The organism is Fontimonas sp. FW305-C-3, from assembly GCF_058783185.1.
Window position 1 is genome coordinate 513,083 of the sequence record NZ_JBYSYK010000003.1, and the last position, 56,453, is coordinate 569,535.

The following is a 56,453-nucleotide window of genomic DNA, read 5'->3' on the forward strand; positions in this document are numbered from 1 at the left end:
TCGCGGAAGATCACCACATCGACCTTGCCCGGATTCTTCAGCGGGCTTGGCACGCCCGCGTAGTGACGCACTGGCCGCACGCAAGCATAAAGATCGAGATCCTGGCGCAGCGCGACATTGAGCGAACGGAAACCGCCGCCGACCGGCGTCGTCAGCGGACCCTTGATCGAGACGACGAGTTCCTGCAGCACCTTGAGGGTTTCATCCGGGCAGTAATTGCCGTCGTACATGCCCGCGGCTTTTTCGCCGAGGAAGGTTTCGCACCAGTGAATCTTGCGTTTGCCGCCGTAGGCCTTGGCGACCGCGGCATCCCAGATGCGCAGGCAAGCCTTGGTGATATCGGGACCGATGCCATCGCCTTCCACATACCCGACGATGGGCTGATCCGGCACTTTCACCTTGCCGTTGTTGATGCTGATCTTTTCGCCAGAGGCCGGAATCTTGATATGACGATATGCAGGCATGGGGGCTGTCTCCTGGCTTTTCGGGTCTGGAGCTCAACAGAATACTACGCTCGACCTGACCCGACAGTGACGCCAGAATCGCGCGTAGACTAGGGTTCGCACTACTACTAAAAAAGGAGAAGGCCGCATGAAAGCACTGATCCCGGTCAGCGACGGTTCCGAGTCGCTGGAAACGGTCACGATCGCCAATATCCTGCGGCGCGCCGACGTCGAGGTGACGATCGCAGCGATCGGCGACGAAGCGGTGGTGACTGGCACGCGGCACATCAAGATCAGCACCGACGCCCAATTTTCCGCCGTCGCAGACAAGGATTTCGATCTGATCGTGCTCCCGGGCGGCGAGCAAGGCGCGAAGGCGCTCGGTGCGCACGCCGGTCTGATGGCCAAGCTGGTTGCACAGCGGCGCGATCACCGCTGGTATGCGGCGATCTGCGCCGCACCGGCGCTGGCGCTGAATCCGCATGGCCTCCTCGACGGCAAGAAGGCCACCTGCTATCCGGCGTTCCGCTCCAACCTGCTGCATTACGTCGATCTGCCGGTGGTCGTCGATGGCCATTGCATCACCGGTCAGGGACCCGCATCCGCGGTTGCCTTCGGCCTGCAGCTGGTTGAAAGCCTGTGCGGCAGCGCCAAGCGCAAGGAAGTGGCCGAGGCCCTGCTCCACACGACGCACTGAGCCGGCTGCGGAAACGGAAACGCCCGCATCGAGCGGGCGTTTCCGTTGCAGCAACCCAACCGATCCGGTTACGCGGCCTTCTTGCCCGCCACCGCTTCCTTGAGCATCTTTTCCAGCTCACCCGATTGATGCAGGTCCAGCGTGATGTCGCAGCCGCCGATCAGCTCGCCCTTGACGTAGAGCTGAGGAAAAGTCGGCCAGTTGGCAAACTTCGGCAGAGCGCGATAAACCTCTTCATCCTCGTAGATGTTCACGTAGGCGAACGCGACGCCGCAGGCTTTGAGTGCTTGCACGGTGCGCGCGGAAAAGCCGCACTGGGGAAAATCAGGCGTCCCCTTCATGTACAAAATGATCGCGTTTTCAGTGACTTGCTGCTTGATGCGCTCGAGTACATCCATATCTCACTCCCGAGTCCCTTCATTGGAGGGTAAGTAACGGCGGCGGATTATACGCGTGCCGATGACATGCAAGTGAAGCTTGTAGTGCCGCCAAGTCGTTCAGCTATTGAATTTGACTCCCCCGTCGCCTATTTTGTTCGCCCTTTTGACCAAGCCACGGCGTTCCGCGCCCGAGCCAGACCGAGGTTAATACCATGGCATTGACGCTCCCCGATCTTCCTTACGCCCGTGACGCACTGGTTCCGCACATGTCGGCGGAAACCTTCGACTACCACTACGCCAAGCATCACAAGGCGTATGTCGACAATGGCAACAAGCTGATCGCCGGCACCGAATTCGAGAACATGTCGCTGGAAGACATCGTCAAGAAGTCCTCTGGCAAGATCTTCAACAACGCCGCTCAGGTCTGGAACCACACGTTCTTCTGGAACTGCTTGACCCCCAAGCAAGCCGCGCCGGGCAAGAAGCTGACCGATGCGCTAGTCAAGACCTTCGGCGGCATCGAGGACTTCAAGAAGCAGTTCACCGAATCGGCGATCGGCAACTTCGGCTCCGGCTGGACGTGGCTGGTGAAGAACGCCGACGGCAGCCTCGCGATCGTCAACACCGCGAATGCCGGCACGCCGCTGACCGAAGGCAAGACGCCGCTGCTGACCTGCGACGTCTGGGAACATGCCTACTACATCGATTATCGCAACGCGCGTCCGACGTATCTGGAGCATTTCTGGGCGCTGGTGAACTGGGCGTTCGTCGAACAGAACCTCGAATAACCCAACCCGCGGGATCGGCGCCCCGGCGCCGGACTGATGGCAAGGCACACAAAGGGCTGCGATTGCGCAGCCCTTTCCCTTTTTCTGGAGCATCAAAGATGGCACGTCATTTTCTGCGACTGACCGACCTCAGCGCCGCCGAAGCAAGATCCGTGGTGGATCGTGCGATCGCGCTGCGCGCGCGTCCGGATCCGTCGCACCGCCCCTTCGTGGGCAAGACGCTGGCCATGATCTTCATGAAGAACTCGACGCGCACGCGCGTCAGCTTCGAATCCGGCATGGCGCGTTTCGGCGGCCATGCGCTGTTCCTGCAGGCCGGCAGCACTCAGCTCGGCCGCGACGAACCGATCTCCGACACTGCGAAAGTCATCTCGCGGATGTGCCACGCGATCATGATCCGCAACGACTCGCACGCGGATCAGATCGAGCTCGCCGCGCACTCGCGCGTGCCGGTCGTCAACGGCCTGTCGGAACTGCACCATCCCTGCCAGCTGCTCGCCGATCTGCAGACCTGGATCGAGCATCGCGGCGATCCGCGCGGCAAGGTCGCCGCCTGGATCGGCGACGGCAACAACGTCTGCCACTCCTGGATCGACGCGGCGCGGATGTTCGATTTCACGCTGCGCATCGCGACGCCGGCCGGCTTCGAGCCGAAGGCCGACATCGTCGCCTCCGGCGGCAAACATGTCGAAATCGTTGCCGACGCCAAGGCGGCGGCGCGCGGCGCCGACATCATCATCACCGACACCTGGACCAGCATGGGCCAGGAAGCCGAGACCCAGCGCCGGCTCAAGGCATTCGCGGGTTACTGCGTCGATGCCGCGCTGATGGCGCTGGCCAAACCGGATGCAATCTTCCAGCACTGCCTGCCCGCCCATCGCGGCGAGGAAGTCAGCGCCGAGGTCATCGACGGGCCGCAGTCGGTCGTCTGGGACGAGGCGGAGAACCGCCTGTGGGCGCAGATGGCGCTGCTTGAGTTCCTGCTCGCAGCCTGAGGCCGACGATGATTCAGCTCCTGCCCGCTTATGTCACCGATGTAGCCGCCACCGTCGCTGCCGCGCTGAAAGAAGATATCGGCGCCTGCGACTGGACCGCGCAACTGGTCGATGCCGATCGCGTCGCGGACGCTCGGGTGATCTCGCGCGAAGCGGCGGTGATCTGCGGCCGCGCCTGGGTCGACGAGGTTTTCCGTCAGATCGATGCGGCGCTGCAGATCAGCTGGCAATGCGGCGACGGCGACCGCGTCGCCGCGGACCAGGTTTTGTTCACGCTGCGCGGACGTGCGCGCTCCATGCTCAGCGGCGAGCGCACCGCGCTGAATTTTCTGCAGACGCTGTCGGCCACCGCGACGGCGGTCAGCCATTATGTCGATGCCGTCAGCGGCACCGATTGCCGCATCGCCGACACGCGCAAGACACTGCCTGGCCTGCGCAACGGCCAGAAGTACGCGGTGCTGTGCGGCGGCGGCGTCAATCACCGCATCGGCCTTTACGACGGCATCCTGATCAAGGAAAACCACATCGCGGCCGCCGGCGGCATCCAGCAGGCGATCGCCCAGGCGCGTGCGCTGCAGGCCGGCGTGCCGCTGATGACGGAAGCCGAGACGCTGGACGAGGTGCGCGCCGCGCTCGCCGAGGATGTCGACCTGCTGCTGGTCGACGATTTCTCGCTGGACGCGTTGCGCACCGCCGTCGAGCAGGTGCGCGCGCACCGCAAGGCCGGCGGCAAGACGCTGATCGAGTATTCCGGCGGCGCCAATCTGAAGACCGTCGGCGAAATTGCCCGCACCGGCGTCGACCGCATCTCGGTCGGCGCCATCACCAAGCACATCCAGGCCGTCGACCTGTCGATGCGGATTACCGGCTAGCGGCGCATCAGCATCTCGTGCAGCGGCGCGAAGGCCGCCGCATCGCCGCTGGTCAGCCATTCCAGCTTGCCGTTGCGGTTCGCCGGCTTGAGCAATTCATCGCGCACCAGCAGGCGCTGCACCTGACGCGCGACTGCTTCGCCGGTGTCCAGCAACTGCACGTCGGGCCCGACGACATCGGCAATCATCGGTCGCAGAAATGGATAGTGCGTGCAGCCCAGCACCAGCACATCCGCGTTCTCCGCAAGCAGCGGTGCGGTGTACTGCTCGATCAGCGCACGTGTCTTCGCGCTTGAGAGATCTCCGGCCTCGACCTGCTCGACCAGCCCCGGACAGGGCTGCGTGATCACGCGCACGCCATCCGCGTGCCGGGCGACCAGACCGTGAAACTTGTCGCCTGCCAGCGCCGCACCCGTCGCCAGCACGCCGATCACGCCGCTGCGCGTGATCGCCGCCGCTGGCTTGACCGCCGGCTCCATGCCGACGAACGGCACCGGATACGTCGCCCGCAGATGCTCGACGGCAGCAATCGTCGCGGTGTTGCAGGCGACGACGATGAGCTTGGCGCCGCGTTTCAACAGCTCCTCGGTGATCACGCACGCGCGCTCGGTGATCTCGGCGGCGGACTTGCCGCCATACGGGCAATGCGCGCTGTCGGCGAAATAGATCAGGTCCTCCGCCGGCAACACACGGCGGATATCGCGCAGCACCGAAATGCCGCCGACGCCCGAGTCGAACACTCCAACCGGCGCGACACTCATCGTGGCGACGCCTTGCGCAGCGCCGGCTGCGGACCTTCAAGAAAACGCATCACGACCTGGTTGAACTCCTCGGGAAACTCGGACGGCAGGCCGTGGTGCGCGTCCTTGAACACGTGCAGGCGTCCGCGCGGCAGCGCATGGGCGAACAGCACGGTCTTGTCATGGCCAAAATAGTCATGCTCGGCAGCGGCCACCAGCACCGGCATCCTGAGTTCATCGAGCCGGCCCATGATCGACCAGCCGCCCAACGCCATCAGCGCGGAAAGGTACGAACGTCGCGAGTTACGCGCGCCGCGGCGGATCGCGCGCTCGCGCTTGGCGGCGTCGGCGGGATCTGGATAGCTGCGCGCCGCGCCGATCTCCGACAGCCACTTCGGCCCGAGCAACCCCATGACGACCAGACGATAGATGAACTCGACGTAGTGGCGTCGCGACTCCGGCTGGAAGGTCGGCACGCTGTTGGCGATCACCAGACGCTCCACCCGCTGCGGCTGCGCCAGGGTGAACTCCTGCGCGACCGCGCCGCCCATCGAATGACCCATCAGCTTGAAACGCTGCAGCCCCATCGCATCGACGAAAGCCCGCACGTCCGCCGCCAGCTGCGGAATCGAAATCTTGCGCCGACCCCGCGGCGTGTCGCCAAAGCCGCGGAAATCCGGCGCCAGCACCTGGTACCGCCGCGCGAAGTAGGGAATCTGGTATTCCCAGTCTTCAATGCTGCCGCCCAGCCCGTGCAGCAGAACCATCGGCTCGCCCTCGCCAGCGACGATGTAGTGCAGCGCCAGGTCGTCGAGCTGGATCTGCGGCATGGGCTCAGTAAGCGCGTCCTGTGGTCACCGTGCAGAAACACCGCGCATACGCGCCACGCGGATCGTTGAAGCTGTTCAGCAGCTGCTGTACGTCCGCCTGCGACTGGAGTTGCTGCAGCCAGCTGTGCGCGCCGGGAATCAGCGCGCCGAGCGCGCTGATCTCGATCTTGCCGGAGAAGCTCGACAGCAGAGCGGCCGCGAAACCACGATCCGGCTGACGTTCGTCGAGCTGATAATTCTCGGGATCGAGACCGGCGAGTTTCGCTGCCGCCGCACCCGCCTCCTCCAGGCCGCCGAACTCGTCGACCAGGCCCATCTCGCGGGCATCGGTGCCGCTCCAGACGCGACCGCGCGCGAGCGTGTCGACCTTCTCGACCGGCAGCTTGCGACCGGCGGCAACACCGCCGACGAAGTCCTTGTAGACCTTGTCGATGCCGGCCTGAATGATGAATTCGATCTCCGGCGACAGCGGACGATCGATGCGGAAGGCGCCGGCCATCGGCGTCGTGCCGACACCGTCGGTGTGCACGCCGATCTTCTGCAGGCTTCCTTCCAGTGTCGGAATCAGGCCGAACACGCCGATGGAGCCAGTGATCGTCGTCGGATGTGCCCAGATCTGGTCCGCATCCATCGCGACCCAGTAGCCGCCGCTCGCAGCCACGCTCGACATCGACGCGACCACCGGCTTGCCCTCGGCGCGCAGGCTGTTGACCGCGCGCCGGATCTGTTCGGACGCCCAGACGCTGCCGCCGGGCGAGTCGATGCGCAGCACGACCGCGCGCACCTCGGGATCGCGACGCGCTTCATCGAGCAGATCGTAAATCGTCTCGCCGCCCGCCTGACCCGGCTCGCCCGGGCCATCGACGATCTCGCCCTGGATGACGACCAGTGCAACGACGCCGTTGTTGTTGGCGTCCGCCTGCTCCAGGCTCAGCTCTCGATTGCGCGTCGTCAGATAGTCCTGGTAATGGATCTGCCGGAAGCTGCCGTGTTCTTCATCGATGCCGACGGTCTGCGCCATGCGCGTACGGAACTCGCTGAGCGTCTCCAGCTGCGTCACCAGCCCCTGGTCGCGCGCATAGATCGCCGAGTCGCCGCCATTGGCCTTGAGGCCGTCGACCATGCCGTTGACGTAAGCGTTGACGGCGCCGGCATCGAGCTTGCGCCCGGCGGAAACCGCCTCGCCGTAGGACGACCACAGGTCGCCGAGCCACTCGAGATTCGCGGCGCGCGCTTCGCTCGACATGTCGTTGCGCGTGAACGGCTCGACCGCGGACTTGTACTCGCCGACGCGGAACACGTGGATGTTGACGCCGAGCTTGTCGAGCGCATCCTTGAAATAGTTGGTGTAGCTGCTGAAGCCTTCGACGTTGACCGCGCCATAAGGATCGAGCACGACTTCGTCAGCCTGCGATGCCGCGTAGTACTGCGTCTGGTCGTACCAGGCGCTGTACGCAACGATGCGCTTGCCGCTCGCCTGGAAGGCACTCATCGCCGCGCGCAGTTCGTCGAGCTGGGCAAGACCGGCGCCCCACAGACCATCGAGCTTGAGCACCGCAAACGGGATGCGGTCGTCGTCGCGCGCCGCGTTCAAGGCATCGATCAGGTCGCGCAGGCTCGACTGCGACGGCATGTCGCCGCTGACGTCTTCAAGGAACTGCTGCCCTGGATCGGCATCGAGCTGCTCGACCAGCGAACCGGACGGCGCGAGGATCAGCGCGACGTTGTCGTCGATCGCCACCGGCGCCTTGCCCTTGAAGGCGAACCAGGCCAGTGCCAGCGACAGCAGCACGCCGAGAACGACGAAGGTGCGGAACAGCACGACGAAGACGCCCCAGATGAATCCGAAGAGGCGGCCGAGAAACGAACGGGATTCGCTCATGGTTTGAAAAGTTCTTTCAGACGGTCCGAAGACCTAATATGGCGCCGATCAGTGCCGACGCAAGACGACCGAACCGGCCGAGTAGCCGGCACCGAAGGCACACAGCACGCCGACATCGCCCGGCTGCATGTCGCGGTGATGCTTGTGCATCGCGATGACCGAACCGGCGGAACTGGTATTCGCGTACTCGTCGAGAATGACCGGCGCTTCGATGCGGTCCGGCTCGCGGCCGAGCACTCTTTTCGCGATCAGCTGGTTCATGCCCAGGTTTGCCTGGTGCAGCCAGAAGCGCCGCACCTTCGCCGGATCGACACCCAGATCGCTCAGATGCGAGAGCATCAGCTCCGCGACCATCGGCACCACTTCCTTGAAGACCTTGCGGCCTTCCTGGTGGAACAGGATGTCGTCCCAGCTGCGCTGCTGGATTTCGCAGGCGTTGAGGAAGCCGAAGTTGTTGCGGATGTTGCTGGAGAACTGCGTCTTCAGGCGCGTACCGAGCACTTCGAAATAACCCTCGGCCCTGACGCCCTCCAGCGGTTCGACGACGACGGCGGTCGCTGCATCGCCGAAGATGAAATGGCAGTCGCGGTTGCGCCAGTTGAGGTGCCCGCTGCAGATTTCCGGATTGACGACCAGCGCCACGCGCGCGGTGCCCATGCGTACCGCGTCCACCGCGGCGGTGACGCCGAAGGCGGCCGAAGCGCAGGCGACATTCATGTCGTACGCGAAACCATTGGCGCCGAGGTAGTGCTGCAGTTCCACCGCCATCGCCGGATAGCCGCGCTGCATGTTCGAGCAGGCGACGATGATCAGATCGACTTCAGCGGCTTCGCGCTTGGCGTTGGCGAGCGCTTCGCGCGCCGCGGCCAGCGCCATCTCGCACATCAGCGAGGGCTCGTCGTCGCGGCGGGTCGGAATCCGCGGCCGCATGATGTCGACATCGAGTATGCCTTCGCGGTCGACCACGTGACGCGACTGGATGCCCGAAGCCTTGAAGATGAATTCCGAGCTGGACGGCGCCAGAGCGGTCGTCGTGCCCGCCGAGATCGCCGCCGCGTTGTCGGCGTTGTAGCGCTCGACATACGCGTTGTAGCAAGCCACCAGCTCGTCGTTGGAAATGGACAGCGGCGGCGTATACAGGCCAGTCCCGGAGATGGCAGCAGCAATCATGGGGGTCTTCGATGCGCGGGCACAGCCGCAGGGAAAGGGAGTTTAGAGCTTATCCGCAAAGCAGGCACCCACCCGCAACCGGGCGAGATGCCTACCCTAGGAAACCTCGGGCCAGCCCGCCCTCTGCATGGCCTGGCGCAGGGCGACGCGCGGCGTGCGTTCGCGCCGCACGCTCAGATGCGAGCCCTGATACCACTGCACCGGCACACCCCAGTGCTTGGACAGCGCCAGCGGATTGGGCGCCAGCACGACCCGATCGCCCGTCGCCGCGACGATATGCAGGCGCGAGGCATCCGGCAACGGCGGGCGGCTGAGCGGCGAGACCGGCGCCAGCAGCCTGCGGTACTGCGCTTCGTCGAGGCCGCGTGCACTGAAATAGCGCGCCTGCGCCGGCGGCAGGAAACGCCACAGCGTCGAGGCGAAATCGGTGACCGGAATGCCGGCGATGACGAAATCCAGATCGCGCTCGTAGGCCGACAGCAGCGCGGCGTTGTAACCGCCCAGGGAAATGCCGTACACGCCGATCTTTGCCTGCGGCTCCTGCTCGCGCAGCCAGGCCAGCGTGCGGCGCAGATCCCACAGTGCCTGCATCTGCGCATGGACCAGATCCAGCGGATCGCCGTCGAGGTAGTAATCGCCTGAGCGCGGGCCGGCGCGACGCGGACCGTGCAGCGGCAACACCGGCTGGATCACGTTCAGACCCAGGCCCTGATGCAGCCAGCCGGGCGAGAACATGCCGAAATCCATCCAGGCCGGCCCCATGCGGTAGCCGTGGATGCACAGCAGCCAGGGCCGCGGCGGTCCCGGATGGCGCAGGATGCGTACGTGGCATTCGTGATTTGCTTCGAAGCTGTTCCAGCGATCGGCGCCCGGCAGTTCCGGCGGCGGCGCGAAGCCGCTGGCGAAGTTCAGCACCTCGTAGTCGAAGCCCCACAGACGCGCCCGCTCAATATGAGTTTCTGCCGGTGCCGGCGGCGCCGGATGCATCGTCGCCGGATCCTGATGCCAGCCCTTTTCGTCCATCAGCGCATCCAGCGCGATCGCTTCGTCGGCGATCCGCTCGGCCTCCGCGCCGCGCGGAAAACTCGCGGTGCCGACGAAATAGCCGAGCAGGGCTTCGTCGATGCCGGCCTTGATGTCCATGACGGTCGAACGCTCCGGCATCGGCGCGCCGGCAGCCGGCGGCTCGCCGAACAGCCCCAGCCGGCCCGCGGCCATCAGGCTCAGCGCCGAGCCGAGCAGGCCGTAGAAGCCGAGATCGATGCCCGCGAAGATCCAGGCGATCGGTGAAATCAGCACGCCGATGACAGCGCCGGACGCCATCATCGCGGTGATGCGGCGGTCGCCCGGCATCAGCAGCAAAGCGCTGCCGGAACTGATCAGCAGGATGGCCGGCCACACCGCCAGGAAGACTTCAGCCGGCGATTCGATCAGCAACAGCCAGCACAAGCCGGCGACGATCGGCACCAGACCCAGCCATTCACGGCCTTCCGGCGGCTTTATTTCCACAGTGTCTTGCATGGGATTTACAGCACGCGATCAAAAACGAGAATGGCCCCAATCAGCGCGACCAGGCTCAGCGCCTGGGCGATCCAGCGCCAGGACAGGGTGCGTCGTTGCGCCCACCAGGCCAGGCCGCTGAACACGCCGAGCACCCAGAATGTCGCCGTGGTCTGCCAAACGACTGGCCACTCCGCGCGCACGCGCGGTGCCGTGTCCAGATTGACCGCATACATCAGGCAGACCACACCAAGCGTCAGGGCAAAGGTAACGCTCAGCGCAAACAGCAGGCCGTTGAAGGCACGCAACAGTTTCATACGAGTGTCTTGACGTTGACTGGGGGTTATTTTTTCTTCTGGCGCCGCAGCGGCGACGGCACCGGCAGCACGCGACCGACCACCTTGGGGCTTGCCATGCCGGTCTTGAACAGCAGCGCGGCGAACTGGCGCATGATGCGGTCGCGGTTCTTGAACACCGAATCGACCATCGGCACCTTGCGCTGACGGATTGGGGTGATCAGGTCGTCCGGCTCCGCGCCGAACTTGAAACTGACGGACAGCTCCACTTCCAACGGTTGCCCCTTCTTCAGGCGCTCCGACTTGTTGCGGGCGATGCGAGCCTTTCTGGCCTCGGCCTTCTCGGCGCGCGACCGCTTTGAGCGCGCCGCTGCGGAATCATCCGCGACGGCCGGTTCGGCCTCTGCTGCTTTCCTTATCATGTCGCTTCCTTCATGACGGCAAACTCAGCATGCCTCAACGCCCGCAGGATCAAACCTCGCCCGAACATCTGGTGTGCTTTGCGCATGGCAAGGAGAGCGGGCCCTGGGGTCTGAAGATCAAACGACTGGCGCAAACCGCCGAACACCGCGGCTTCGCCGTCATCAGCCCCGATTATAGTCACACGATGGACCCGGCCAAGCGCGTTGCCCAGCTACTGGGCATGCGGCCGCAGGCCCGGCGCCTCGTGCTGGTCGGCTCCAGCATGGGTGGCTACGTCTCCGCCATGGCCTGCGCGGCGCTGAAGCCAACGGCCCTGTTCCTGATGGCCCCTGCCCTGTATTTCCCCGGCTGGGACGCAGAACCGGCGGGCATCCCGGCACTGTGCAGCGTCGTGCATGGCTGGCACGACGAGATCGTCCCGGTCGAACGCGCGCAGCGCTTTGCCGCACGTCATCCCTGCGAGCTGCACCTGATCGAAGCCGAGCACACGCTCAACGCGCGCGTCGAATCGGTGGCCGCGATTTTCGACGATCTGCTGCGTCGCGTGCTGATCGCATGAGCGCGCAGCGGGATCGCGCGGATCTCGAATCCGCATTTCGCGCCGCCCATTACCGCGTCGATTCCTGGCGAGGCAGCGTCGTCCGCCATGTCGGCATCGTCGATGTGGCCGCCGACGCGGCACTCGCTGCGGCGGGCTGTCGCAGCCAATGGTCCATCGTCACGCCCTGCAATCCGGGCGCGCTGCGGCTGAGCGATCAGGAGAATGCTGAACGTCTTGCTACGCTGGTCCGGCAGCTGGACGCGCTGCAGATCCATCATCGACCCGCGATCAACACCGCGCAGGACGGCAGCTGGCCGGAACCCGGCTGCTGCCTGTTCGACGCGGCACCGGCGCTGGTCGAACGGCTCGCCCCAGAGTCCGGGCAGCTGGCTTACGTCAGCGCCCGGCTTGGCGAAGCACCGGCGCTGATCTGGATCGAGCGTTAACGCGGATTCAGGCAATAGGCGTAAGGCTGCTGGCTGCATTGGCAGACCGGCGTCGCCGCGGTGCCGCAGTTGGCGGCATAGATCTGCCCGCCGCAGCTCACCTGACAACTCGAAGCGTTGCCGCCAACGCTCTGGCGCACGACGCCGGGCGTCACCGATTGCTGCACCGGCCCCGCGGATTGCTGCACGCCGCCACGGCCCACCGACTGCTGGAACGGCCCGGCACTTTGCTGGATGCCGCCAGGACCGACACTCTGTTTGAACGGACCGAATTCCTGCTCCACCGTCGGCATCGCGCAGGCGCCGAGCGTTAGACAGAAGGCGACTGCGACGGCTCGCCATGAGTTGCTCCGTTGGTTCTGTTTCATCAGCCATCTCCCCCACGAGACACTGGTTACCCAAGCGATTGATGACCGCTCAAGCACCCCGCTTTGGCCAGGGCTTGTATGACAGGAACTCCGCCGGCATGCGCCGCGGCTTGCCGGTTTTCATGTCGACGCAGACCCACTGCGTCTGCCCGCGCAGCACGGTCTTCCGATCTGACTCGCGAATGATCTGATAGCGCCGCCACATGCTGAGGCGGAAATCGTTTTCGTGGACCCAGGTCGCCAGCCACAGGCGATCGCCGGCAAAGGTCGGCGCCAGATAATCGAGTTCGTGACGCCGCGCGACGCAGCCGGCGCCAATCGCCTCGTACTCATCGAAACCGAGGCCCAGCGCGACCGAATGCCCCCAGGCGACCTGCTCCAGCCAACTCAGATAAACGACGTTATTGGTGTGACCAAAGCGGTCGAGATGCTCGGCGCCGACGGTCACGGCCTGCACGTGCGGATGCTCGACATCCCACAGGTCGTCGAGGGCTGTGGGCGCGGCCGGGGAAGCGTTTGTCGTCATAAGCCGCGAGCTTATCAGGCCATCAAAGTCGCTCAGGCGAGCTTCATCCATCGCATTGCAGCAAGCGCCGACGCTGCGTACAATTCATTCCGTACTGATTTAGTCTCCTTTTATGTTGAAGCTGAGCAAACTTGCCGACTACGCGACCGTGCTGATGACGCTCATCGCACGGGACAGCGAGCGCGTGCATACCGGCCAGGAACTGGCCGAGCGCAGCGGTGTGCCGGCGCCGACAGTCGCCAAGTTATTGAAAACGCTGACCCGCGGAGAACTGCTGCAGTCCCTGCGCGGCGCCCATGGCGGTTATCGCCTGGCCCGCCCGGCCGACAGGATCAGCGTCGCCGAGATCATCGCCGCCCTCGAAGGCCCGATCGGCGTCACCGAATGCGCCAGCCAGCCCGGCGGCTGCACGCTGGAATCCGACTGCAGCACCCGCGCCAACTGGCGCCTGATCAATGTGGCGATCCGCCAGGCGCTGGAAGCGGTGACGCTCGCGCAGATGGCGGTGCCGCACAGCAAGCCGCGCGAAGAGGTGCTGACTTTCCATCGCAGCCCGCGCGATTCCTCCAACCCCTCGTCTAATGCCTGAGCCGATGTCCGCCAAAGCCACAGACGTCCACAAACTGATCGCGAACCGGACCTACGAGGCCGGTTTCATCACCGATGTGGATTCCGAAACGATCCCGCCCGGCCTCGACGAGGACGTCGTCCGCACGATTTCCGCGCGCAAGAACGAGCCGGAATGGCTGCTGGAGTTCCGCCTCAAGGCCTACCGCCGCTGGCTGAAGATGACGCAGCCGACCTGGGCGCATGTGCACTACCCGCAGATCGACTACCAGGCGATTTCCTACTACTCGGCACCGAAGTCGATGAAGGACGCGCCGAAGTCGCTGGATGAAGTCGACCCCAAGCTGCTTGAGACCTACAAGAAGCTCGGCATTCCGCTGCGCGAACAGGAAATGCTCGCCGGCGTGCAGCCGCAGGTCGCGGTCGACGTCGTTTTCGACTCGGTCTCGGTCGGCACCACGTTCCGCAAGAAGCTCGCCGAAGCCGGCGTGATCTTCTGCTCGATCTCCGAAGCCGTGCGCGAGCATCCGGAACTGGTCAAGAAGTATCTCGGCACCGTCGTGCCGTTCGCCGACAACTTCTATGCCGCGCTGAACTCGGCGGTCTTCACCGACGGCTCCTTTGTGTTCATTCCCAAGGGCGTGCGCTGCCCGATGGAGCTGAGCACGTATTTCCGCATCAACGAACGCAACACCGGCCAGTTCGAGCGCACGCTGATCGTCGCCGAGGAAGGTTCGCACGTCAGCTATCTCGAAGGCTGCACCGCGCCGCAGCGCGACGAGAACCAGCTGCATGCCGCGGTCGTTGAACTGGTCGCGCTCGACGATGCGCAGATCAAGTACTCAACGGTGCAGAACTGGTATCCGGGCGACGAGAACGGCGTTGGCGGCATCTACAACTTCGTCACCAAGCGCGGCGACTGCCGCGGCCCGCGCAGCAAGATCAGCTGGACGCAGGTCGAGACCGGCTCGGCGATCACCTGGAAATACCCGAGCTGCATCCTGCGCGGCGACGATTCGGTTGGCGAGTTCTATTCGGTCGCGCTGACGCATCATCGTCAGCAGGCCGACACCGGCACCAAGATGATCCACATCGGCCGCAACACGCGCTCGACGATCGTCTCCAAGGGCATCGCCGCCGGCCATGGCCAGCAGTCGTATCGCGGCCTGGTCCGCGTGCTGCCCTCTGCCGAAGGTGCGCGCAACCACACGCAGTGCGATTCGCTGCTGATCGGCGACCAGTGCGGTGCACACACCTTCCCGTACACCGAGATCCGCAATCCGACGGCCATCCTCGAGCACGAGGCGACGACGTCGAAGATCGGCGAAGACCAGTTGTTCTACGCACGCTCGCGCGGCATCAAGGAAGAAGACGCCGTGTCGATGATCGTCAACGGCTTCTGCAAGGACGTCTTCAAGGAGCTGCCGATGGAATTCGCCGTCGAGGCGCAGAAGCTGCTTTCCGTCTCACTCGAAGGTTCCGTCGGCTGATCGAACCTCATAGCCAGGGCCGCAGGCCCGAGCCATAAACACCATGCTTGATATCCAGAACATTCACGCCCGCATCGACGGCAAGGAAATCCTCAAGGGCATTTCGCTGCGCATCAACGCCGGTGAAGTGCACGCCATCATGGGCCCGAACGGCTCCGGCAAATCGACGCTGTCGAAGCTCCTCGCCGGTCATGAGGACTACACCGTCACCAGCGGCACGGTGCAGTTCGACGGCAAGGATCTGCTTGAACTCGATCCCGAGCAGCGCGCCGCGCAAGGCATCTTTCTCGGCTTCCAGTATCCGGTCGAGATTCCCGGCGTCTCCAACATGGTCTTCCTGAAGGCCGCCCTCAATGCGCAACGCAAGCAGCGCGACGAGGAAGAGATGGCGGCCAACGACTTCATCGCCTGGGTGCGCCACCGCGTCAAGCAGATGAAGATGGACCCGGCGATGCTGTCGCGCGGCGTCAACGAAGGATTCTCGGGCGGCGAAAAGAAGCGCAACGAGATTCTGCAGATGCTGGTGCTTGAGCCCAAGCTGATGGTGCTCGACGAAACCGACTCCGGCCTCGATATCGACGCGCTGAAGATCGTTTCCGAAGGCATCAACCTGATGCGTTCGGAGAATCGCGCGGTGCTGCTGGTCACGCACTACCAGCGTCTGCTCGATTACGTGCAGCCGGATTACGTTCACGTGCTCGCCGGCGGCCGCATCGTCAAATCCGGCGGCCCGGACTTGGCGCGCGAGCTCGAAGAAAAGGGCTACGGCTGGATTCAACAGGCCGCCTGATGAGCAACCTGGATCATTTCCGCAGCGCCTTCGACGCGCTGCCTGCGGCTGCGCAGACGCCGCTGCGCCGCGCGGCGTTCGACGCCTTTCTCGCGCAGGGCCTGCCGTCCAACACGCTTGAAGACTGGCAATACACCGATCTTTCACCGCTCGCCGCCCTGCCGGTCGAAGCGCTGCAACCGGATCAGGCCACCGAGGAAAACTCGACCGCGGAATTCACCGACGGCCTCGATGCCTTCAACCGCGCCTTCGCCGCGGGTGGCGTCGACCGCCGGATTGCCGCCAACGACGTCGTCGCCGATCCGATCCGTCCCGAGCAGCGCGCCCACCAGCGTCATCGCCTGGTGCTTGAACGCAACAGCGAAGCGACGCTGATCCTCAACACCTCTGGCGATGCGCCGTTCCAGACGATCTTCGCCGACATCGACGTCCAGGCCGGCGCGCGCCTGCATCTGATCCGCGTCAGCGACGCCGGCGCCGAGGCGCACCGCCTGACCCGTGTCCGCTTGCGTATCGCGCGCGATGCGACGGCGGATGTCGTCAGCGTCGATCTCGGCGGCAAGCTGTCGCGCCACGATCTGCATGTCGACCTGTTCGAGCCCGGCGCCGCCGTGCACGTGCATGGTCTCTACGCACCGACCGATCGCGGCCATGTCGACAATCACACCTGGATCGAGCATCGCGCGCCGCATTGCACGAGCCGCGAATCCTTCCGCGGCATCGCGCGCGACAAGGCACACGCCGTGTTCAACGGCATGATCCGCGTCCACAAGGATGCGCAGAAGACCGACTCCGAACAGCGCATCGCCAACCTGATCCTGTCGCCCGGCGCGGTCATCAACGCCAAGCCGGAGCTGGAGATCTACGCCGATGACGTCAAATGCGCGCACGGCGCGACCTTCGGCCAGCTCGACAAGACCGCCATGTTCTACCTGCGCTCGCGCGGCATCCCCGAAGCCGAAGCGCGCTCGCTGCTGACCTGGACCTTCGCCTTCGAGGTGCTGGAGAAGATCCGTCACGAGGACGTACGCACACGCGTCGCCAAGCGTCTGCTGCGCCAGCTGCCGGGCGGCGAACAGATCGAGGCACTGCAATGAGCGGGCTCGACATCGCGGCGATCCGCGCGCAGTTCCCGATCCTTGCCGAGAAGGTCAACGGCAAGCGCCTCGCCTATCTCGACAATGGCGCGACGACGCAGAAGCCGGAAGCGGTGCTGCAGGCGCTCGACAATTACTATCGCCGGCAGAACGCCAACGTCCACCGCGCCGTCCACGAACTCGCGGCGCGCGCGACCAGCGCTTACGAAGGCGCGCGCGACCGCATCGCAAAGTTCCTCAACGCACAGCGCGAAGAAGTCGTCTTCACCCGCGGCACGACCGAGGCGATCAATCTCGTCGCCCGCAGCTATCTGCAGCCGCGCATCCAGCCCGGCGATGAAGTGCTCGTCACTGGCATGGAGCATCACTCGGACATCGTGCCGTGGCAGCTCGCCGGCGCGAACGTCGTCGCCGCACCGGTGCTCGACGACGGCAGTCTCGACCTTGCCGCCTGGAAGCAGCTGCTGAGCCCGCGCACGCGCCTCGTTGCGATCGTCCATGTGTCGAACTCGCTAGGCACGGTGAATCCGGTTGCCGAGATGATTGCCGAAGCGCACCAGCGCGGCATTCCGGTGCTCGTCGACGGCGCGCAGGCGGTTGCGCATCTGCGCGTCGACGTCAAGGCGCTCGACGTCGACTTCTACGCCTTCTCCAGCCACAAGCTCTACGGCCCAACCGGTTTCGGCGTGCTGTACGCCAAGCGCGAGCATCTCGAAGCGATGCAGCCCTGGCAGGGCGGCGGCGACATGATCCGCACCGTCGCGTTCGAAGGCAGCACCTGGAACGACGTGCCGTACAAGTTCGAAGCCGGCACACCGGACATGGCCGGCGCCGTCGGCTGCGCCGCGGCAATCGAATGGCTGGATCGCGTCGGGCTCGATGCCGTCGCCGCGCACGAGCATGCCGTACTGGAGTACGCCACGCAGAAGATGCAGGAAGTACCGGGCCTGCGCCTGATCGGCACCGCCGCCAACAAGGGCGGCATCCTGTCCTTCGTCATGGACGGCCCGCATCCGGCCGACATCGGCAGCATCCTCGACATGGAAGGCGTCGCGATCCGCACCGGCCATCACTGCACGATGCCGCTGATGCAGCGCTTCGCGATCCCCGGCACCGCGCGCGCATCGATCGCGGTCTACAACGATCGCGACGACATCGACCAGCTCGTCGGCGGCCTGCTCAAGGTCAACAAGCTCTTCAGCTGACGATGTTCAGCGCCGCACTCGGCGTCAAGCTGTTCGCGGCGCCGGTGCTGATCGGTTTTGCGAGCCTCGCCGGCCGCCGCTGGGGACCGAACATCGCGGGGCTGATGGGCGGCCTGCCGCTGGTCGGCGCACCGGTTGTACTCGCGGTCTGGCTCAGTCATGGCACCGGCTACGCGGAAACCGCGGCGCGTGCCGCACCCGCCGGGTTGTGGGCCAACATCGTCTACATGCTCGTCGTCGGCTTCGTCAGCGCACGCTGGCGCTGGTATGCAGCGATCCCCTTCGGCTGGGTCTGCTATCTCGGCGCCGCGCTTCTGATCGAAGCCTGCGGTCTCGGGCTGTCGCTGTGGTTCGGTATCGCCTCCCTGCCCGCACTGTGGCTCGCCGCGCGCTACCTGCTGCCGGTGCCGCGCGAACTGCCGGCGCGAGTGAAGCTGCCGCCGGCGGAACTGCTCGCGCGCATGGGCGCTGCGGCAGTGCTGGTCTTCAGCCTCGCCACGGCCTCCGGTCTGCTCGGCCCGGAACTGACCGGCATCCTGTCCGGCGCGCCGGTCGCCGCCGTCGTCATTCCGGCGTTCACATTCGCAACGGCTGGCCGCGATGCACTGCTGCTGACGCTGCGCGGCTTCCTGACCGGCCTGATTGGCTTCGGGGTGTTCTTTCTGATTCTCGGGCAACTGGCCGGCAACATCGGCTTCTACGCCTTCCTGCCGGCGCTGATCGGCGGCGTCACGACCGGCTTCGCGGCGACGCGTCTGGCGCAGCATCTGGCCGTCGTTCAACCGCGCAACGGCGTGCCGGTCGGCAAAGCACCTTAGGCGGAACAGTCCGGGAAGCCGGGCTGCCACGCGCCCGTGGTTGATTGCCAGCCTGCGCAGAATGCCCAAGCCGGTCAGCGAGTCAGGCCTTGCTTGCGGCGCACCTGAATCAGGGCTATAGACTCCAGAGCAACGACGCCCTGGAGATAGCCAATGCGGATCAAGTCGCACGCGCCACTGATGTTTGTCGGCATGACGGTTGCCGGCATCCTCACCTCTGCAGTGATCGGCATCTTCATCACGTTGATGAGGCAGGAAGGTCGCGATAGCGGGTTCTTCTATGCGGCAATGACGCCGTTTCTGCTGATGGGAGCCCTGCTGACGTATTTCGGCGTCCGAAGCTTATTGCGCACCATGCGATACGGCAGCTGGCAACTCGAAGTCCCCAACCACAGCTACAGCTTGGGACAAACAGCCGACGCAACTCTGTTTCCCAGTCGCGAGCGCATCCTGGCTGGCGACCTGACGTGCTGCCTGCGCTGTATCCGCATCAATCGCGGCTCCACGGCAAGCGGGCAGATCGAGACGCTGTGGCAAACCACGTGGACACTGAGTGCGTCGCGAATCCAGCCTGAGCTGGGCATCGCTCTGCGTCTGCCCTTCCCGGAGGCCAGTGTGGAACTGATTGGTTTCGCAGACAGCGGCATCCAGTGGCAGCTGAACGTCATCATTCCGTCGCAGGACATGTCCGAGGAACCGGTGTTCGATCTGTCCGTGAGCGCCTGAACCGCTGCCGATCGTCACCCCAAGACATCTGCTCAGCGCGCCTCAGTCTTCAGGCTTTGGCGATTTTGAGATTCCCTTTTTCAGATTCTCCAGCTCAAGCGCCAGTTCGCGCTTCGCGGCAGCCCGGCGCTGCTCACCCGCCGCTGTGCGATCCGACTGATCTTGTACGTCGCCCAATAGCTGGCTGATACACCTTTGCTGTTGATCTATGTCCCCGGCGCCGCGACGGGTGTTGGGCAACATGAAAACGAAATAGCCGAACATCGCGGCAGGCAGCAACCATGCAGGATCAAACCCGAGCTGTTCGGTCGCACGATCCCAGGCGGGGCCGAGCCAGCCGATGAAATTCACAGCGCCATCCAGCCATCCGTCCATGGAACCACTCCCTTGCGTACCCATCGCGGCGTCGCCGCATGCCTGTTGTCCGCTTCCTGCGACGGCCTTGGCAACAGGCACAGCATAGTCCGGGCTGGAGGCCTTGGTGTGCTGGCAAGCCGCCACGCCGATGGAGTGGTCGACGTCCACGCACCCGGAGTCATGCAGGCAGACAGCTTGGCCAATGCACAAGCCTAAGATCAACGCCCCTGGATGGGCTGCGCGAGGATCCACAGGCCGAAGGTCGTGAACAGGACCATCAGCAACAGCATCGGAATCTGACTCAGCAGCGCACGACCGCGCGTCGGGAACAGGCGCAGCGCCTCGACGTGCGCGATCCAGACGCTGACGATGTGGCCGAACAGGATCAGGCCGACCTGCGTATGCCAGACCAGCCCGAGATCGGGCAGGAACGGCGCGCGAAAAAGACCTGCGGTGCCGAACAGGTTCCAGCCATAGCCGAACGGATCGGACAGCAGGCTGATGATCTTCACGCCCTGCGTCAGGATCAGGGTGTAGTAGTGGGTGATGTGGTAGACCAGCGCGATCGGCAACAGCGAATGTGCAAACGCCAGAGCCAGTTCGCGCACGCTACAGGCGCTGCGACCCAGCCACTTCGCCAGCGCGACGAAGATCAGATACACGCCGAGATACAGGAATGGCGACAGGATCAGGCACAGGGTTTCGAAGACCAGATACCAGGGGCGCAGCTGAGGATAGAGGTGGATCGGCGGCGCACCGAGCAGCTGCGTCCAGTAGCCACCGATATCGCCCCAGAACAGCATGTACCAGGCCTTGGTTGCGCGCAGGCCGTCGAAAGCAGTCGACGACAGCATGAACAGCACGAAGACCAGCAGGCTCCAGGCGGCGGCGCGATGCTGCAGCAGGCCGGCAAAGGGCATGCGCAATCGCAGATGTTGTCCCGGCGCGTAATCGATCGGCGCCATGCGCGCGGTCAGCGTCAGGAACACCGAGAAGAACTCGCCATGGCGGAACCATGCGGCAGCGCCGAACAGCCACACCGCCAGCAGATTCAACACCGTGTAGCCGCTGAGCCACTGCGCCAGCGAGAACGGCCGCGTGAAGGAGAACAGCTCAACCCAGATGAACAGCATGAACAGCGCCAGCGCCGGCCAGTACGCCAGCCGTCGCGGATACTCGAAACGTCCCTGCGAATAGGCGGGCCAGACGCGAGCGATCAACATCGCCAGCGTCCGCCAGGGATTGATCGCCGCATACAGATCGCCGATCAGCGCGGTGAGATAGGCGAAGCCCAGCACGAACACGACCCAGAAAAAGGTCATGTTGAAATTGCGGTAAGGATCGCGGCTGCCGAAGAAACCGGTCAACAGGCACAGCAGCAGGCAGAACAGCGCGAGCCCTTGCAGGACAGGCCGCAGCCGCAGACGACGCAAGGCCTGCGCAAACGCAGTGCGCCCCAGATCGACGGACCAGGGCTTGCGATGCGGCTGCGGCGCGGTTGCGAACCAGGCGGCGATCAGGAACGACAGCAGCAACGCGGCCGCCGCGCCGTAGGCGTAAAGCCAGAACGGCACCGGCAGGTTGTAGATGCGGCCGAACGAATGCGCCGCGGCGGCTGAAGGTGCCGCGGCGGCAACGGCGGCAAGGCCGAGCCGCAGTGCCCTCAACGCGGCAGCACTTCGAGCACGCCGAGCTCGGCGTGGGCGTGATGCAGCTCCAGCTCGAAACGACCGGCGTGCAGCGCGACGAAGCGCAAGGTGCCCGGCTCACCGGCACGCAGCGGCAGCGCCAGGTCGTAGCCATGCAGATGCAGTTCGTCGTTCTCGCGCGTCGTGATGCTCAGCTCGACGTCGTCGCCAGCCTGCACCTGCATCACCTTCGGCGCCGCCGGATTGCCCGGCTCGAGTGTGAAGCGCTTTGGCGCCGCGACGATCGCAGTGACCACCTGCGCTTCGCCGCTCTCCGGCGCCGCTGTTGCTGCGGGCGTTGCCACAGCGACAGCGGCCGGAGGCGTTGCGATCGGCCGCAGCAGCGCCCACAAGCCGGTCAACAGCGCCGCTGCGAGCAGAAAGAAAATGCCGATCCTAGCCATGATGCGGTCCGATCGGCCGCCTTAGCGGTCGACCGTCTGCTCCCACATCTGCAGATAGGCTTCCGCCGAGTTGTACAGCGCGTCGAGCGCTTCGCGGCCGCCTTCGAGACGGATTTCCTCGACGTAGTCCGCCACCATGCCGTAGTGCGCGGTACCGACTTCGTCGACGTTCCAGGTCTTGCCGCTCTCCGGAATCGTCTGCAGGTTGAAGGTCACCGGCTTGATGCCGGAGAACTGCGAACCCCAGTCCTCGCCCTGGAACAGGGTGAACGGATAGCTCACCGGCGCGGAGCCGGCGCCGCGCGGACCGGCGCGATCGGCAATGCCGTTGGCATCCATGCCGTAGCCGACGGCGATCGGATCGGTGCGGCCGGCGGCCTGCCAGATCGGCTTGAGCTTCTCGATGAACTCGACGTGGCCCTTGCCGTTCGGCTTGAACGGATAGATCAGGCCGCCGAGTGCGAGGATGTCCTTGGCCTGCTCGTTCGAGATACCGCCGTGGCCGCCATGCGCCGAGATCAGCGGATACGGCGGGTTCTGCGCCTTGGCCATGTCGATCATGTCCTGCTTGATCGACAGCTCGGCGTGGTCGATGTCGATGATGAACTTCTTGTCCATCAGCTTCTGCACGGTGTAATGGCCGAGTTCGGTCATGCCGCGCGCATTGCACTGGCGACGGTCCGGCGGATACAGCGGCAGCGTGCCGCCGAGCGTACCGAGCACGATGTCCGTCAGCGGATCGTTGCCGGTGCCCGGAATCGCGGTCGTCATGACAGCGCCGGCGTCGTAGAAATAGGTTTCACCCTGACCGCCATCCGGGCAGTCGTAGGTATCCCAGAAATGTCCGGTGCCCCAGAAGCCGACGAGGTTGAGCACCAGGCCGTTGAAGATGCCGGTGCCGCCGAGTGCGCTGTCGACGTCGTGGTACGGGAACAGCTCGCGCACACCCAGTTCCCAGACCTCGTCGATCTGGCGATCGATGTCGGCCTCGGTGCAGCCGGCGACTTCGCCGATGCCGAGCACCGATTTGCTCGTGCAATCGAACAGGTTGGAGAACTCCAGGCCCGGCACGACGGCGAGCTTGCCTTCGTTGATGACCTGCCGCGCCTGCGCCGGATCGCCGACGATGCGGAACCAGCCCTTGCCCGGACCGCCTTCCTGCGCGTCAACGTAGTCCTGCAGCGTCTTCAGGTACTTCACCTGGTTGATGCCCAGGCTCATGTCGTTGCAGTCGTAAGCCAGTGCCGCCGGATTGATCGTCGTCGCGTAGATGCGCGCCACTTCGCACAGCGCGGCGATGTTGGTGCCTTCCGACACCATGATGCGCAAGCCCGACTTCCAGGCACGCTCGACCCACTTGTAGTACATCGCCTGGTGCAGCTGCGAGACGTTGCCCGGCCAGTCGACGAAGCTCGGCCAGCCCTGCGTGTCGTGCATCTTCAGCGGCGTGAAGTCGAGGATCAGCGCTTCCGGATCCTGCAGGCCGTTGACACCGTGGTAGGCCTGGCAATTTTCCAGTGCGACCGGCGCGCCGAAGCGGTTGTACATCTGGCCGTACAGCACGCCACCGGCGGCCGGGCCGACGTTGCCGCTGCCGTCCGACATCTCGTGGCCCATCGCCATGTGCGTGTGCACTTCGGCAAAACCGACAACCGGCTGGTTGACGCCGCGACCCTTGTAGGTCTCGCCGACCGAGTCGGTGGAAATTTCGGGATACGGTTCGCAACCGGCTGCCGGCACGAAAGCGAAACCGGCCGGCGTGCTGCCCAGCACCAGTTGGCCCTGTTCGTTGGCGGCGAGCGACTGCCCTTCCGATTCAAGCTGCGCCGTGTACTTGCCCGGCGACGTCGCTTCGACCGTCCAGTTGCATTCGTCCGACGGCTGTTCCGCCGTCGTCACGCTGCCGTCACGACCGGACAGTAGGGTGCTCTCAGGCGTGTGGAGCAGGTACTTGCCCAGCGCCGTCGGCTTCAGATAGAAGCGCTCTGCATCGACAAGCCGCTCGGCGCTGGCCGCATAGCCGTCACCGGAGCGCGCAACGTACTGCTTGCTGTCGAGCGAACGCAGTGCGAAGCAGCGGTTGGCCAGGTCGTATTTCGTCTGCGGAGCGCCGACGAGACCGCCGGAACCTGAACCCTGCCCCACCGGGTCCGAACTACCGCAGGCCGACAGCAAAACGACAGACAGCACGGCCGCCAGGCCCGTCTTCAAAATGCGCACTGTGACTCCCCTCATGCGATGGATCGCTCTGTGGCGGCTATCGTAGGCAGCGCAGCCCCGTACCGCGAGGGTAGATATAACTTAGAACGCGCGTCAGAAAGCGCTTACGACCAGGCGACGACGATCTCGCGCGGACCCTTGAACGGCAGCCGGCCGTGACCGATCGAGCGGTTGTCGATCGCGACGATATCGCCCAGCTTCCAGGGCGTGACGACCATGTTCTTCCACATCGCATCGAAGACCCGGCGCAGGTCGGCGGCGGGGATCGGGCTGCCGTCGGCGAACGTGGCATGCATCGCCTGATCCTCCGGTTTCACCGTGAACTGCTTCCAGGCGCTCAGTGCGCGCGCGAGCAGCCAGAAGCGGAAATGCGCCCAGGTCGGACGCTTCCTGAAGATGCGGAAGTACTCGGTGTGACCGGCATCGAGGTGGAATACCTGCACGTGATTGAACCAGACCGGGACCCCAGTCTTCGGATGCGCATGCACCGGCTTGTGCTCGCTGATCAGCGCCAGGCTGCCACCCGGCTTCCACTGCGCCGTGAACCCCTCGCGCGCGCAGATGCGTTCGATCTCGGTACGGTCGGTGGTGTTGAAGATCTCGGTCCACTTCTTGAGCTGGAACAGATCCTTGCCCTGGCTCTCCGGCCCGGCGTAATTGCGGATGATGCGCAGCCCCTTGTTGGTCCAGCGCTCGCGCAGCGCCGGATCGAGATCGCGCCAGACGCCGCGGAAATCGACCAGCGGCGTCTCGCCGAACTTCTCGGGCGCAATCGTGCAGGCGAAGAAAATGTGATCCGGCGGATGCGCGGTGAACGACATCTCGTTGTGCGCGGGAATCGGATAGAAGCCCGGCAGTTCGCTGGCCGAGAACACGTAACCGCTGCGGCTCAGTGCCTGCCGCGGCGAGGTGCCGAGGTATTCGTTCTTCAGTTCGGGATCGATCGCCCGCGCCACCGTTTCGACGTCGTCGACGTGCTTCACGCCAAAGCCGCGGAACAGCATCGCGCCGTGCTTGAGCAACTGCTCACGCACCCAGCCGCGATTGGCATTCAGCCACTCGACCAGACGATCCTGGGTGCTGATTTCCCCGGGCTCGATGAGCAGGGGCAGTGACGAAGAACCAAGCGAGAACGGCAAAGGATTGCGGGTCATTGGCGGACGGAGGCTATGGACTCAGGCCGCATGATGCCGCCATTGCGCGGGAACGCAAATCCCGGCCGCTGTCAGGCCGGCCCCGACACCGCCGCGCCGGCGCGCAGCTGCACGATCCGCAGATCCAGGCTTTCACGGCCCTGCCAGCGATTGACCGCGGGCACAAACAGCAGCTCGACGAAACCGCTCGTGCAGCGACGCTCGGCGCCGCCGAAATCGATCGCGCCAACGCTGACACCCTGATGCCCGAGCGTGTATTTCACGTGATCGCCGCCGCTGCCGACGATTCGCGACTGCTGCACTTCGAAGCGCCCCTCGAACAGCGGTTCGGCAAAGCCCTGTCCCCAGGGGCCGGCATGCTCGAGCGCGGTGGCGGTCTCCACGCTCAGCTCGTCACCAAAAAGTGCGCCGTCGGTTTCGACAATGCGCAGCAGCGCCGCTTCGTCGAGCTGCTGGGTGCAGATGTGATCGAAAGCCGTGGAGAACTCGTCCAGACGCGCCGCGTCGAGACTCAGGCCCGCTGCCATCGCATGACCGCCGAAGCGAGCAATGAGACCAGGATGCTGCGCGTCGATGGCCGCCAGCGCATCGCGCAGATGCAGGCCCGCGATCGAGCGCCCGGAGCCCTTGAGCTCATTGGCCTGCTGCGCGCGTGCGAACGCAATCACCGGTCGATGGCGCGTCTCCTTGACCTTGGAAGCGACCAGACCGACGACGCCCTCGTGCCAATCCGGATGAAACAGCGACAGGCCGACGCTGCCGGCACCGTCGACCAGCTCCAGCGCATCGATCTGCATCTGCTCCTGCACTTCGCGGCGTTCGCGATTGAGCCCGTCGAGCGCACGCGCCAGCGGATCCGCGCTGCTTGCGTCGGCCGCGAGCAGGCATTCAATGCCGGTGCGCATGTCGTCGAGGCGCCCCGCTGCGTTGATGCGCGGGCCGAGCGCGAAACCCAGATCGCTGGCGCTGCAACGCGTCGCGTCGCGTCCGGCCACGCGCAGCAGTGCGAGCAAGCCCGGTCGCGCACGACCGGCGCGAATCCGCCGTAGCCCTTGCTCGACAAGGATGCGGTTGTTGCGATCGAGCTTGACCAGATCGGCGACCGTGCCGAGCGCGACCAGATCGAGAGAATCCGACAGGTTCGGTTCCGGCCGCTGCGCGAACACGCCACGCCGACGCAGCTCGGCGCGTGTCGCAAGCAGGACATAGAACAGCGTGCCAACGCCGGCCAATGCCTTCGACGCGAAATCGCAGCCGGGCTGGTTCGGATTGACGATCGCCTCCGCGGCCGGCAGCTGCGGCCCGGGCAGGTGATGATCGGTGATGACGACGCGCAGGCCCAGCTCCTGCGCGCGCGCCACGCCGGCAACGCTGGCGATGCCATTGTCGACTGTCACCAGCAGCTTCGCGCCCGTCGTCGCCGCCAGTTCGGCAAGCGCCGGAGACAGACCATAGCCCATGCGGAAGCGATCGGGAACGACGTAGTCGACGCGTGCCGCGCCGAGCGCGCGCAGGCCGAGCACGGCGAGCGCGGTTCCCGTGGCGCCATCGGCGTCGTAGTCGCCAGCAATGACGATCGGTGTTGCCTGCTCGATGGCGTCGGCAAGAATGCGAGCCGCAGTGTCGATGCCGAGCAACCCGGAAGGCGGCAGCAGCTCACCCAGTTCCATCGACAAATCAGCCGGCAGGATGCCGCGCGCCGCGTAGACGCGGCGCAGCACCGGATGCAGCGATGAGGGAAGCAGCTCCGGCTGGCCCGCCGCGCGACGGCGGATGACGGGCTCAGTCGACATCAGCGAGATTCTGCTGAACGGTCCTGCCCAGCCCCATAGCCCGGATGCCATCCGGGATATGCGCTCGCCGTAAGCCGCAAAACCTGGATTTCATCCAGGCTACTGCTTAGAGACGTGCCAGCAGCGCTTTCTCAACCGCGCCGCGCTCGGCAGCGACCTTGATCAGGCCCTGCAGACCGTCCTTCATGACGATGTCCGGATCCTTCAGGCCGTTGCCGGTCAGCGTGCAGACGACCGTCGAGCCCTGGGCGATCTTGCCGCTCTTGATGTCGCGCAGCGCGCCGCACAGCGAGGTCGCCGATGCCGGCTCGCAGAAGACGCCTTCGGTCTCCGAAAGCAGGCGCTGCGTCGCGAGGATCTCGTCGTCGGTACATTCGTCGAACCAGCCACCGGATTCCTTCTGCGCCGCCCAGGCGTGATCCCAGGACTGCGGATTGCCGATGCGGATCGCGGTCGCGACTGTCTCCGGCTCGGCGACCGGACCGCCGCGCAGGAACGGCGCGGCGCCAGCGGCCTGATAGCCGGCCATCTTCGGCAGGTTCTTGGTGAACGCTTCGATCAGGTAGCCGTCCATGCTCGCGGTCGAGCGCTGGCCGGTCGCTTCCTTGTAGCCCATCCAGTACGCACTGATGTTGCCGGCGTTGCCGACCGGCAGCGCGTGGATGTCCGGCGCGCGGCCGAGTGCTTCGACGATCTCGAACGCCGCGGTCTTCTGGCCCTGCAGGCGGAACGGATTGATCGAGTTGACGATAGCGACCGGCGCGGTCTCGGCGACTTCCTTGACCAGACGCATGCCGTCGTCGAAGTTGCCCTGGATCTGCACGACGACCGCGCCATGCACGACCGCCTGCGCCAGCTTGCCGAGTGCGATCTTGCCTTCCGGAATCAGCACGAACGCGGTGATGCCGGCGCGTGCCGCATACGCAGCTGCGGCGGCCGAGGTGTTACCGGTCGACGCGCAGATGATCGCCTTGCTGCCTTCATGCACGGCCTGCGTCACCGCGCTGGTCATGCCGCGGTCCTTGAACGAGCCGGTCGGATTTAGACCTTCGAACTTGACGTACAGCTCGCCGGTGAAGCCCACCTGGCGCGGCAGGTTGTCGAGCTTGATCAGCGGCGTGCGGCCTTCGCTGAGCGCGATCGCGCGGACGTTGTCGGCGAAAGGAAGACGCTTGCGGTACTGATCGATGAGGCCGGTGTAACGGGTCATGTCTTGTAAACCTTAGGAAAACTTTTCGACGCGGAAACGGGTGGCGCCCGTGCGCACGAACGGCAGCTTCTGGATTTCGGCAAGCGCCGCGGAGAAATGATGCTCGGCGATGACCGACGTGATCAGCGCGACGGTTGCATCGTCGCCTCCGCGCGGTTCGCGCTGCAGGATCGCCTCGACGCTGATGTCGTGCGCGGCGAGGATCGCAGTCAGCTGCGACAGCACGCCGGGCTCGTCGGCAACGCGCAGACGCAGGTAGATCGCGCTGGCGGTCTGCGCCGGCTCGATCACCGGCAAGGACTGCAGCGCCTCCGGCTGGAAGGCCAGCGCCGGCACGGCATGTTTCGGATCGGCGGTCAGTGCGCGCGCGATGTCGAGAATGTCGGCCACCACTGCGGACGCCGTCGCATCGCCACCGGCACCGCGACCGTAGAAGCCAACCTGACCGACGGCATTGCCCTGCACGACGACGGCATTGAGCACGCCGTCGACCTTGGCGATCAGCTGGTCTTCCGGAATCAGCGTCGGATGCACGCGCAGTTCGACGCCCTTGTCGCTGCGCTTGGCGATGCCGAGCAGCTTGATGCGATAGCCGAAGACCTGCGCGATCTTGATGTCTTCCGGCGTGACATTGGTGATGCCTTCGATCGCGACGCGGTCGAAGGACAGCGGCATGCCGAAACCGATCGCGGCCAAAATCGACAGCTTGTGCGCAGCGTCCACGCCTTCAACGTCGAAAGTCGGATCCGCCTCGGCATAGCCGAGCTTCTGCGCGGCCGCCAGCGCGTCGGCGAAGGATTCACCCTTCTCCGCCATCTGCGTCAGGATGTAATTGCAGGTGCCGTTGATGATGCCGGCGATGCCGTGGATCACGTTGCCGGCGAGGCCTTCGCGGATCGCCTTGATGATAGGAATGCCTCCGGCTACCGCGGCTTCGAACGCTACCACCGTGCCCTTGCTGCGCGCCGCCTCGAAGATCTCGTTGCCGTTCTCGGCGAGCAGCGCCTTGTTGGCGGTGACCACCGGCTTGCCGGCGGCAATCGCGGCGAGCGTGACATCGCGTGCAGTGCCCTGCCCACCGATCAGCTCGACAACGATGTCGATCTTGGCCTCGCGCACCATGCGCACGCCGTCTTCCCACAACTGCACGCCTTCCAGCGAGCAATCGCGCTCGCGCTTCAGGTCGCGCGAATTCGCATCGGTGACGATCACCGGCCGGCCGACGCGACGCGAAATTTCCGCGGCGTTGTTCGCGAGCAGGCGCAGCACGCCCTGGCCGACGGTGCCCAGGCCGATGACGCCAACGCGGACCGGCGCGGTCATGCCGGCGCTCCGGCCTTGAGCATCTTCTTGATGCCGCGCAGCGCCTGGCGCGTGCGGTGTTCGTTCTCGATCAGCGCGAAGCGCACATGCGTGTCGCCGTACTCGCCGAAGCCAATACCCGGCGACACCGCGACCTTGGCCTCATCGAGCAGGCGCTTGGCGAACTCGATCGAACCGAGCTTCTTGAACGGCTCCGGAATCTCGGCCCAGACGAACATCGTCGCCTTCGGCTTCTCGACCTTCCAGCCGGCGGCATTCAAGCCTTCGCACAGCACGTCGCGGCGCGAGCGGTACATCTCGCAGATTTCGTTGACGCAATCCTGCGGGCCTTCGAGCGCAGCGATGGCGGCGACCTGGATCGGCGTGAACATGCCGTAGTCGAGGTAGGACTTCATGCGCGCCAGCGCGCCGACCAGTGTCGGGTTGCCGGCCATGAAGCCGACGCGCCAGCCCGGCATGTTGTAGGACTTCGACAGCGTGAAGAACTCGACCGCAACGTCCTTCGCGCCCGGCACCTGCAGCACCGAAGGCGCCTTGTAACCGTCGAACACGATGTCGGCGTAGGCGAGATCGTGAACCAGCCAGATCTGGTGCTCGCGGCATAGCGCGACGGCTTTCTCGAAGAAGGCCAGATCGACGCACTGCGAGGTCGGATTGCCGGGGAAGTTGAGGATCAACATCTTCGGCGCCGGCCAGGTTTCCTTGATCGCCCGCTCGAGTTCCTCGAAGAAGTCGACGTCTGGCGTCATGCGCACATGACGCACGTCGGCGCCGGCGAGGACGACGCCGTAAGGATGAATCGGGTATGCCGGATTCGGCACCATGACGACATCGCCCGGAGCGAGCGTCGCGAAGGCCAGATGCGCGAGGCCTTCCTTGGAACCGATCGTCGCGATGACCTCGGACGTCGCGTCGAGCTCGACGTCGTAGCGGCTCTTGTACCAGCGCGTGATCGCACGGCGCAGGCGCGGCACGCCCTTCGACACCGAGTAGCGGTGCGTGTGGGTGCCCTCTTCGTTGAGATGCTCGGGCTTGACGTATTCCGAGTCGGTGCCGCGCACGGCGGCTTCGACGAGCTTGTCGACGATGTGGCGCGGCGTCGGCTGGTCGGGATTGCCCATGCCGAAGTCGATGATGTCCTCGCCCCTAGCTCGGGCCGCCTGCTTCAACTCGCCGATGATATTGAAGACGTAGGGCGGCAGGCGCTCGATGCGCGGAAAGACGGTGTTCACAGTGATCCCGGGGGTAAGTCCAGACGGCGGACGAAAAAGGGGCCGTATTATCCGGTCACCCCCCTTAACTTGCAAAGCAGCGCCGCGCTAGGCGGCGCAGGCTTTTGCGGGGCAGTTTTGCCGAGCTGTTTCTACTTCGCCGAAGCCGTCGAGCCGACCAGCTTGCTCGCCGGATCGATCGGCTTGCCGCTCTTGCGGATTTCGAAGTGCAGCAGCGGCTTGTTCTCCGGCCCGCGGCCCATCTCGGCGATCGGCTGGCCGGCGGTGACCAGATCGCCTTCCTTGACGTGGCGCGAACGGTTGTAACCGTAGGCCGACAGGTACATCTCGTCGTGCTTGATGATGATCAACTCGCCATAGCCCTTCAGCGCATTGCCGCTGTAGACCACCCGCCCCGGGGCCGCGGCGAAGATCGGCTGGCCGTTCTTGCCGCCGATGTCCATGCCACGGTTGCTGCTCTGCGCGAAGTTGCGCAGCAGCGTGCCTTCGGCCGGCCAGACCCAGGCGTAGTCGCCGGCGACCGCGGGCGGCAGCTCATCGTATTCCTGCACCGGCGGCATCTGCGTCAAGGTCGGTGGTGCGCTGTTGGGCGTCACCGGCTGCGGCTTGCCGATGTTGACGTCGGCAATGCCGATCGATTCGATCTCGCCCGAGAAGCGCTTTTCCGGCGGCGGCTGCGACAGGCGCAGCAGCTGGCCCGGATAGATCAGATATTCGTTGCCGATCTTGTTCCAGGCCGCGAGCTGGCGAAAATCGACGTTGTTGCGAAAGGCGATCGAATAGACGGTATCGCCGCGCTGCACGCGGTATTCGCCGTCCTTGACCGCAGTCTGGTTCTGCGGCGCAACCACCGGCACTTCGCGTTCGTCTTCCCAGCTCGACCAGCCCGCGCAGCCGCTCAGCGTCGCAGCGCTCAGCAGCGCAAGAACCTGCAGGGTTTTCGGACCATTAGGACGCATAGCGCGATTCACCTTCGAAGCCTGATCAAGCCTTGCCTGGCAGCAAGGGTACAAAACTGACGCGACTGACGTCCTGTTCGCGCGCGCCGGCACCACGGCGTTCAAGCAGCTTCAGGGTCTGACCGCCCTGCGGGCCGACCGGGATCACCAGGCGCCCGCCCGGCGCGAGCTGATGGATCAGCGCCGGAGGCACGGATTCGGCACCGGCAGTGACGATGATGCCGTCATACGGCGCATACGGCGCCCAGCCGTTCATGCCGTCGGCATAGCCGAAATGGATGTTGCGGTAATGCAGCGCCGACAATCGCTTGCGCGCCTGCTCGGACAGCGGCTTGATGCGCTCGACCGTGAACACCGTCTGCACCAGCTCGGCCAGCACCGCGGTCTGGTAACCGCAACCGGTGCCGATCTCCAGCACGCGCAACGGCGTCTTGCGGGAAGTCAGCAGCACCTGGGTCATCAGCGCGACGATGTAAGGCTGCGAAATCGTCTGCGCATGGCCGATCGGCAGCGCGTTGTTCTCGTAGGCGCGGTTCTTCAGCGCATCGTCGACGAACTCGTGCCGCGGCACCTTGGCGATCGCCGCCAGCACCCGTTCCTCGCTGATGCCTTGCTTGCGCAGTTCCTCGACCAGACGCTGCTGCTGCATGTTGCTGCCGACGTTGGCCGGCAGCACGCGACTGTTGCGCTGTGGCGTCACAGTGCGGCCGCCCAGCTGGCCAGGCGCTCGAGTGCCGCATGACGGGTCAGGTCGACCAGCAGCGGGGTCAGCGCGACGCGGCCGTTGGCAATGGCATGGAAATCGGTGCCCGGACCGCAGTCGGCTTCACCGCCGGCGCCGCCGATCCAGTAGATCGCGCGGCCGCGCGGGTCCTGCGAGCGCATCGCCGCCTCGGCACGGTGGCGGTTGCCCAGGCGCGTCACTTCATAGCCCTTGAGTTCTTCCCAGGGAACGTCCGGCACGTTGACATTGAGGATCGTGTCGCCCGGCAACGGCGCGGCTTCGAGCTGCTCGACCATGCGCAGCGCGACGCGTGCCGCCGTCGCGTAATGCTTGGGCGACACGCCGACGCTGGAGATCGCGATGGCCGAATAGCCCAGGTGACGGCCTTCCATTGCGGCCGCGACGGTGCCCGAATACAGCGTGTCGTCGCCCAGATTGGCGCCGGCGTTGATGCCGGAGACGACCATGTCCGGCTGCTCTTCGAGCAATCCGGTCAGTGCCAGATGCACGCAGTCGGTCGGCGTGCCGTCGACGCACATCGTGCCGTCGGCATGCTCCTGGACCCGAACCGGGTTGAGCAGCGTCAGCGAATTGCTGGCGCCGCTGCGGTTGCGATCGGGCGCAACGACGGTGACTTTGTGGCGACTGCGCAGATGGTCGCGCAGGCAGACGAGGCCCGGCGCCATGCAGCCGTCGTCATTGGAAAGCAGGATTTTCATAGGGCAGCGGTCAGTTCGCGCCAGTGTACCGATTTCGCTCGCTATCATGGGCGCCCAGATCAGCAGAAAAACCACCTAATTCCGGGGTCTGCCCCCATGTGCCCGACCGACGAGGACGACTTCGAGCTGTTTCGCCAGGCGACCCGCGACGTGCGCCGGGCGAAGCCGTCAAACCGCGCAGACACGGGCCTGGCGAAGCCGAAGCCGCAGGCGCGCCAGCAGCAGCTCGACGATGCGGAAGTCCTGCGTGAGCTTTTGCGGGAACCGGATCCGGATATCCTCGAACACGGCGAAACCCTGCAGTACCGCGCTCCGGGCCAGCCCGAGTCCGTTCTGCGCCGCCTGCGCCGCGGCCATTACCGCATCGAAGCCAATCTCGATCTGCACGGCCATAACCGCTTTCAGGCGCAGGCTGCCCTCAACCAGTTTCTCGCGGAATGCCAGTACCACGGCCAGCACAGCCTGCGGATCGTCCATGGCAAGGGCAACGGATCGCCGAACAGCGGTCCCGTCATCAAGCGCCTGCTCGACAGCTGGCTACGCAAACGCAAGGACGTCCTCGCCTACTGCAGCGCGCGCCAGGTCGACGGCGGCAGCGGGGCGATCTACGTGCTGCTCAGGACGCGTTAACCGGCACTGGGGCTGCGCACAGCCTAATCGCCCGTCAACAGCACAACCGCATGCGCCGCCAGGCCTTCCTTGCGGCCGATGGCGTCCATGCCTTCGTTGGTCGTCGCCTTGACGTTGACCTGATCGAGCGAGACCTGCAGGTCCTGCGCGAGGACTTCGCGCATCGCGCCGATGTAGTTCGCGACCCGCGGCGCCTGGGCGATCAGCGTCAGATCGGCATTGACGACCGCGTAGCCGGCAGCCTGCACTCGGCGCATGACCTCGCGCAGCAACACGCGACTGTCGGCGCCGCTGTATTGCGGATCGGTGTCCGGAAACAGTTTGCCGATATCACCGGCGGCGATCGCGCCGAGCAGCGCATCGCACAGCGCATGGATTACCGCATCGCCATCCGAATGTGCGATCAGGCGAAACGGGCACTCGATCCGCACGCCGCCGAGCACGACGCCTTCGCCGGCTTCAAGCCGGTGCGAGTCGAACCCGTGGCCGATGCGCAGCTTCATGACGGCGGGCGCTGCTGGGCGAGGAAGAATTCGGCGAGCGGCAGGTCTTCGGCATAGGTGACTTTGATATTCGAGGTCGCACCGCGCACCAGGCGCGGCTTGAAACCGGCCAGTTCCATCGCGCTGCTCTCGTCGGTGACCTCAACGCCGCTGCCGGCGCTGGCCTGCAGTGCCGTCATCAGCTCGCTCAGCGGAAACAGCTGCGGCGTCAATGCGCGCCAGCACGCCGAGCGATCGACCGTTTCCGTCACGCGTGTCTGATTGCCGCGCTTGAGGGTATCGGCAACCGGGACAGCGAGCAGGCCGCCATCGCGATCGGTGACTTCCTCGTGCAGCCGGCGGATTTCCGACAGCGTCACGCACGGCCGCGCCGCGTCGTGAACGAGCACCCGCACATCGCTGAAACCGCGGCTGCGTTCCGCAACAAGCTGCAGGCCGGCGAGCACCGATTCCGACCGCGCCTTGCCGCCAACGGTGGTCACGATGCGCGGATGATGCGCCAGCGGCAGCTTGGCGAACTCGTTGTCCTGGCGCGCGAGCACGAGCACGACGCCGTCGATCCAGCCCAGATTGAGAAAAGGCGCGAGGCTCCACTCAAGCATGCTGCGGCCGCGCAGATGGACGTACTGCTTGGGCTGGTCGATGCCCATGCGGCTGCCGCCGCCGGCAGCGGGGATCACAGCCCAATAGCGCGGAGCTTGCTGCGCCGTACCGGCCATTCAGGGGTTCACGACAAGATAGAAGGTCTCGCCTTCCTTGATCATGCCCAGCGTCGTGCGCGCGCGCGCTTCGATGGCGACGGTGCCGTTGCCGAGATCTCGGACCTCGGCATCGAGCGCGGCGTTGCGTGCGCGCAGTTGCTCGTTCTTGGCGCTGTACTCGCTCAGTTCGGACTTGAGCCGGTGCGTATGCGAAATGCCGCCGTCGGCGATCCAGAGACGCCACTGCAGAGTCAGCAGCAGCAGTCCGAGGATTGCGAGGGCGGCGCGATTCGCCATATGACCGGACTAGATCTCCACTGGGAAAGCAGCCTTGCCCGGGTAGCGGGCACGCTTGCCGAGTTCACGTTCGATACGCAGCAGCTGGTTGTACTTGGCCATGCGATCCGAGCGGCACAGCGAGCCGGTCTTGATCTGCGTGGCGGTCGTGCCAACCGCGATGTCGGCGATCGTAGCATCTTCGGTTTCGCCCGAGCGATGCGAGACGACACTGGAGTAGCCGGCATCGGTCGCCATCTGGATCGCGTCCAGCGTCTCGGTCAGCGTGCCGATCTGGTTCGGCTTGATCAGGATCGAGTTGGCGATGCCCTTGGCGATGCCTTCCGAGAGGATCTTGGTGTTGGTCACGAACAGATCGTCGCCCACCAGCTGGACCTTCTTGCCGAGCAGGTCGGACAGCGTCTTCCAGCCCTTCCAGTCGCCCTCGGCCATGCCGTCCTCGATCGAGATGATCGGGTACTTGGCGCACAGGCCGCCGAGGTATTTGGCGAACTCCTCCGGCGAGAACGAACGGCCTTCGCCGTGCAGGTGATACTTGCCCTTGCTGAAGAACTCGGTCGAAGCGACGTCGAGACCCAGATAAACGTCCTTGCCCGCCTTGTAGCCGGCCTTCTCGATCGCCTCGAGCAGGCAATCCAGCGCAGCGGCGTTCGACGGCAGGTTCGGCGCGAAGCCACCCTCGTCGCCGACCGCGGTGTTGAGCTTGCGCGTCTGCAGCACCTTCTTCAGCGTGTGGAAGATCTCGGCGCCCTGGCGCATGGCTTCCGAGAAGCTCGCGGCGCCGACCGGCAGGATCATGAATTCCTGGATGTCAACGTTGTTGTCGGCATGCGCGCCGCCGTTGATGACGTTCATCATCGGCACCGGCAGCGTCGTGCTGGAAATGCCGCCGAGGTGGCGGTACAGCGGCAGCAGGTTCTCTTCGGCCGCAGCCTTGGCGGTCGCCAGCGACACCGCGAGGATCGCGTTGGCGCCGAGCTTGGCCTTGTTGTGCGTGCCGTCGAGGTCGATCATGACCTGGTCGACGCGGCCCTGATCCTGAGCATCCAAGCCGATCACCGCCTTGGCGATGACGGTCTCGACGTTCTTCACTGCTTTTTGCACGCCCTTGCCCATGAAACGGGCGCGGCCCTTGGCTGGCGCACCATCACGCAGCTCGACGGCCTCGCGCGAACCGGTGGAGGCGCCCGACGGCGACGCGGCGCGGCCAACGGCCCCGGAATCCAGCGTGACGACGGCTTCAACCGTGGGATTGCCGCGGGAGTCGATGATCTCGAGGGCGGTGACGCGTTCGATGGCAGACATCTGTAGGTAGTAATCCCTAGTGAGGTGGTGCGGTTGATCCAGTTATTTTAGTGCCTGTCGCATTCTGCGTCACGGTGGCCGTTGGGGCGGCTGACGTGCGCAATCATTACCGCCCGCGCAGACGGGCCGCCTCCAGAGGGAAATCATGAAACAGTCCATGCACGTCGCGGCGCGCTCGCTGCTGGTGGCCAGCCTGCTCGGCGCCTGGGCCGGCCCGGCCAGCGCCATTCCGGAACGCCTGCTCAAGTCCCCTGCGGAACTGCTGCAACGCCTGCGCGACAACGCCGCCGGCACGCTGCTCGACCGGCAGATTGCCGACCAGAGCTACCGGGCGATTCACACCGCCGGCGTCGCGCCGCTGTTGGTCGACGGTGCAGGTACGGAACCGAAGGTCCGCGCCCTGTCCTTCCTGTCGGTCTACGGCAACTTGTTCGGCATCACCGATGCCGTGCAGGAGCTGGGAAAGACCCGCGTTTCCAGAGACGCCGCCGGCAACACCCACGTGCACATGGAGCAGCTGCACAATGGACTGCCGGTGTTCGGCGCCCGCTTGGTCGTTCACATGAATGACAACGGCATCCTCGGCACCAGCGGCGTGTTCGTCGACGGCCTGGGCGAACTGCCCACGCGTGCCAAGCTCGAAACCGGCGATCTGCGCAACCGCGCCCTCGCCACCGCGCGCAAGCTGCATCCGCAGGCTTCGCAGCTGAACATCGAATCGACCCGCCTGATGATCTACCGCAGCGGGCTGCTCAAGGGCGTCGCCGGCCGCAATCATCTCGCCTACGAGGCAATGATCCGTGGCGGCGCACAAGACATCATCCGCGATCGCATCATCCTCGATGCGAACAGCGGCGCGGTGCTCAACCGTATCGACGAGATTCACAGTCAGCTGAATCGCGAAATCTACACGCCCAACATCAATGTGACGCCGCTACTGACCGAAGGCAGCGCACTGGCGCCGGCCGACATTCCCTTGACCGGCGACGGCCCGAGCGACCCGCTGTCGCGCCTGCCGAGATTGCCCACCGACAATCTCTACATCTTCGCCGGCGGCACCTATGCGCTCTACAAGAACCTGTTCGGCCGCGAAGGCTATGACGACGGCGACACGCCGCCGGAAGAACAGGCGCAGCGCAGCGTCTATCTCGTCAATGCCCAGTGCCCGAACGCTTACTGGGACGGCACGTCGACCAACTACTGCCCGCTGTTCGATGCCGACGACGTCGTCAGCCACGAATGGAGCCATGCCTACACCGAATACACGCACGGTCTGGTCTACCAGTACCAGTCGGGCGCGCTCAATGAAGCCTATTCGGACATCTTCGGCGAAACCTACGACCTCGTGAACGGCATCGAAGGCCCGCTCGGCGTCACCCTGACCGAAGGCGAGTACTTCGAGAACGGCGGCAGCCGCTGGGTCGTCGGCGAGGACCTGTCCGAAGTTGCGGCGGCACTCCTGCTGCGCGACATGTGGGATCCGGACAATTTCGCAATCCACGTGCCGATTCTCGGCCTGCCGATCACGACGTTCGCGCCCTCGCCCGGCAGCGTCATCACTTCGGAAAACTATTACTGCGGCACCGGCGACGGCGGCGGCGTGCACACCAATTCCGGTGTGCCGAATCATGCCTTCGCGATGCTGGTCGACGGCAAGGAATTCAACGGCGTCACGATCCCGAAGATCGGCCTGATCAAGGCAGTGCACATCTACTTCCATGCGCAGACGCACTACCAGACGCCGACGACCAACTTCGCCCAGCATGCCGATGCGCTCGAGCAGTCCTGCACCGACCTGATCGGCGCGCCGCTCAACAATGTGCTCGGCGAAGTCTCCGGCGAAGTCATCAGCGCCGCCGATTGCGAGGCCGTGCACGCTGCGACGGTCGCGGTCGAATTCCGCGAGAGTCCGAAGGAGAAGTGCGGTTACGTACCGGTGCTGCAGCCGGAAGCCGAGACTCCCGCGCTGTGCCCGGAGGGCCAGGCGCCCGAACCGAGCTTCTCCGAAACCTGGGAGAGCGGCGCGATCCCGAGCGGCTGGTCGCTGGGCAAGAACCTCACCGGCGACACTGAGCCGCCGATCTTCGCCTTCGAGGTCAAGGACGATCTGCCGCCGCCGCATGGCGGACATGCCGCCTTCGCGATCGACGACACCGGCGGCACCTGCGCGGCGGGCGGCGATTACTCGGGCGCGTTCTGGATGGACTCACCCGCAATCACCGTCACCGACGCAGCGAGCTTCCTGACCTTCACCCACTTCGTGCAGACCGAAGCGGAAGTCGACGGCGCGATCCTCCGATACAGCGTCGGCAACGGCGAATTCTCTGCGGTGCCGGCAGAAGCCTTCACTCACAACGCCTACAACTCGACGCTGCGCGGCCCACCGCCGCTCGACCAGAACACCAACCCGCAGGCCGGTGAGATGGCCTGGAGCGGCTCGGATCAGGGCGAAGCCACCGGCAGCTGGGGTCGCAGCGTCGTCGACCTGAGCAAGCTCGGCGTCGTTGCCGGCGACACGCTGCACTTCCGCTGGGAATTCGGCCAGGACGGCTGCGGCGGCAACCGCGGCTGGTATGTCGACGACACCGCGGTGTTCAGCTGCAAGGTCGGTGGCAGCGGTCTGCCGCCGCCAACCACAGGCGGTGGCACGACCGGTGGAACCCCCGGCGGCGGCACACCCGATGCCGGGCGCTTCGGCGCGAGTGCACTGGGCTGGCTGCTGCTGATGCCGCTGCTGCTGGCCGGTCTGCTGCGACGCCGCCTCGGCGCCTGAATCACGGGCAAGAAAAAGGGCGGTCGGTAAACCCGACCGCCCTTTATTGTTCCCGCGAAAAACTAAACCAGCTCGTCTTCGAGCAACGGACCCGACTTCACGACACGATCCAGCTCGACCAGCGTCGTCAGCAGCGACTCGATCTTCTTCAACGGCAGCGAGTTCGGGCCGTCGCACAGCGCCGAATCGGGATCGGGGTGGGTTTCCATGAACAGACCGGCGACGCCGGCACCGATCGCGGCGCGCGCCAGCACCGGAATCATCTCGCGCATGCCGCCGGACGCCGTGCCCTGTCCGCCCGGCAGCTGCACCGTGTGCGTGCCATCGAACACGACCGGCGCGTACTTGCGCATGATCGCCAGGCCGCGCATGTCGGCGACGAGGTTGTTGTAGCCGAACGAGAACCCACGCTCGCAGAGCATGAACTGGTGTTCGGCGACGGCGGTCATCTTCTCGATGACGTTGCCCATTTCCCAGGGCGACATGAACTGACCCTTCTTCACGTTGATCGGCCGACCGGTACGGGCGACGTTCTGCATGAAGTTGGTCTGACGGCACAGGAACGCCGGCGTCTGGATCACGTCGATGACGGCTGCGACTTCGCCCAGCGGCGTGTCTTCGTGAACGTCGGTCAGCACCGGCACGCCGATCTGCTTCTTGACGCTCTGCATGATCTTCAGGCCGCCTTCGAGGCCCGGACCGCGATAGCTCTTGTGCGAGCTGCGGTTGGCCTTGTCGAAGGAACCCTTGAACACGTAGAGGATGCCGAGCTTGTCGGCAATCGCCTTGACGTGACCGGCAACATCCAGCGCCAGCTGTTCGGACTCCAGCGTGTCCGGGCCGGCGATCAGGAAGAAGGGATTGCGCCCGCCGATGTCGCGATTGAGCAGCTTCACGCTACTTTCGCCGGGCTGACTGCCTCGCTGCCGCCGCGATGCGCCAGATGCTGCTCGCGCGCGGCTTTCACGAAGCCCTCGAACAGCGGATGGCCATCGCGCGGCGTCGACGTGAACTCCGGATGGAACTGACAGCCGACATAGAACGGATGATTCGGCAGCTCGACCATTTCGACCAGCTCGTTCTCGACCGATTCGGCGACCAGATCAAGACCGCCAGCGCTCAGGCGTTCCTTGTAGTTGTTGTTGAACTCGAAACGGTGGCGATGGCGCTCGCTGATGATCTCGGCGTTGTACAAGGCGCGCGACCGCGAGCCGGCCTTCAGGCGGCAGGCCTGCGAACCGAGGCGCATCGTGCCGCCCTTGTTCGACTCCAGCGTACGTACGTGCATGCGGCCTTCGGCATCGCGCCAGTCGGTGACGAGCGCGATGACCGGATGCGGGGTCTTGTCGTTGAATTCGGTGCTGTGCGCGTCGGTGAGGCCGCAGACATTGCGCGCGTAGTCGATGACCGCCACCTGCATGCCGAGGCAGATGCCCAGGTACGGAATTTTGTTCTCGCGGGCATAGCGCGCGGCGAGGATCTTGCCCTCGATGCCGCGTTCACCGAAGCCGCCGGGCACCAGGATCGCATCGGCGCCCTGCAGCACGCGCACGCCCTGGGTCTCCAGCGTTTCCGATTCCACGTAGCGGATGCGCACGCGCGTCGCGGTGTGCATGCCGGCATGCGACAGTGCTTCGTTGAGCGACTTGTAGGCATCGGCCAGATCGACGTACTTGCCGACCATCGCGATCTGCACTTCGGTGTCCGCCGAAACCTTGGCTTCGACCAGACGCTCCCAGGCCGACAGGTCGGCATTGCGGCTTTCGAGGCCAAAGTGCTTGACGACCAGATCGTCGAGGCCCTGCTGGTGCAGCCAATGCGGAATCTTGTAGATGTCGTCGAGGTCGATCGCCGAAATCACCGCGCGGTACGGCACGTTGGTGAACAGTGCGATCTTGCGGCGCTCGCTGTCCGGCAGCGTGCGCTCACTGCGGCAGATCAGCAGGTCTGGCTGGATACCGATGCTGCGCAGTTCCTTGACCGAATGCTGCGTCGGCTTGGTCTTCAGCTCGCCGGAGGCCTTCACGAACGGCACCAGCGTCAGGTGCATGTACATCGCCCGCTCGCGGCCGAGTTCGACGCCCATCTGGCGGATCGCCTCGAGGAACGGCAGCGACTCGATATCACCGACCGTACCGCCGATCTCGACCATGCAGATATCGGCGCCGGCGGCGCCCTTCAGCACGTTGGTCTGGATTTCGTCGGTGATGTGCGGGATGACCTGCACGGTCTTGCCGAGATAATCGCCGCGGCGCTCCTTCTCGAGCACATTGCGGTAGACCTGACCGGTCGTCAGATTCGAGTAGCGCGTGGTCTTGCCACGCAGGAAGCGCTCGTAATGGCCGAGATCGAGGTCGGTTTCCGCGCCGTCCTCGGTGACGAAGACTTCACCGTGCTGGAACGGACTCATCGTGCCGGCGTCGACGTTGATGTACGGGTCGAGCTTGATCATGCTCACCGTAAAGCCGCGCGACTCAAGGATGGCGCCCAGGGAGGCGGCAGCGATGCCCTTCCCCAACGAGGACACCACGCCTCCGGTCACAAAAATAAATCGCGTCTGATGGGGCGCGTCAGGCATGGCGGGATCGGGGCAATGGGTTTCGACAATTTTACGGGAAGCGCCCGCATCCGTCACAGTCCCCACGCTCGAAAATCGGGCGCGGCTCGCGCACCCGCGGTGCAATTTTCCGCTCAGGCACCGGGTAAATCGTGCTTCCAGCGCACAAAAAGGCCCAATGCAGCGGCTTTTGCACTGCGCCAGCGATCGCCGACCGCAATCAGCTCGGAACCGAGAAAGACCAGCGGAATGCGCTGACGCACCCAGATCGGCAGCCCGGCCTCTTGATACAGATTGCGCAAACTGCGCGTCCGGTCGACGCCCAATGGCCGCAAACCGAGGCCGGCGAGGCCGAACGCCAGCGCCACACCGCCCGCAGGCAAGCGCTCGGCCAGCAATTCGCCGCAGCCAGGCGGCAGCTCGATCCGGCTTCCGGAACGCCAGTTCAGACGGGTTCCCGGTTCCGGCGGCGGCGGCAGGCGACGCATCAGCACGAGTTCATCGCGATAGCGCCTCGCTTCGACCTCACCTTGGGCGAGCACCGGCGTCACCACCGTATTGGCCGACAGCACTTCCGCATCCAGCCGCGCATACCAGCGCTCGTCCGGCGGCTGCAGGCCAAGGCCCGGCCACTGGTGATGCAGCAGGTTGCGCCGGCGCTCGGGCGTCAGCGCAAGCAGACCAGCCACACTGAACCCGGTGCCGGCCTTGAGCATCGCGGCGTCTTGCCGGGCGAGCTCGGCAAGCAGGCGCTCGGTCGCCTGCGCGTGCCGCGCGAGGCGCGCCAGGTTTTCGGCGACGGCAAAGCGCTGCTGCAGCAGCGGCATGACGTCTTTCCGTAAGAAAGCACGCGTCAGACGCGTGTCTTCGTTATGCGGGTCGCTGATGAAATCCAGATCCTGTGCCTGCGCATAGGCCAACAGGCTGGCCCGTGGCGTCGCGAGCAGCGGGCGCCACAGCTGGCCGGCCGCCAGCGGCTCGAGTTCGCGCATGGCGCCGAGGCCGGCGATGCCGGTGCCGCGCAGGCTGCGGAACAACACGGTTTCGGCCTGGTCGTCGAGGTGATGCGCCGTGACGAGCAGGTCGCCGGGTTCCAGCAACGCGCCGAGCGCCGCATAGCGTGCCTCGCGTGCGGCGGCTTCCAGTCCCTGCCCGGCCTGATCGACCTGGACACGCAGAATCTCGAATGGAATTTGCCATTGCCGGCAGTGGGTGGCGCAGTGCTCGGCCCAGCCGTCGGCGGCGGCCTGCAGGCCGTGATGGACATGGACTGCGCGAAGCTTCAGATCGCGCGGCCAGCCTTTGGCCGCGGTCTTGAGCGCCTGATTCAGCGCATGCAGCAGGACACTGGAATCAGCGCCGCCGCTGTAGCCCAGCCACAGCGTTCTTCCGGCGGCGACAGGCGGTGGCGGCAGTTTCAGCATGCTCGCCGCTCACCGTTCAACTACTGCGTGGTCGTGTACGCGCCGTAGGCCATCAGGCGGTCGTAGCGCGTTGCCAGCAGCTTGGACATCGGCATATGGCACAGCCGTTCCAGGGTGCCCTGCAGCTTCTGCTTGAGCGTATTCATCATCGTTGCCGGATCGCGGTGCGCGCCGCCCAGCGGCTCGGGCACGATCTCGTCGATCAGCTTGTGCGAATACAGATCCGGTGCGGTGATGCGCATGGCCTCCGCCGCTTCCGAAGCACGGCCGGCGTTCTTGAACAGGATCGACGCGCAGCCTTCCGGCGAGATCACCGAGTAGATGCCGTACTGAAGCATCAGCACATGATCGGCGACGCCGATCGCCAGTGCGCCGCCGGAACCGCCCTCGCCGATCACCGTCGCGATCACCGGCGTATGCAAGCGCGACAGCTCGAACAGGTTGCGTGCAATCGCTTCCGACTGATTGCGCTCCTCGGCACCGATGCCCGGATAGGCGCCCGGCGTATCGATGAAGCTGAGCACCGGCAGATTGAATTTCTCCGCCACCTTCATCAGGCGCAGGGCTTTGCGATAGCCCTCCGGCTTGGGCATGCCGAAATTGCGGTAGACGCGTTCCTTGGCGTCGCGGCCTTTCTGCTGGCCGAGCACGACAACGGCGCGGCCGTCGAGACGGGCGATGCCGCCGACGATGCTCGGATCGTCCGAGTAGTGCCGGTCGCCGTGCAGCTCTTCCCAGTCGGTGAACAGGGTCTTGATGTAGTCGAGCGCGTACGGCCGCTGCGGGTGACGCGCGAGCTGAGCCACCTGCCAGGGCGTGAGCTTGTTGAAGATCTGCTCGGTCAGCTCCTTGCTGCGCATCTGCAGGCGATCGATCTCCTCGGTCAGGTCGACACCGGAGCCCGAGGTTGCAAAGCGCAGTTCCTCGATCTTTTGCTGCAGCTCGGCAATCGGCTGCTCGAATTCAAGATAGTTGAGATTCATCGTGCTTGCGGCGGCCCCAGCCACCAACCCCTGGATCGTTACTCGTCGTCAAAACCCCCGCCGGCCGGCGCGGAGAACCGCCGCTCGGTGACCGGGGCCACGTATTGTCGATAGCTCACTTTAACGCAGTCCTTGCCGAGCAGTTGCTCCAGCGCCAGCAGGAACTCGTCGTCGAGCCGCACGCGCCACTCGCCGGACAGCTCCAAGGTACAGCTGGCACTGCTGTTGCGGAACTGCACATGCAGGCTAGTGCCGTCCGGCATGCGGCGCGGCGTCATCAGCCGGCGCAGCGCCAGCACGTCCGTGATCGGCCGCCGCCAGTCGAGCGTAAGCCGCTGACCGTATTCGCGATAAACCTGATCCAGACTGAGAAACTCCGGGGCATACAGACGCGGTTCCGGCTCGCGCTGGTCGCGTGCCGGCGACATGCCGATCTCGGCAATCAGGAACACCAGCGTGTCGGTCTTGACGAAGGACTGGAAGCGCGCGAAGGCATCGGCGTCGATCCAGCACGAAAGGTCGGTGCCGCTGTCCTCGACCGTGACCTTGTAGCTGGCGCGAGAATTGCGCCCCTCGGCCCCGGCATCGCCCTTGAAGAAGCGCACGTCCTTGACCCAGGCGGCGAACATCAGCTTGGCGCGCGGTTGCCACTGCGGCTTGCCATCGGCGCCGACCGGCGGTGGCCCGCTGGCCGCGACAGCGCGCACCAGTTCGAGCATGCGGCCGCTGCAGACTGCTTCACTCAGTTCCCGGTAGCCATCGAGCGGGTGGCCGGACTGATAGAAGCCGAGCGTTTCCTTTTCGCGCGACAGCTTCTCGCGCAGCGACCACTCGCGCAGCTGCTCGGCCTCGATGCCGGCCGGCTCGTTGGTACGCCCGCCGCCCAGGCCGAACATGTCGTCCTGCTTGGAAGCGGCGCTTTCGGCGACCGCTTCGGCCAGCTGCAGCGCCTTGGGCAGGGTCGCGAACATCGACGCGCGGTTGAGGCCGAGCGTATCCATCGCGCCGGACATGATCAGCGCCTCGAGTACGCGCTTGTTGACCTTGCGGGTGTCGATGCGCCGGCAGAAATCGAACAGATCGCGGAACGGGCCGTTGGCCTTGCGCTCGTTGATGATGCCTTCGATGGCGCCTTCGCCAACGCCCTTGATCGCGCCCAGGCCGTAGCGCACCTGATTCTTGCCGGGCACGGTGAAACGGTAGCTGCTGTGATTGATATCCGGCGGCAACACATCCAGGCGCATGCGCCGGCACTCGTCGCGCATCGCGACGACCGAATCGGTGTGCTGCATTTCGCAGGACAACACCGCCGCCATGAACTCGGCCGGGTAATGCGCCTTCAGCCAGGCGGTGTGATAGCTGACCAGCGCGTATGCAGCCGCATGCGATTTGTTGAAACCGTAGTCGGCGAACTTCGCCATCAGGTCGAAGACCTTGCTGGCGATCTCGCCGTCGATGCCGCGACCGGTTGCGCCGGTCGTGAAGATCTCGCGCTGCTTCTCCATCTCCGCGCGAATCTTCTTGCCCATCGCGCGACGCAGCAGATCGGCACCGCCGAGCGTGTAGCCGGCCAGATGCTGCGACATCTGCATCACCTGCTCCTGGTAGACGAAGATGCCGTAGGTCGGCTGCAGCACCAGCTCCATCTCGGGATGCAGGTACTCGATCTTGCGCGGATCGCGCTTGTTGTCGCAGAAGGTCGGGATGTTATCCATCGGGCCCGGGCGATACAGCGACACCAGCGCGATGATGTCCTCGAAGCAGTCCGGCTTGAGATCGCGGCTGGCCTTCTGCATACCCGGCGATTCCATCTGGAACACCGCCGAAGAATCGCCGCTCTGGTAGACCTTGCTGTAGGTTTCCTGATCGTTGAGCGGCAAGGCCAGCATGTCGAGGTGGATGCCGTGCTCACGCTCGATCGTGTTGACCGCCTCCTGGATCACCGTCAGTGTCTTCAGGCCGAGGAAATCGAACTTGACCAGGCCGACCGCCTCGAGATCCTTCATGTCGAACTGCGTGCGCATGCCGGCACCGCCGGCTTCGCACAGCAGCGGCGTGTATTCGGTCAGCGGTTCCGGCGCGATGACGACGCCGCCCGCATGTACGCCGACGCCGCGCGTGATGCCTTCGAGCGCGAGGCCCATGTCGAGCACCGCGCGGGTGTCCTCTTCGCTGTCGTAGCGGCGCTTGAGTTCCGGCACCGTGTCCAGCGCGTCCTGCAAGGTCGCGCCCGGCGTGCCGGGCACCAGCTTGGCGATGCTGTCGCCGACGCCGTAACCGTGGCCGAGTACGCGCGCGACGTCGCGCACCACGCCGCGCGCCGCCATCGTCGCGTAGGTGATGATCTGTCCGACACGCGCACGACCGTACTTCTGCGTCACGTACTCGATGACGCGGTCGCGGTTGTCCATGCAGAAATCGATGTCGAAGTCCGGCATCGACACGCGCTCTGGATTGAGGAAGCGCTCGAACAGCAGGTTGTACGGCAGCGGGTCGAGGTCGGTGATGCGGATCGCGTAGGCAACCAGAGAACCGGCACCCGAACCGCGGCCCGGCCCGACCGGGCAGCCGTTGGCCTTCGCCCACTGGATGAAGTCCGACACGACGAGGAAATAACCGGCGAAGCCCATCTTCTCGATGACCGCCAGCTCGTAATCGAGACGCTGCCGATAAGTGTCTTCGTCGCCGGCCAGTCCGGCAGCGGCAGCCAGTTCGGCGAAACGCTCGACCAAGCCCGCGTGCGCGCGCTCGCGCAGCCAGCTGTTGGTGTCGTAGCCGTCCGGCACCGGAAAATTCGGCAGGTGATACGGCGGCGCGAACTTCAGCGTCAGCGTGCAGCGCCTGGCGATCTCGACACTGTTGGCGAGCGCTTCGGGAATGTCGCCGAACAGCGCCTGCATCTCGTCGGCCGACTTGAAGTACTGCTCCTCGCTGTAATCGCGCGGCCGCTTGTCGTCGCTGAGCACCCGGCCCTGGGCGATGCAGACGCGCGCCTCGTGTGTCTCGAATTCCTCGCGCAGCAGGAAGCGCACATCGTTCGTCGCGACCACCGGCACGCCGGCATGTCGCGACAGCGCGCACGCGGCCTGCACCCAGTCTTCGTCGCCACTGCGACCGCAGCGGGCAATTTCGAGATACAGGCGCTGCGGAAACAGCGCGCGCAGTGCACTGAGCGCATCCAGCGCGACATCGACCTGATCGGACTGGCTGGCGCGGAACACCGCGCCATCGCGGCCGGTCAGCGCAATCAGGCCTTCGGCATGCGTCGTCAGCCAGTTCCAGCTGATCAGCGGCTGGCCGCTGCCCTGCCCATCCGTGAACGCCAGCGAGATGAGGCGCGCGAGATTGCGGTAGCCCATCTCGTTCTGCACCAGCAGCGTGATCCGCTCGGGACTGTCGTTGGCGTTGCGTTCCTGCAGCCACAGATCGACCCCGATCAGCGGCTTGATGCCGACGCCCTCGGCGGCCTTGTAGAACTTGACCATCGCAAACACATTGTTGCGATCGGTCACCGCCACCGCAGGAAACTTCAGGTTGGCGGCGCGTGTCGTCAGGGTTTCACCGCTGCCACCACCTTTGCGCCGGGGCGGCTCGACGCGAACGATGCCGTCGTTGAGCGAATACTCGGTATGCACCCGCAGATGGACGAAGCCCGTCACGCGCTGAGCTCCGCACTCATGCTGAAGACGCGGGCAATCTCCGCGCAGGGCGCGAAGCTCATGCGGTGCTCGCGGCAGGGACCGAGCAGACGCAGCGCCGCGAGATGTTCAGCCGTACCATAGGCCTTGTGCTGCGCAAAACCGTAGCCCGGATACTGCGCGTCGAGCTCCAGCAGATGACGATCGCGCGCGACCTTCGCAAGAATGCTCGCGGCCATGATGGCCGGCTCCAGCGCGTCGCCGCCGACGATCGTGCGCACGCTGCAGACCAGCTTCGGTGCGCGATTGCCGTCGACCCAGGCCTCGATCGGCACCACCCGCAGGCTGGCGACCGCGCGCTGCATCGCCAGCAGACTCGCCTGCAGGATGTTGAGCTGATCGACTTCCTGGGCGCTTGCGCTGGCGATGCCCCAATCGACAGCCTCGGCCTGGATCTGCGTGAACAGCTGCTCGCGCCGCTGCGCGGTCAGCTTCTTCGAATCGTTGAGGCCCGTCGGCCAGGTCGCGCCGAGCACGACAGCGGCGGCATAGACCGGCCCCGCCAGGCAGCCGCGACCCGCTTCGTCGACACCGGCAATGCTCATGCGGCGGACTCCGGGCGGATCAGGCGGAGGATGACTTCAGCCGCACGATCGGCCGCGTTGCGGCGCAACTCCTGGCGCACCGCGCCAAACGCCGAGAGCTGGCGCTCACGCGCGGCAGCATCGTCGAACAGCTTCAGCAGTTCCGCGCCCATCGTCGCCGGCTCGGCGGCAGCCTGCAGCAGTTCAGGCACAACGGCGTCATCCGCCAGAATGTTCGGCAGACTGACGTAGCGCGTCTTCAGCAAGCCGATCTTCAGCATCAGGAATGCGGTCAGCGCCGAACCGCGATACGCAACGACCATCGGCCGGCCGAGAAGCAGACACTCCAGCGTTGCGGTGCCGGATGCGAGCAGCACCGCATCGGCGGCCTGCATCGCGAGCCGCGAATCGCCATCGATCAGCGTCCAGTCCAGCTGCGGCGCGTGCATCGCGATCGCTTCGGCAATCGCAGCGCGCAAGGCCGGCTTGGCGACTGGCGTCAGTACGCGCAGCCCCGGTTTCTGTTGCGCCAGATGCGCCGCGGTCTGCGCAAACACCGCCGCCAGATGATGGATCTCGCCGTGGCGGCTGCCCGGCATCACCGTCAGCACCTGGCCGTCTGTTGGGATGCCGAGACGTTCGCGCGCAGCGACCGCACTGAGCGAATCATCGAGTTCGTCGGCGAGCGGATGACCGATGTAGTCGGCTTGCACGGCATGCGCGCTGTACCAGCGCGGCTCGAACGGATATAGGCACAGCATGCGGTCGACGGCCTTGGCGATGCCTTTCACGCGACCGGAACGCCAGGCCCAGACCGTCGGACTGACAACGTGCGCGGTGCGAATGCCCTTTTCGCGCAGACGTCGTTCAAGGCCGAGATTGAAATCCGGCGCATCGATGCCGACAACGGCATCCGGACGGTCGGCCAGCAGACGCTGCAGCAGCTGTTTGCGAAATCGCAGCAGACGCGGCAGCACGCGCAGCACTTCGACAAAGCCCATCACCGACAATTCGTCGATCGAGGCGATGGCCTCGACACCGGCCGCGACCATGCGCGGACCGGCGACACCATAGAGCTGCGCCTGCGGCCAGCGCGCCTTGATGCTCGTCGCAATCGCGGCGCCGAGGATATCGCCGGAGATCTCGCCAGCGATCAGTGCAATGCGCGGCGACGCTGCGCTCACCGGGCCAGGGCGCGCTTGGAGGATTCGATGAAGGCCAGCATCTGCGCGATCTTGTCGGAGCCGGTCGCCACTTCGGCGAGCTTGCGCTTGACGTCCGCCATCAATTCGCCGGACACGTAGATCAGCTTGTACGCATCCTTGATCAGCTCGATCTCGTCAGGCGTGAAACCGCGGCGCTTGAGACCTTCGGCATTGATGCCGCGCGGACGTGCCGGATGGCCTTCGGCGATGACGAACGGCGGCAGATCGCGCAGGACAATCGAGCCGCCACCGGTGTACGCATGCGCGCCGATGCGGCAGAACTGATGGACCAGCGTGTAGCCGCCAAGACCCACCCAGTCTTCGATCAGCACGTGACCGGCCAGCGTCGTGCCGTTGGCGAGAATCGTGTTGTTGCCGACGATGCAGTCGTGCGCGATATGCGCCTGCGCCATGATCCAGTTGTCGTTGCCGACCTTGGTCAGGCCTTGTTCCTTGAGCGTGCCGCGCTGGATCGTCACGTACTCGCGGATCGTGTTGCGGTCGCCGATCTCGACGCGCGTCGCATCGTCCGGCTTGGCCGACTTGTCCTGGGAGATTTCGCCGAGCGAGCTGAACTGGAAGATCTTGTTGTCGCGGCCGATCGTCATCGGCCCGCGCAGCACGACATGCGGACCGACCGTCGTGCCTTCGCCGATGACAACGCCGGCATCGATGATGCTGTACGGCCCGACTTCGACGCTCGAGTGCAGCTCGGCCTTGGCGTCGACGATCGCTGTGGGATGGATCCGCGTCATCAGTCCCCCTTCACGTCACGCTCTGCGTCCTTGAGCACGCAGAGCATCTCGGCGCTGCACGCCAGCTCGCCATCGACGCTCGCCTGCGCGGAAAATTTCCACAGGTCGCGCTTCTGCTTGAGCAGTTCGACCCGGAACGTCAGACGGTCGCCGGGTACAACCGGGCGCTTGAAGCGGCATTCGTCGATGCCCGCGAAGTACAGAATGAATCCTGACTCCTTGCGCATGCCCGAACGCTGGATCGCGAGAATGCCGCAGGCCTGAGCCATCGCTTCGAGAATGATGACGCCCGGCATCGTCGGCAATCCCGGAAAATGGCCCGGGAAGAACGGCTCGTTGTAGGTCACGTTCTTGATCGCGGTGAGCACATTGCCGTCGTTCTCGATCGACAGCACACGGTCGACCAGCAGGAACGGATAGCGGTGCGGCAGCAAATCCAGGATCTGACGGATATCAAACATCGTTGGGTTCATCCTCTGCGTCGTTCGGGGCGGTGCCGCTGCCGCGCTCCAGCGTCTTGACTCTGTGTTCCAGCTTGTCGAGACGGCGAATGCGCGCCACCGTCTTGCGCCAGCTGCGCGCATCTTCCAGCGGCAGACCCGATCCGTAAACACCTTTGGCCGGGATAGAGCCGGTGACCATCGCCCTGCCGAGCAGGATGACGTCGTCGGCAATCGTGATGTGGCCGGCAATGCCGGCGGCGCCGCCGATCATACAGCGCTGGCCAATGCGGGTACTGCCGGCGATGCCGGTCATCGCCGCGATCGCCGTATGCGCGCCGATATGCACGTTGTGGGCAATCTGGATGAGATTGTCGAGCCGCACGCCGTCCTCGATGATTGTGTCGTCCATCGCACCGCGGTCGATGCAGGTATTGGCGCCGATCTCGACATCGTTGCCGATGACGACGGTGCCCAGTTGCGGAACCTCGACCCAGCCGGTCGGGCTCGGCGCGTTGCCGAAGCCGCGCCCGCCGACGACGGCGCCGGGCTGGATCGCGCAGCGATCGCCGATACGCACGCGTGGTCCGACATAGACATTGGCGGCAAGGCGGCAAGCCGAACCGAGCTGAGCGTTGCGACCGATCACGCAGTTCGGGCCGATCGTCGATCCGGCACCGATCGTGGCGCCCGATTCGACGACCGCACCTGCGGCGATCCGGCAACCCTCGCCGATCCGCGCATCGGCGGCCACCGTGGCGCAGGCGTCGATACCCGCAACGAATTCACGATCCGGGTCGAACAACTGCGCGATGCGCGCATACGCCAGATACGGATCCTTGGCGATCAGACCCGGTACCCGCAGGGCCTCGCGATCCCGCGCCGCGACGATGACCGCGCTGGCCTGGGTCGTCGCCAGCTGCTCGCGCAGTTTGGGATTCGACAGGAAGGCCAGCGCCCCTGCCCGGCCGGGACTCAGCGCGCAAACGCCGTTGACGGCGGTCTGCCCCGCTCCGACCAGCTCAAGGTCGAAACGCTGCGCAAGTTCTTGCAGTGAATACGGTTTCATAGCGGCAGAAAAGATGCATCCACGAAAAAGGCCGGGTCAGCATAGCCAATCCCGGCCCTTGCAGCTTGTGCGGCGAAGCGCGCGCTAGCGGCTGACTTACTTGCCGCCGGCCTGCAGGCGCTTGAGCACGGCATCGGTGATGTCGAGGCTCGGGTCGGCATAGACCGGATTCTCGACAACCAAGCCAACGCCCTGTTCCTTGGCAACCTTCTCGATGACGCCCTTGATCTGCGTCATCAGGTCGGCGAACAGCTGGCGTTCGCGGGTCTGGCGCTCGTCCTGGAACTGGCGGCCCTTGTATTCGAAGTCGATCTTGCGCGTGTTGAGATCCTTCTCCTTCTTCGCGCGGTCGCCGGCGCTGAGCAGCTCGGATTCCTTCTGGAAGTTCTTGATGTCTTCCGCGAGCTTCTTGGCTTCGGCTTCGAGGTCGTTGGCGCGGCGCTCGAACTCGGCCTTCATCTTGTCCTGGCCGGACTTGAACTGCGGCGACTGCTGGACCAGCTCGTTGGAACGGATCGACGCCAGCTTGACCTCAGCAGCCGTGGCCGGCGCGGCGGCGAGCATCGAAACAGCCACTGCGGCAGCGGCGAAAACTGTTTTGACCATCTTCATCGTCTCTCTCACTTGTGTGTTTGCTACAAAATTGGGGGGCCGGCCTTAGAAGCCGGAGCCGAATGTAATCTGGAAGCGGTCGGTTTCGTCACCCGGCTGCGTGGCAGTGGCTCCGCGCTCATTGAGCGGGAACGCATAGCTCATTTCAAGCAGGCCGAGGAACGGCGTGAACCAAGAGAACCCGATACCGGCGGACTGGCGCAACTCGTTGGTTTCAAACTGATCAGCCTCGGCGAATACGTTGCCGATGTCGAAGAACGCCGCAAGACGCGTCGACTTGCCGTCGCTTTCGATCGGCAGCGGAATGATCAGCTCGGCCTGGCCGGTGGTGCGCAGCTTGCCGCCCAGCGGATTGTCGTAAGGCGTGTCGAGCGGACCAAGCGAACCGTCGCGATAGCCGCGCACCGTGCGCGGACCGCCGGCGAAGAAGAACTCGTACGGCGGCACATCCTTGTTCGAACCGTAGCCGTCGACATAACCCACCGAGGCGTTGAGCTCGAAGGTGAAGCCGAACGGCAACGGCACATAACCCTGGCCGCGATAGCTGAGGTTGAAATACTCGATGTCGCTGGCACCCGGCAGACCGAGATCGGCGCTGAACGAGTGCAAGGCACCGCGCGTCGCAAAGAACGTGCGGTTGCGCGAGTCGTAGCTCAAGCCGGTGCGGAACTGGTAGTTCGTGAAGCGTGTGCCGTTGCGCACGACGAAACGCAGGACTTCGTCCGACGTCGTGCCCGGGAACGTCTCGATCGACACGTCCTCGAAGCCCAGACCGGCGCGCAGCGAGATGAACTCCGACAGCGGAATGCCGTACGTCAAGTTCGCGCCGAGGATGTTCGAGTTGAAGCCCGACGAGTAGCGGATCACCGACTCCGACTCGCGGTAGAACACCGAGATCGCCTGGCTGATGCCGTCTTCTGTGAAGTAAGGATCGGTCCAGCTCAGATTGATGCTGCGCGAAATCGTGTTGTTCTGCACCGACGCGTCGATGCGGTTGCCGGTGCCGAGGAAATTCGTGTGCGTGACCTGGCCGGTGACGAGGAAGCCCTGCGCGCCCGAGTAACCGACGCCGAACTGCACCGAACCCGGCGGACGTTCCTTGACGCGGAAGCGGATGTCGACGAGATCGTCGGAGCCGGCGACCGGCTGGGTCTCCACTTCGGCTTCTTCGATGAACGGCAGGCGCGCCAGGCGCACGCGTGAACGCTCGACCGCCGACTTCGAGAACGGCGACGCTTCCAGCTGACGCATTTCGCGGCGCAGGGTTTCGTCGTTGGTGCCGGTGTTACCGGTGAACGTGATCTGCCGGACGTAGGCGCGCTTGCCCGGTTCGATGAAGTAATTGATGCTGACTTTCTTGCCTGCCTCATCCACTTCCGGAATCGGCGTGACCTTGGCGAACGCGTAACCAATGTCCGACAGCGCCGCTTCGATGCGGTCCGACGACTCGGTCGCTTCCTTGCGCGAGAAGGTGTCGCCAGCCTTGGTGCTGGTCAGGATGCTGAGGAAGTTGTCGTTGAGGATGGTCTCGCCGGAGAAGCGGCGTTCCTTGACCGTGTAGATGTCGCCTTCCTCGACATTGACGGTGACGTAGATCGCTTCCTTCTCGGGCGTCAGCGCAACCTGCACCGACCGCACGTTGAATTTCAGATAGCCGCGATCCTGGTAGTAGGACTGCAGCTTTTCCAGATCGCCGACCAGCTTCTGCTTGGAATAGCGGTCGGAACGCTGGAACGGCACCCAGTCGGTCGCCTTGAGCTCGAACTGGTCGAGCAGCGTCTCGTCGTCGAACACCGAGTTGCCGAGGATGTTGACGTCGCGGATCGTCGTCACCTTGCCCTCGGTGACATCGATCTTGAGGCTGACGCGGTTGTTCGGCTCTTCGGTCAGCTTCGAGTCGATCGCGACGTCGTAGTAACCGTTGGAGTAGTACTGACGGCGCAGTTCCTGCTCGACCTGATCGAGCAGATCGCGGCGGAACAGTTCGCCTTCCGACAGGCCGAGATCCTTCAGCGATTTATCGAGCTCGTCGCCGCCGACCTTGTCGTTGCCGTCGATCTCGAAGGTCGAGATGGCCGGGCGTTCCTGCACGCGGATCAGCAGCGTGTTGCCGTCGCGCTCAAGCTGGACGTCCTGGAACAGGCCGGACCCATACAGCGAGCGGATCGCCTGGCGCGAGGTTGCCGAGTTCAGCTCATCCCCGACCGCCAGCGGCAGATAGGTCAGCACCGTGCCGATTTCGAGACGCTGCAGGCCTTCGGCCTTGATGTCCTTGATGGCGAACGGCTCGAAAGCCTGGGCTTGGGCCGTCAGGGCGAAAGCAGCGACCGCGCAGGCAATGGCGGTCTTGGGATACTTGAATGTGGTCACCGGCGGCGATTTCTTAACGTTGATCTGATCCACAGGCGCTTAATTCAGCAGGCGCACGATGTCGTTGTAGAACGCAAGCCCCATCAGCAGTGCGAGCAAAGTCAGACCTAACCGCTGACCTGCGAGCTGCGCACTTTCTGAAACCGGCGAACCCTTGAGCGCTTCGAGCGCATAAAACAGCAGGTGACCGCCATCAAGAACCGGGACCGGCAGCAAATTCAGCACGCCGAGGCTCACACTGACGATCGCCATGAAACTCAAAAACGAAACCACCCCGACCTGCGCGGAGTATCCCGCCACCTGCGCGATCTGGATCGGGCCGCTGACGTTCTTGACCGACACCTCGCCAGTCAACATCCGGCCCAGCATCCGCAGTGTCATCGATGACATCCGCCACGTCTGCACTACGGCGGCCGGAAACGCCTGCAGGACTCCCAGGCGGCTCACGGCGCGCAAATCCTGCCACAAGTCCCCCGGGTTCGCCACGGCGGCGCCGAAGCGGCCGACACTCTGCTCGCCTTCGCCGACACGGCCGATGACGACACTCAGGTTAATAACCGATTCGCCGCGGCGCACTTCGACCTCGGCCACCTCACCCGGGTGTGCGCGCAGCCAGCGCGCCCAGCCCTGCCAGGACTCGATCGCCTCGCCATCATGGGCGAGCAGCATGTCGCCGACCTTGAAACCGGCCTGATCGGCGGCCTCGCCGGGAACGATTTCCGACAGGACCGCCGGCAGCGCCGGCTCGAACGGCGACAGGCCGATGTCGTCGAACAGGAATTCGGGATCGACGCGGACCGTCGACAGGTCCAGCGCGCCGCCGCGCTCGGTGCCGTCGGTCTCGCGCCAGCGCAGGTCGATCAGGCCGCGATCCAGCGCCCGGTCGATCAGCTGGGTGCGCAGATCGGTCCAGGTTGCGACCGCATGGCCATCGACCTCGGTGATCTCGATGCCGGCGTTCAGGCCCAGCTTGCCGGCGACGCTGGCGACCGGCGGTTGCGCGATCAGCGGCCGGATGCCCTCGACGCCAATGACATAGACCGCCCAGTACAGCGCAATCGCCAGCCCGAAATTGAACAGCGGGCCGGCCGCGACAATCGCGATGCGGCGCCAGACGCTGGCATTGTTGAACGCCAGATGGCGCTCGTTCGCAGGCACCTCGCCTTCGCGCTCGTCGAGCATCTTGACGTAGCCGCCAAGCGGGATCGCCGCGACGACCCATTCGACGCCTTCG

General features: G+C 65.0%; 55 protein-coding genes (2 of these 55 running past the window's edge). 15 read left to right on the forward strand and 40 right to left on the reverse strand.

What is annotated here, in order from left to right; all coding sequences use genetic code 11:
* On the reverse strand, positions 1-464 hold the beginning of the coding sequence (gene icd, locus AC3WUF_RS13835; RefSeq protein WP_492426521.1) for an isocitrate dehydrogenase (NADP(+)). The gene continues 1,303 nt to the left of window position 1, outside the view; 464 of the gene's 1,767 nt are visible here — the first part of the coding sequence; its start codon is at positions 462-464; the stop codon falls past the left edge of the window.
* A gap of 127 nt (positions 465-591) precedes the next feature.
* Between icd and AC3WUF_RS13840 the strand changes: the two genes are divergently transcribed.
* Positions 592-1,140, forward strand: a complete 549-nt coding sequence (locus AC3WUF_RS13840; RefSeq protein ID WP_492426523.1) for a DJ-1 family glyoxalase III — start codon at positions 592-594, stop codon at positions 1,138-1,140.
* A 68-nt stretch (positions 1,141-1,208) separates the two neighbouring features.
* Here the strand turns inward: AC3WUF_RS13840 and grxD are convergent, their stop codons facing one another.
* Positions 1,209-1,538, reverse strand: coding sequence for a Grx4 family monothiol glutaredoxin (gene grxD, locus AC3WUF_RS13845; protein WP_492426525.1), 330 nt, complete (start codon positions 1,536-1,538; stop codon positions 1,209-1,211).
* A gap of 194 nt (positions 1,539-1,732) precedes the next feature.
* Here grxD and AC3WUF_RS13850 point away from each other — a divergent pair, with 194 nt between their 5' ends.
* From AC3WUF_RS13850 to nadC, 3 genes are all read left to right on the forward strand, one after another.
* Positions 1,733-2,308 (forward strand): superoxide dismutase, encoded by a 576-nt coding sequence (locus AC3WUF_RS13850; RefSeq protein ID WP_492426527.1) that lies wholly within the window; start codon positions 1,733-1,735, stop codon positions 2,306-2,308.
* A gap of 98 nt (positions 2,309-2,406) precedes the next feature.
* Positions 2,407-3,303, forward strand: coding sequence for an ornithine carbamoyltransferase (argF, locus tag AC3WUF_RS13855; RefSeq protein ID WP_492426529.1), 897 nt, complete (start codon positions 2,407-2,409; stop codon positions 3,301-3,303).
* Between the two features lie 8 nt (positions 3,304-3,311).
* Complete coding sequence (gene nadC, locus AC3WUF_RS13860) at positions 3,312-4,175, forward strand: carboxylating nicotinate-nucleotide diphosphorylase (RefSeq protein ID WP_492426531.1); 864 nt, start codon at positions 3,312-3,314, stop codon at positions 4,173-4,175.
* Here the strand turns inward: nadC and murI are convergent.
* From murI to AC3WUF_RS13895, 7 genes are all read right to left on the reverse strand, one after another.
* Positions 4,172-4,936 carry a glutamate racemase gene (gene murI / locus AC3WUF_RS13865; RefSeq protein ID WP_492426533.1) on the reverse strand — a complete coding sequence of 255 codons (765 nt, stop codon included), beginning with the start codon at positions 4,934-4,936 and terminating at the stop codon, positions 4,172-4,174. The two genes, nadC and murI, sit on opposite strands and share 4 nt — an antisense overlap.
* Complete coding sequence (locus AC3WUF_RS13870; RefSeq protein ID WP_492426535.1) at positions 4,933-5,745, reverse strand: alpha/beta fold hydrolase; 813 nt, start codon at positions 5,743-5,745, stop codon at positions 4,933-4,935. The genes murI and AC3WUF_RS13870 overlap by 4 nt, the downstream gene beginning before the upstream one ends.
* A gap of 4 nt (positions 5,746-5,749) precedes the next feature.
* On the reverse strand, positions 5,750-7,627 hold the full coding sequence (gene sppA, locus AC3WUF_RS13875) for a signal peptide peptidase SppA (RefSeq protein ID WP_492426537.1): 1,878 nt from the start codon (positions 7,625-7,627) through the stop codon (positions 5,750-5,752).
* 48 nt (positions 7,628-7,675) lie between these two features.
* A complete protein-coding gene (locus AC3WUF_RS13880; protein ID WP_492426539.1) occupies positions 7,676-8,797 on the reverse strand; it encodes a beta-ketoacyl-ACP synthase III in 1,122 nt (373 codons plus the stop codon).
* 96 nt (positions 8,798-8,893) lie between these two features.
* Entirely contained in the window at positions 8,894-10,318 is a 1,425-nt protein-coding gene (locus AC3WUF_RS13885; RefSeq protein WP_492426541.1) for an alpha/beta hydrolase family protein, read from the reverse strand.
* A gap of 5 nt (positions 10,319-10,323) precedes the next feature.
* Entirely contained in the window at positions 10,324-10,614 is a 291-nt protein-coding gene (locus tag AC3WUF_RS13890) for a hypothetical protein (protein ID WP_492426543.1), read from the reverse strand.
* 26 nt (positions 10,615-10,640) lie between these two features.
* Entirely contained in the window at positions 10,641-11,015 is a 375-nt protein-coding gene (locus AC3WUF_RS13895; protein WP_492426545.1) for a hypothetical protein, read from the reverse strand.
* A 29-nt stretch (positions 11,016-11,044) separates the two neighbouring features.
* On the opposite strand from AC3WUF_RS13895, the gene AC3WUF_RS13900 reads away from it, so the two are divergent.
* Complete coding sequence (locus tag AC3WUF_RS13900) at positions 11,045-11,575, forward strand: alpha/beta hydrolase (protein WP_492426547.1); 531 nt, start codon at positions 11,045-11,047, stop codon at positions 11,573-11,575.
* Positions 11,572-12,003: a DUF3293 domain-containing protein gene (locus AC3WUF_RS13905; RefSeq protein WP_492426549.1), complete on the forward strand. Its 432-nt coding sequence runs from the start codon at positions 11,572-11,574 to the stop codon at positions 12,001-12,003. Before AC3WUF_RS13900 ends, AC3WUF_RS13905 begins: the two co-directional genes overlap by 4 nt.
* Here AC3WUF_RS13905 and AC3WUF_RS13910 read toward each other — a convergent pair.
* Together AC3WUF_RS13910 and AC3WUF_RS13915 are read right to left on the reverse strand one after the other, a co-directional pair.
* Positions 12,000-12,371 carry a hypothetical protein gene (locus tag AC3WUF_RS13910; RefSeq protein ID WP_492426551.1) on the reverse strand — a complete coding sequence of 124 codons (372 nt, stop codon included), beginning with the start codon at positions 12,369-12,371 and terminating at the stop codon, positions 12,000-12,002. The two genes, AC3WUF_RS13905 and AC3WUF_RS13910, sit on opposite strands and share 4 nt — an antisense overlap.
* A gap of 49 nt (positions 12,372-12,420) precedes the next feature.
* Positions 12,421-12,897, reverse strand: a complete 477-nt coding sequence (locus AC3WUF_RS13915) for an acyl-CoA thioesterase (protein ID WP_492426553.1) — start codon at positions 12,895-12,897, stop codon at positions 12,421-12,423.
* A 112-nt stretch (positions 12,898-13,009) separates the two neighbouring features.
* On the opposite strand from AC3WUF_RS13915, the gene AC3WUF_RS13920 reads away from it, so the two are divergent.
* The 7 genes from AC3WUF_RS13920 (at position 13,010) to AC3WUF_RS13950 (ending at position 19,590) form a co-directional block, all read left to right on the forward strand.
* Positions 13,010-13,486, forward strand: coding sequence for an SUF system Fe-S cluster assembly regulator (locus AC3WUF_RS13920; protein WP_492426555.1), 477 nt, complete (start codon positions 13,010-13,012; stop codon positions 13,484-13,486).
* Between the two features lie 4 nt (positions 13,487-13,490).
* Positions 13,491-14,954, forward strand: a complete 1,464-nt coding sequence (gene sufB, locus AC3WUF_RS13925; protein WP_492426557.1) for a Fe-S cluster assembly protein SufB — start codon at positions 13,491-13,493, stop codon at positions 14,952-14,954.
* 43 nt (positions 14,955-14,997) lie between these two features.
* Positions 14,998-15,744, forward strand: coding sequence for a Fe-S cluster assembly ATPase SufC (gene sufC / locus AC3WUF_RS13930; protein ID WP_492426559.1), 747 nt, complete (start codon positions 14,998-15,000; stop codon positions 15,742-15,744).
* Entirely contained in the window at positions 15,744-16,841 is a 1,098-nt protein-coding gene (sufD, locus tag AC3WUF_RS13935) for a Fe-S cluster assembly protein SufD (protein ID WP_492426561.1), read from the forward strand. The genes sufC and sufD overlap by 1 nt, the downstream gene beginning before the upstream one ends.
* Complete coding sequence (locus AC3WUF_RS13940) at positions 16,838-18,046, forward strand: cysteine desulfurase (protein ID WP_492426563.1); 1,209 nt, start codon at positions 16,838-16,840, stop codon at positions 18,044-18,046. The genes sufD and AC3WUF_RS13940 overlap by 4 nt, the downstream gene beginning before the upstream one ends.
* A gap of 2 nt (positions 18,047-18,048) precedes the next feature.
* Positions 18,049-18,864, forward strand: coding sequence for a hypothetical protein (locus AC3WUF_RS13945; protein ID WP_492426565.1), 816 nt, complete (start codon positions 18,049-18,051; stop codon positions 18,862-18,864).
* Positions 18,865-19,017: 153 nt separating this feature from the next.
* Entirely contained in the window at positions 19,018-19,590 is a 573-nt protein-coding gene (locus AC3WUF_RS13950; RefSeq protein WP_492426567.1) for a hypothetical protein, read from the forward strand.
* Between the two features lie 42 nt (positions 19,591-19,632).
* On the opposite strand, the gene AC3WUF_RS13955 is transcribed toward AC3WUF_RS13950, so the two are convergent.
* From AC3WUF_RS13955 to surE, 12 genes are all read right to left on the reverse strand, one after another.
* Entirely contained in the window at positions 19,633-20,115 is a 483-nt protein-coding gene (locus tag AC3WUF_RS13955) for a hypothetical protein (RefSeq protein WP_492426569.1), read from the reverse strand.
* A gap of 50 nt (positions 20,116-20,165) precedes the next feature.
* Entirely contained in the window at positions 20,166-21,614 is a 1,449-nt protein-coding gene (locus AC3WUF_RS13960) for a hypothetical protein (RefSeq protein ID WP_492426571.1), read from the reverse strand.
* Entirely contained in the window at positions 21,611-22,039 is a 429-nt protein-coding gene (locus AC3WUF_RS13965) for a cupredoxin domain-containing protein (protein WP_492426573.1), read from the reverse strand. The genes AC3WUF_RS13960 and AC3WUF_RS13965 overlap by 4 nt, the downstream gene beginning before the upstream one ends.
* Positions 22,040-22,060: 21 nt before the next feature.
* Positions 22,061-24,259 (reverse strand): peptidase M19, encoded by a 2,199-nt coding sequence (locus AC3WUF_RS13970; protein WP_492426575.1) that lies wholly within the window; start codon positions 24,257-24,259, stop codon positions 22,061-22,063.
* A 104-nt stretch (positions 24,260-24,363) separates the two neighbouring features.
* Positions 24,364-25,413 (reverse strand): TauD/TfdA family dioxygenase, encoded by a 1,050-nt coding sequence (locus AC3WUF_RS13975; protein ID WP_492426577.1) that lies wholly within the window; start codon positions 25,411-25,413, stop codon positions 24,364-24,366.
* Positions 25,414-25,484: 71 nt separating this feature from the next.
* Complete coding sequence (gene recJ / locus AC3WUF_RS13980) at positions 25,485-27,206, reverse strand: single-stranded-DNA-specific exonuclease RecJ (RefSeq protein WP_492426579.1); 1,722 nt, start codon at positions 27,204-27,206, stop codon at positions 25,485-25,487.
* Between the two features lie 106 nt (positions 27,207-27,312).
* The gene (thrC, locus tag AC3WUF_RS13985) at positions 27,313-28,416 is read right to left on the reverse strand and encodes a threonine synthase (protein WP_492426581.1); all 1,104 of its coding nucleotides are present in this window, start codon (positions 28,414-28,416) and stop codon (positions 27,313-27,315) included.
* Between the two features lie 12 nt (positions 28,417-28,428).
* Entirely contained in the window at positions 28,429-29,739 is a 1,311-nt protein-coding gene (locus AC3WUF_RS13990) for a homoserine dehydrogenase (protein WP_492426583.1), read from the reverse strand.
* Entirely contained in the window at positions 29,736-30,971 is a 1,236-nt protein-coding gene (alaC, locus tag AC3WUF_RS13995) for an alanine transaminase (protein ID WP_492426585.1), read from the reverse strand. Before alaC ends, AC3WUF_RS13990 begins: the two co-directional genes overlap by 4 nt.
* Positions 30,972-31,102: 131 nt before the next feature.
* Positions 31,103-31,930, reverse strand: coding sequence for a peptidoglycan DD-metalloendopeptidase family protein (locus AC3WUF_RS14000; RefSeq protein WP_492426587.1), 828 nt, complete (start codon positions 31,928-31,930; stop codon positions 31,103-31,105).
* A 25-nt stretch (positions 31,931-31,955) separates the two neighbouring features.
* Positions 31,956-32,579, reverse strand: a complete 624-nt coding sequence (locus AC3WUF_RS14005) for a protein-L-isoaspartate(D-aspartate) O-methyltransferase (protein ID WP_492427198.1) — start codon at positions 32,577-32,579, stop codon at positions 31,956-31,958.
* Between the two features lie 47 nt (positions 32,580-32,626).
* Positions 32,627-33,373, reverse strand: coding sequence for a 5'/3'-nucleotidase SurE (gene surE / locus AC3WUF_RS14010; RefSeq protein WP_492426589.1), 747 nt, complete (start codon positions 33,371-33,373; stop codon positions 32,627-32,629).
* A gap of 96 nt (positions 33,374-33,469) precedes the next feature.
* Between surE and AC3WUF_RS14015 the strand changes: the two genes are divergently transcribed.
* On the forward strand, positions 33,470-34,003 hold the full coding sequence (locus AC3WUF_RS14015) for a Smr/MutS family protein (protein WP_492426591.1): 534 nt from the start codon (positions 33,470-33,472) through the stop codon (positions 34,001-34,003).
* A 23-nt stretch (positions 34,004-34,026) separates the two neighbouring features.
* On the opposite strand, the gene ispF is transcribed toward AC3WUF_RS14015, so the two are convergent.
* The 4 genes from ispF to eno are packed head-to-tail and all read right to left on the reverse strand — an operon-like array spanning position 34,027 to position 36,809.
* A complete protein-coding gene (gene ispF / locus AC3WUF_RS14020; protein WP_492427200.1) occupies positions 34,027-34,500 on the reverse strand; it encodes a 2-C-methyl-D-erythritol 2,4-cyclodiphosphate synthase in 474 nt (157 codons plus the stop codon).
* A 2-nt stretch (positions 34,501-34,502) separates the two neighbouring features.
* A complete protein-coding gene (gene ispD, locus AC3WUF_RS14025; RefSeq protein WP_492426593.1) occupies positions 34,503-35,225 on the reverse strand; it encodes a 2-C-methyl-D-erythritol 4-phosphate cytidylyltransferase in 723 nt (240 codons plus the stop codon).
* Positions 35,226-35,504 (reverse strand): septum formation initiator family protein, encoded by a 279-nt coding sequence (locus AC3WUF_RS14030; RefSeq protein ID WP_492426595.1) that lies wholly within the window; start codon positions 35,502-35,504, stop codon positions 35,226-35,228.
* A 9-nt stretch (positions 35,505-35,513) separates the two neighbouring features.
* A complete protein-coding gene (gene eno / locus AC3WUF_RS14035) occupies positions 35,514-36,809 on the reverse strand; it encodes a phosphopyruvate hydratase (protein WP_492426597.1) in 1,296 nt (431 codons plus the stop codon).
* A gap of 145 nt (positions 36,810-36,954) precedes the next feature.
* Between eno and AC3WUF_RS14040 the strand changes: the two genes are divergently transcribed.
* Complete coding sequence (locus AC3WUF_RS14040; protein ID WP_492426599.1) at positions 36,955-39,582, forward strand: M4 family metallopeptidase; 2,628 nt, start codon at positions 36,955-36,957, stop codon at positions 39,580-39,582.
* A 62-nt stretch (positions 39,583-39,644) separates the two neighbouring features.
* Here AC3WUF_RS14040 and kdsA read toward each other — a convergent pair whose 3' ends face one another.
* The 13 genes from kdsA to rseP all read right to left on the reverse strand — a co-directional run.
* The gene (kdsA, locus tag AC3WUF_RS14045; protein ID WP_492426601.1) at positions 39,645-40,478 is read right to left on the reverse strand and encodes a 3-deoxy-8-phosphooctulonate synthase; all 834 of its coding nucleotides are present in this window, start codon (positions 40,476-40,478) and stop codon (positions 39,645-39,647) included.
* Complete coding sequence (gene pyrG, locus AC3WUF_RS14050) at positions 40,475-42,160, reverse strand: CTP synthase (protein ID WP_492426603.1); 1,686 nt, start codon at positions 42,158-42,160, stop codon at positions 40,475-40,477. The genes kdsA and pyrG overlap by 4 nt, the downstream gene beginning before the upstream one ends.
* A 113-nt stretch (positions 42,161-42,273) precedes the next feature.
* Positions 42,274-43,563, reverse strand: coding sequence for a tRNA lysidine(34) synthetase TilS (gene tilS / locus AC3WUF_RS14055; RefSeq protein WP_492426605.1), 1,290 nt, complete (start codon positions 43,561-43,563; stop codon positions 42,274-42,276).
* Between the two features lie 20 nt (positions 43,564-43,583).
* Positions 43,584-44,546 carry an acetyl-CoA carboxylase carboxyltransferase subunit alpha gene (locus AC3WUF_RS14060; protein ID WP_492426607.1) on the reverse strand — a complete coding sequence of 321 codons (963 nt, stop codon included), beginning with the start codon at positions 44,544-44,546 and terminating at the stop codon, positions 43,584-43,586.
* Between the two features lie 38 nt (positions 44,547-44,584).
* Entirely contained in the window at positions 44,585-48,205 is a 3,621-nt protein-coding gene (gene dnaE, locus AC3WUF_RS14065) for a DNA polymerase III subunit alpha (RefSeq protein WP_492426609.1), read from the reverse strand.
* Positions 48,202-48,789 carry a ribonuclease HII gene (gene rnhB, locus AC3WUF_RS14070; protein WP_492426611.1) on the reverse strand — a complete coding sequence of 196 codons (588 nt, stop codon included), beginning with the start codon at positions 48,787-48,789 and terminating at the stop codon, positions 48,202-48,204. Before rnhB ends, dnaE begins: the two co-directional genes overlap by 4 nt.
* Positions 48,786-49,952: a lipid-A-disaccharide synthase gene (lpxB, locus tag AC3WUF_RS14075; protein ID WP_492426613.1), complete on the reverse strand. Its 1,167-nt coding sequence runs from the start codon at positions 49,950-49,952 to the stop codon at positions 48,786-48,788. Before lpxB ends, rnhB begins: the two co-directional genes overlap by 4 nt.
* Entirely contained in the window at positions 49,949-50,728 is a 780-nt protein-coding gene (gene lpxA, locus AC3WUF_RS14080) for an acyl-ACP--UDP-N-acetylglucosamine O-acyltransferase (protein ID WP_492426615.1), read from the reverse strand. The genes lpxB and lpxA overlap by 4 nt, the downstream gene beginning before the upstream one ends.
* A complete protein-coding gene (gene fabZ, locus AC3WUF_RS14085; RefSeq protein WP_492426617.1) occupies positions 50,728-51,189 on the reverse strand; it encodes a 3-hydroxyacyl-ACP dehydratase FabZ in 462 nt (153 codons plus the stop codon). Before fabZ ends, lpxA begins: the two co-directional genes overlap by 1 nt.
* Entirely contained in the window at positions 51,182-52,237 is a 1,056-nt protein-coding gene (gene lpxD, locus AC3WUF_RS14090; RefSeq protein WP_492426619.1) for a UDP-3-O-(3-hydroxymyristoyl)glucosamine N-acyltransferase, read from the reverse strand. Before lpxD ends, fabZ begins: the two co-directional genes overlap by 8 nt.
* A 96-nt stretch (positions 52,238-52,333) precedes the next feature.
* Complete coding sequence (locus AC3WUF_RS14095; protein WP_492426621.1) at positions 52,334-52,849, reverse strand: OmpH/Skp family outer membrane protein; 516 nt, start codon at positions 52,847-52,849, stop codon at positions 52,334-52,336.
* Positions 52,850-52,894: 45 nt separating this feature from the next.
* A complete protein-coding gene (bamA, locus tag AC3WUF_RS14100; RefSeq protein ID WP_492426623.1) occupies positions 52,895-55,219 on the reverse strand; it encodes an outer membrane protein assembly factor BamA in 2,325 nt (774 codons plus the stop codon).
* A 39-nt stretch (positions 55,220-55,258) separates the two neighbouring features.
* Positions 55,259-56,453: the 3' portion of an RIP metalloprotease RseP gene (rseP, locus tag AC3WUF_RS14105; RefSeq protein WP_492426625.1), read on the reverse strand. It continues 161 nt past the right edge of the window; 1,195 of the gene's 1,356 nt are visible here — the last part of the coding sequence; its start codon lies beyond the right edge, outside the window; the stop codon is at positions 55,259-55,261.

What these genes read in the sequence shown, in the direction of transcription:
- AC3WUF_RS13885 (WP_492426541.1), bottom strand. Translation starts at nt 10,318, where the DNA reads ATGCAAGACACTGTGGAAATAAAGCCGCCGGAAGGCCGTGAATGGCTG.
- AC3WUF_RS13870 (WP_492426535.1), bottom strand. Translation starts at nt 5,745, where the DNA reads ATGCCGCAGATCCAGCTCGACGACCTGGCGCTGCACTACATCGTCGCT.
- argF (WP_492426529.1), top strand. Translation starts at nt 2,407, where the DNA reads ATGGCACGTCATTTTCTGCGACTGACCGACCTCAGCGCCGCCGAAGCA.
- AC3WUF_RS13965 (WP_492426573.1), bottom strand. Translation starts at nt 22,039, where the DNA reads ATGGCTAGGATCGGCATTTTCTTTCTGCTCGCAGCGGCGCTGTTGACC.
- rnhB (WP_492426611.1), bottom strand. Translation starts at nt 48,789, where the DNA reads ATGAGCATTGCCGGTGTCGACGAAGCGGGTCGCGGCTGCCTGGCGGGG.
- AC3WUF_RS13920 (WP_492426555.1), top strand. Translation starts at nt 13,010, where the DNA reads ATGTTGAAGCTGAGCAAACTTGCCGACTACGCGACCGTGCTGATGACG.
- AC3WUF_RS13915 (WP_492426553.1), bottom strand. Translation starts at nt 12,897, where the DNA reads ATGACGACAAACGCTTCCCCGGCCGCGCCCACAGCCCTCGACGACCTG.
- AC3WUF_RS14000 (WP_492426587.1), bottom strand. Translation starts at nt 31,930, where the DNA reads ATGCGTCCTAATGGTCCGAAAACCCTGCAGGTTCTTGCGCTGCTGAGC.
- AC3WUF_RS13940 (WP_492426563.1), top strand. Translation starts at nt 16,838, where the DNA reads ATGAGCGGGCTCGACATCGCGGCGATCCGCGCGCAGTTCCCGATCCTT.
- AC3WUF_RS13840 (WP_492426523.1), top strand. Translation starts at nt 592, where the DNA reads ATGAAAGCACTGATCCCGGTCAGCGACGGTTCCGAGTCGCTGGAAACG.
- lpxD (WP_492426619.1), bottom strand. Translation starts at nt 52,237, where the DNA reads ATGAAACCGTATTCACTGCAAGAACTTGCGCAGCGTTTCGACCTTGAG.
- fabZ (WP_492426617.1), bottom strand. Translation starts at nt 51,189, where the DNA reads ATGTTTGATATCCGTCAGATCCTGGATTTGCTGCCGCACCGCTATCCG.
- AC3WUF_RS14095 (WP_492426621.1), bottom strand. Translation starts at nt 52,849, where the DNA reads ATGAAGATGGTCAAAACAGTTTTCGCCGCTGCCGCAGTGGCTGTTTCG.
- AC3WUF_RS13975 (WP_492426577.1), bottom strand. Translation starts at nt 25,413, where the DNA reads ATGACCCGCAATCCTTTGCCGTTCTCGCTTGGTTCTTCGTCACTGCCC.
- thrC (WP_492426581.1), bottom strand. Translation starts at nt 28,416, where the DNA reads ATGACCCGTTACACCGGCCTCATCGATCAGTACCGCAAGCGTCTTCCT.
- eno (WP_492426597.1), bottom strand. Translation starts at nt 36,809, where the DNA reads ATGTCTGCCATCGAACGCGTCACCGCCCTCGAGATCATCGACTCCCGC.
- AC3WUF_RS14015 (WP_492426591.1), top strand. Translation starts at nt 33,470, where the DNA reads ATGTGCCCGACCGACGAGGACGACTTCGAGCTGTTTCGCCAGGCGACC.
- AC3WUF_RS14030 (WP_492426595.1), bottom strand. Translation starts at nt 35,504, where the DNA reads ATGGCGAATCGCGCCGCCCTCGCAATCCTCGGACTGCTGCTGCTGACT.
- sufC (WP_492426559.1), top strand. Translation starts at nt 14,998, where the DNA reads ATGCTTGATATCCAGAACATTCACGCCCGCATCGACGGCAAGGAAATC.
- surE (WP_492426589.1), bottom strand. Translation starts at nt 33,373, where the DNA reads ATGAAAATCCTGCTTTCCAATGACGACGGCTGCATGGCGCCGGGCCTC.
- sufB (WP_492426557.1), top strand. Translation starts at nt 13,491, where the DNA reads ATGTCCGCCAAAGCCACAGACGTCCACAAACTGATCGCGAACCGGACC.
- lpxA (WP_492426615.1), bottom strand. Translation starts at nt 50,728, where the DNA reads ATGACGCGGATCCATCCCACAGCGATCGTCGACGCCAAGGCCGAGCTG.
- AC3WUF_RS13880 (WP_492426539.1), bottom strand. Translation starts at nt 8,797, where the DNA reads ATGATTGCTGCTGCCATCTCCGGGACTGGCCTGTATACGCCGCCGCTG.
- murI (WP_492426533.1), bottom strand. Translation starts at nt 4,936, where the DNA reads ATGAGTGTCGCGCCGGTTGGAGTGTTCGACTCGGGCGTCGGCGGCATT.
- AC3WUF_RS13990 (WP_492426583.1), bottom strand. Translation starts at nt 29,739, where the DNA reads ATGACCGCGCCGGTCCGCGTTGGCGTCATCGGCCTGGGCACCGTCGGC.
- AC3WUF_RS13900 (WP_492426547.1), top strand. Translation starts at nt 11,045, where the DNA reads ATGCCTCAACGCCCGCAGGATCAAACCTCGCCCGAACATCTGGTGTGC.
- grxD (WP_492426525.1), bottom strand. Translation starts at nt 1,538, where the DNA reads ATGGATGTACTCGAGCGCATCAAGCAGCAAGTCACTGAAAACGCGATC.
- AC3WUF_RS13945 (WP_492426565.1), top strand. Translation starts at nt 18,049, where the DNA reads ATGTTCAGCGCCGCACTCGGCGTCAAGCTGTTCGCGGCGCCGGTGCTG.
- AC3WUF_RS14060 (WP_492426607.1), bottom strand. Translation starts at nt 44,546, where the DNA reads ATGAATCTCAACTATCTTGAATTCGAGCAGCCGATTGCCGAGCTGCAG.
- AC3WUF_RS13910 (WP_492426551.1), bottom strand. Translation starts at nt 12,371, where the DNA reads ATGAAACAGAACCAACGGAGCAACTCATGGCGAGCCGTCGCAGTCGCC.
- recJ (WP_492426579.1), bottom strand. Translation starts at nt 27,206, where the DNA reads ATGTCGACTGAGCCCGTCATCCGCCGTCGCGCGGCGGGCCAGCCGGAG.
- sppA (WP_492426537.1), bottom strand. Translation starts at nt 7,627, where the DNA reads ATGAGCGAATCCCGTTCGTTTCTCGGCCGCCTCTTCGGATTCATCTGG.
- AC3WUF_RS13850 (WP_492426527.1), top strand. Translation starts at nt 1,733, where the DNA reads ATGGCATTGACGCTCCCCGATCTTCCTTACGCCCGTGACGCACTGGTT.
- AC3WUF_RS13890 (WP_492426543.1), bottom strand. Translation starts at nt 10,614, where the DNA reads ATGAAACTGTTGCGTGCCTTCAACGGCCTGCTGTTTGCGCTGAGCGTT.
- nadC (WP_492426531.1), top strand. Translation starts at nt 3,312, where the DNA reads ATGATTCAGCTCCTGCCCGCTTATGTCACCGATGTAGCCGCCACCGTC.
- AC3WUF_RS13895 (WP_492426545.1), bottom strand. Translation starts at nt 11,015, where the DNA reads ATGATAAGGAAAGCAGCAGAGGCCGAACCGGCCGTCGCGGATGATTCC.
- tilS (WP_492426605.1), bottom strand. Translation starts at nt 43,563, where the DNA reads ATGCTGAAACTGCCGCCACCGCCTGTCGCCGCCGGAAGAACGCTGTGG.
- pyrG (WP_492426603.1), bottom strand. Translation starts at nt 42,160, where the DNA reads ATGCCTGACGCGCCCCATCAGACGCGATTTATTTTTGTGACCGGAGGC.
- AC3WUF_RS13950 (WP_492426567.1), top strand. Translation starts at nt 19,018, where the DNA reads ATGCGGATCAAGTCGCACGCGCCACTGATGTTTGTCGGCATGACGGTT.
- sufD (WP_492426561.1), top strand. Translation starts at nt 15,744, where the DNA reads ATGAGCAACCTGGATCATTTCCGCAGCGCCTTCGACGCGCTGCCTGCG.
- ispD (WP_492426593.1), bottom strand. Translation starts at nt 35,225, where the DNA reads ATGGCCGGTACGGCGCAGCAAGCTCCGCGCTATTGGGCTGTGATCCCC.
- AC3WUF_RS14040 (WP_492426599.1), top strand. Translation starts at nt 36,955, where the DNA reads ATGAAACAGTCCATGCACGTCGCGGCGCGCTCGCTGCTGGTGGCCAGC.
- AC3WUF_RS14005 (WP_492427198.1), bottom strand. Translation starts at nt 32,579, where the DNA reads ATGCAGCAGCAGCGTCTGGTCGAGGAACTGCGCAAGCAAGGCATCAGC.
- AC3WUF_RS13905 (WP_492426549.1), top strand. Translation starts at nt 11,572, where the DNA reads ATGAGCGCGCAGCGGGATCGCGCGGATCTCGAATCCGCATTTCGCGCC.